The sequence below is a fragment of the Variovorax boronicumulans genome, assembly GCF_019352895.1.
Classification (GTDB): Bacteria; Pseudomonadota; Gammaproteobacteria; order Burkholderiales; family Burkholderiaceae_C; genus Variovorax; species Variovorax boronicumulans_A.
Genome location: NZ_JAAAFX010000007.1, coordinates 36,261 through 91,344, shown reverse-complemented (window position 1 = coordinate 91,344; position 55,084 = coordinate 36,261). Strand labels below are relative to the sequence as shown.

Annotated in this window: 57 protein-coding genes (1 of these 57 running past the window's edge); 26 read left to right on the top strand and 31 right to left on the bottom strand. The window is 61.9% G+C overall.

From position 1 onward, the window contains the following. The 3 genes from K0H49_RS15405 to K0H49_RS15395 all read right to left on the bottom strand — a co-directional run. Nucleotides 1-703 carry the 5' portion of a ParB/RepB/Spo0J family partition protein gene (locus K0H49_RS15405; protein WP_219214139.1) on the bottom strand. It extends 554 nt beyond the left edge of the window, so 703 of the gene's 1,257 nt are visible here — the first part of the coding sequence; its start codon is at nt 701-703; the stop codon falls past the left edge of the window. Nucleotides 704-793: 90 nt separating this feature from the next. Beyond that, nucleotides 794-1,132 (bottom strand): helix-turn-helix transcriptional regulator, encoded by a 339-nt coding sequence (locus K0H49_RS15400; protein ID WP_219214135.1) that lies wholly within the window; start codon nt 1,130-1,132, stop codon nt 794-796. A 649-nt stretch (nt 1,133-1,781) separates the two neighbouring features. Continuing rightward, nucleotides 1,782-2,132 (bottom strand): H-NS histone family protein, encoded by a 351-nt coding sequence (locus tag K0H49_RS15395; RefSeq protein ID WP_219214132.1) that lies wholly within the window; start codon nt 2,130-2,132, stop codon nt 1,782-1,784. A gap of 376 nt (nt 2,133-2,508) precedes the next feature. On the opposite strand from K0H49_RS15395, the gene K0H49_RS15390 reads away from it, so the two are divergent. After that, nucleotides 2,509-3,060: a hypothetical protein gene (locus K0H49_RS15390; protein ID WP_219214129.1), complete on the top strand. Its 552-nt coding sequence runs from the start codon at nt 2,509-2,511 to the stop codon at nt 3,058-3,060. A 98-nt stretch (nt 3,061-3,158) separates the two neighbouring features. Here the strand turns inward: K0H49_RS15390 and K0H49_RS15385 are convergent, their stop codons facing one another. After that, entirely contained in the window at nt 3,159-3,569 is a 411-nt protein-coding gene (locus K0H49_RS15385; RefSeq protein WP_219214128.1) for a helix-turn-helix domain-containing protein, read from the bottom strand. 98 nt (nt 3,570-3,667) lie between these two features. On the opposite strand from K0H49_RS15385, the gene K0H49_RS15380 reads away from it, so the two are divergent. The 4 genes from K0H49_RS15380 (at nt 3,668) to K0H49_RS15365 (ending at nt 5,828) form a co-directional block, all read left to right on the top strand. Next, entirely contained in the window at nt 3,668-3,913 is a 246-nt protein-coding gene (locus K0H49_RS15380; protein ID WP_219215453.1) for a helix-turn-helix domain-containing protein, read from the top strand. 353 nt (nt 3,914-4,266) lie between these two features. After that, entirely contained in the window at nt 4,267-5,007 is a 741-nt protein-coding gene (locus K0H49_RS15375) for a hypothetical protein (RefSeq protein WP_219214125.1), read from the top strand. Between the two features lie 14 nt (nt 5,008-5,021). Then, on the top strand, nt 5,022-5,375 hold the full coding sequence (locus K0H49_RS15370; protein ID WP_219214122.1) for a hypothetical protein: 354 nt from the start codon (nt 5,022-5,024) through the stop codon (nt 5,373-5,375). Nucleotides 5,376-5,447: 72 nt separating this feature from the next. Continuing rightward, nucleotides 5,448-5,828, top strand: coding sequence for a hypothetical protein (locus K0H49_RS15365; RefSeq protein WP_219214119.1), 381 nt, complete (start codon nt 5,448-5,450; stop codon nt 5,826-5,828). A 35-nt stretch (nt 5,829-5,863) separates the two neighbouring features. Here K0H49_RS15365 and K0H49_RS15360 read toward each other — a convergent pair whose 3' ends face one another. The 3 genes from K0H49_RS15360 to K0H49_RS15350 all read right to left on the bottom strand — a co-directional run bounded on the left by K0H49_RS15360 (nt 5,864) and on the right by K0H49_RS15350 (nt 8,205). Further along, nucleotides 5,864-6,589 carry a hypothetical protein gene (locus K0H49_RS15360; RefSeq protein ID WP_219214117.1) on the bottom strand — a complete coding sequence of 242 codons (726 nt, stop codon included), beginning with the start codon at nt 6,587-6,589 and terminating at the stop codon, nt 5,864-5,866. 15 nt (nt 6,590-6,604) lie between these two features. Beyond that, nucleotides 6,605-7,597 carry an AAA family ATPase gene (locus K0H49_RS15355; RefSeq protein WP_219214115.1) on the bottom strand — a complete coding sequence of 331 codons (993 nt, stop codon included), beginning with the start codon at nt 7,595-7,597 and terminating at the stop codon, nt 6,605-6,607. A gap of 125 nt (nt 7,598-7,722) precedes the next feature. Next, complete coding sequence (locus K0H49_RS15350) at nt 7,723-8,205, bottom strand: LAGLIDADG family homing endonuclease (protein ID WP_219214113.1); 483 nt, start codon at nt 8,203-8,205, stop codon at nt 7,723-7,725. 136 nt (nt 8,206-8,341) lie between these two features. Here K0H49_RS15350 and K0H49_RS30975 point away from each other — a divergent pair, with 136 nt between their 5' ends. Continuing rightward, on the top strand, nt 8,342-8,584 hold the full coding sequence (locus K0H49_RS30975; protein ID WP_219214111.1) for a helix-turn-helix domain-containing protein: 243 nt from the start codon (nt 8,342-8,344) through the stop codon (nt 8,582-8,584). Nucleotides 8,585-9,503: 919 nt separating this feature from the next. Here the strand turns inward: K0H49_RS30975 and K0H49_RS15340 are convergent. Then, entirely contained in the window at nt 9,504-9,722 is a 219-nt protein-coding gene (locus K0H49_RS15340; protein ID WP_219214109.1) for a hypothetical protein, read from the bottom strand. Nucleotides 9,723-9,766: 44 nt separating this feature from the next. Then, on the bottom strand, nt 9,767-9,997 hold the full coding sequence (locus K0H49_RS15335) for a hypothetical protein (RefSeq protein WP_219214107.1): 231 nt from the start codon (nt 9,995-9,997) through the stop codon (nt 9,767-9,769). Nucleotides 9,998-10,125: 128 nt separating this feature from the next. On the opposite strand from K0H49_RS15335, the gene K0H49_RS15330 reads away from it, so the two are divergent. Then, the gene (locus K0H49_RS15330; protein ID WP_219214104.1) at nt 10,126-10,335 is read left to right on the top strand and encodes a hypothetical protein; all 210 of its coding nucleotides are present in this window, start codon (nt 10,126-10,128) and stop codon (nt 10,333-10,335) included. A 596-nt stretch (nt 10,336-10,931) separates the two neighbouring features. Here K0H49_RS15330 and K0H49_RS15325 read toward each other — a convergent pair. The 4 genes from K0H49_RS15325 to K0H49_RS15310 all read right to left on the bottom strand — a co-directional run bounded on the left by K0H49_RS15325 (nt 10,932) and on the right by K0H49_RS15310 (nt 12,717). Further along, nucleotides 10,932-11,273, bottom strand: coding sequence for a hypothetical protein (locus tag K0H49_RS15325; RefSeq protein ID WP_219214101.1), 342 nt, complete (start codon nt 11,271-11,273; stop codon nt 10,932-10,934). 269 nt (nt 11,274-11,542) lie between these two features. Beyond that, a complete protein-coding gene (locus K0H49_RS15320) occupies nt 11,543-11,728 on the bottom strand; it encodes a DUF3606 domain-containing protein (RefSeq protein ID WP_219214098.1) in 186 nt (61 codons plus the stop codon). A gap of 76 nt (nt 11,729-11,804) precedes the next feature. Then, a complete protein-coding gene (locus K0H49_RS15315; RefSeq protein ID WP_219214095.1) occupies nt 11,805-12,533 on the bottom strand; it encodes an SOS response-associated peptidase in 729 nt (242 codons plus the stop codon). Further along, a complete protein-coding gene (locus K0H49_RS15310; protein WP_219214091.1) occupies nt 12,508-12,717 on the bottom strand; it encodes a hypothetical protein in 210 nt (69 codons plus the stop codon). Before K0H49_RS15310 ends, K0H49_RS15315 begins: the two co-directional genes overlap by 26 nt. Before the next feature lie 35 nt (nt 12,718-12,752). Here K0H49_RS15310 and K0H49_RS15305 point away from each other — a divergent pair, with 35 nt between their 5' ends. The 6 genes from K0H49_RS15305 to K0H49_RS15280 all read left to right on the top strand — a co-directional run bounded on the left by K0H49_RS15305 (nt 12,753) and on the right by K0H49_RS15280 (nt 14,567). Further along, a complete protein-coding gene (locus K0H49_RS15305) occupies nt 12,753-13,127 on the top strand; it encodes a hypothetical protein (protein ID WP_219214089.1) in 375 nt (124 codons plus the stop codon). Then, nucleotides 13,124-13,330, top strand: a complete 207-nt coding sequence (locus tag K0H49_RS15300; protein WP_219214087.1) for a hypothetical protein — start codon at nt 13,124-13,126, stop codon at nt 13,328-13,330. Before K0H49_RS15305 ends, K0H49_RS15300 begins: the two co-directional genes overlap by 4 nt. A 20-nt stretch (nt 13,331-13,350) precedes the next feature. Beyond that, nucleotides 13,351-13,635 carry a hypothetical protein gene (locus tag K0H49_RS15295; RefSeq protein ID WP_219214084.1) on the top strand — a complete coding sequence of 95 codons (285 nt, stop codon included), beginning with the start codon at nt 13,351-13,353 and terminating at the stop codon, nt 13,633-13,635. 9 nt (nt 13,636-13,644) lie between these two features. Further along, complete coding sequence (locus tag K0H49_RS15290) at nt 13,645-14,049, top strand: hypothetical protein (protein ID WP_219214081.1); 405 nt, start codon at nt 13,645-13,647, stop codon at nt 14,047-14,049. Between the two features lie 63 nt (nt 14,050-14,112). Continuing rightward, nucleotides 14,113-14,352: a hypothetical protein gene (locus tag K0H49_RS15285; RefSeq protein WP_219214079.1), complete on the top strand. Its 240-nt coding sequence runs from the start codon at nt 14,113-14,115 to the stop codon at nt 14,350-14,352. Further along, on the top strand, nt 14,349-14,567 hold the full coding sequence (locus K0H49_RS15280; RefSeq protein WP_219214076.1) for a hypothetical protein: 219 nt from the start codon (nt 14,349-14,351) through the stop codon (nt 14,565-14,567). The genes K0H49_RS15285 and K0H49_RS15280 overlap by 4 nt, the downstream gene beginning before the upstream one ends. A 501-nt stretch (nt 14,568-15,068) precedes the next feature. On the opposite strand, the gene K0H49_RS15275 is transcribed toward K0H49_RS15280, so the two are convergent. From K0H49_RS15275 to K0H49_RS15245, 7 genes are all read right to left on the bottom strand, one after another. Further along, nucleotides 15,069-15,413, bottom strand: a complete 345-nt coding sequence (locus K0H49_RS15275) for an Hsp20/alpha crystallin family protein (RefSeq protein WP_257624946.1) — start codon at nt 15,411-15,413, stop codon at nt 15,069-15,071. Between the two features lie 124 nt (nt 15,414-15,537). Further along, the gene (locus K0H49_RS15270) at nt 15,538-15,981 is read right to left on the bottom strand and encodes an Hsp20/alpha crystallin family protein (RefSeq protein WP_219215451.1); all 444 of its coding nucleotides are present in this window, start codon (nt 15,979-15,981) and stop codon (nt 15,538-15,540) included. 954 nt (nt 15,982-16,935) lie between these two features. Next, complete coding sequence (locus K0H49_RS15265) at nt 16,936-19,068, bottom strand: putative bifunctional diguanylate cyclase/phosphodiesterase (protein WP_219214070.1); 2,133 nt, start codon at nt 19,066-19,068, stop codon at nt 16,936-16,938. Between the two features lie 264 nt (nt 19,069-19,332). Further along, nucleotides 19,333-19,554 (bottom strand): hypothetical protein, encoded by a 222-nt coding sequence (locus K0H49_RS15260; protein ID WP_219214067.1) that lies wholly within the window; start codon nt 19,552-19,554, stop codon nt 19,333-19,335. Between the two features lie 593 nt (nt 19,555-20,147). Next, nucleotides 20,148-20,801, bottom strand: coding sequence for a cysteine hydrolase family protein (locus K0H49_RS15255; protein ID WP_219214064.1), 654 nt, complete (start codon nt 20,799-20,801; stop codon nt 20,148-20,150). Nucleotides 20,802-20,961: 160 nt separating this feature from the next. Next, nucleotides 20,962-21,216: a hypothetical protein gene (locus tag K0H49_RS15250; protein ID WP_219214061.1), complete on the bottom strand. Its 255-nt coding sequence runs from the start codon at nt 21,214-21,216 to the stop codon at nt 20,962-20,964. Between the two features lie 31 nt (nt 21,217-21,247). Beyond that, complete coding sequence (locus K0H49_RS15245; protein ID WP_219214058.1) at nt 21,248-22,459, bottom strand: zinc-dependent alcohol dehydrogenase; 1,212 nt, start codon at nt 22,457-22,459, stop codon at nt 21,248-21,250. A gap of 244 nt (nt 22,460-22,703) precedes the next feature. On the opposite strand from K0H49_RS15245, the gene K0H49_RS15240 reads away from it, so the two are divergent. Both K0H49_RS15240 and K0H49_RS15235 read left to right on the top strand, forming a co-directional pair. Beyond that, nucleotides 22,704-24,011, top strand: coding sequence for an NRAMP family divalent metal transporter (locus K0H49_RS15240; RefSeq protein WP_219214055.1), 1,308 nt, complete (start codon nt 22,704-22,706; stop codon nt 24,009-24,011). A gap of 141 nt (nt 24,012-24,152) precedes the next feature. Then, nucleotides 24,153-24,950: an SDR family NAD(P)-dependent oxidoreductase gene (locus K0H49_RS15235; RefSeq protein WP_219214053.1), complete on the top strand. Its 798-nt coding sequence runs from the start codon at nt 24,153-24,155 to the stop codon at nt 24,948-24,950. A gap of 586 nt (nt 24,951-25,536) precedes the next feature. Here the strand turns inward: K0H49_RS15235 and K0H49_RS15230 are convergent. Further along, nucleotides 25,537-26,070, bottom strand: coding sequence for a DUF421 domain-containing protein (locus tag K0H49_RS15230; RefSeq protein WP_374122364.1), 534 nt, complete (start codon nt 26,068-26,070; stop codon nt 25,537-25,539). 300 nt (nt 26,071-26,370) lie between these two features. Between K0H49_RS15230 and K0H49_RS15225 the strand changes: the two genes are divergently transcribed. The 3 genes from K0H49_RS15225 (at nt 26,371) to K0H49_RS15215 (ending at nt 28,515) form a co-directional block, all read left to right on the top strand. Beyond that, entirely contained in the window at nt 26,371-27,138 is a 768-nt protein-coding gene (locus tag K0H49_RS15225) for a histidine phosphatase family protein (RefSeq protein ID WP_219214051.1), read from the top strand. A 1-nt stretch (nt 27,139) separates the two neighbouring features. Beyond that, on the top strand, nt 27,140-28,042 hold the full coding sequence (locus K0H49_RS15220) for an NAD(P)H-hydrate dehydratase (protein ID WP_219214048.1): 903 nt from the start codon (nt 27,140-27,142) through the stop codon (nt 28,040-28,042). A 77-nt stretch (nt 28,043-28,119) separates the two neighbouring features. Further along, nucleotides 28,120-28,515 carry a VOC family protein gene (locus tag K0H49_RS15215; RefSeq protein ID WP_219214046.1) on the top strand — a complete coding sequence of 132 codons (396 nt, stop codon included), beginning with the start codon at nt 28,120-28,122 and terminating at the stop codon, nt 28,513-28,515. 403 nt (nt 28,516-28,918) lie between these two features. Here K0H49_RS15215 and K0H49_RS15210 read toward each other — a convergent pair whose 3' ends face one another. The 7 genes from K0H49_RS15210 to K0H49_RS15180 all read right to left on the bottom strand — a co-directional run bounded on the left by K0H49_RS15210 (nt 28,919) and on the right by K0H49_RS15180 (nt 37,109). Beyond that, nucleotides 28,919-29,125, bottom strand: a complete 207-nt coding sequence (locus K0H49_RS15210) for a hypothetical protein (RefSeq protein WP_219214044.1) — start codon at nt 29,123-29,125, stop codon at nt 28,919-28,921. A 43-nt stretch (nt 29,126-29,168) separates the two neighbouring features. Then, complete coding sequence (locus K0H49_RS15205; protein WP_219214042.1) at nt 29,169-29,387, bottom strand: hypothetical protein; 219 nt, start codon at nt 29,385-29,387, stop codon at nt 29,169-29,171. An 817-nt stretch (nt 29,388-30,204) separates the two neighbouring features. Further along, nucleotides 30,205-31,707 carry a superoxide dismutase family protein gene (locus K0H49_RS15200; protein ID WP_219214040.1) on the bottom strand — a complete coding sequence of 501 codons (1,503 nt, stop codon included), beginning with the start codon at nt 31,705-31,707 and terminating at the stop codon, nt 30,205-30,207. 70 nt (nt 31,708-31,777) lie between these two features. After that, nucleotides 31,778-33,049 carry a PQQ-dependent sugar dehydrogenase gene (locus K0H49_RS15195; protein ID WP_219214038.1) on the bottom strand — a complete coding sequence of 424 codons (1,272 nt, stop codon included), beginning with the start codon at nt 33,047-33,049 and terminating at the stop codon, nt 31,778-31,780. Nucleotides 33,050-33,334: 285 nt separating this feature from the next. Then, nucleotides 33,335-35,854, bottom strand: a complete 2,520-nt coding sequence (locus K0H49_RS15190) for a cbb3-type cytochrome c oxidase subunit I (protein WP_219214036.1) — start codon at nt 35,852-35,854, stop codon at nt 33,335-33,337. Continuing rightward, nucleotides 35,851-36,789 (bottom strand): cytochrome c oxidase subunit II, encoded by a 939-nt coding sequence (gene coxB, locus K0H49_RS15185; RefSeq protein ID WP_219214034.1) that lies wholly within the window; start codon nt 36,787-36,789, stop codon nt 35,851-35,853. The genes K0H49_RS15190 and coxB overlap by 4 nt, the downstream gene beginning before the upstream one ends. Next, nucleotides 36,786-37,109, bottom strand: a complete 324-nt coding sequence (locus K0H49_RS15180) for a c-type cytochrome (protein ID WP_257624897.1) — start codon at nt 37,107-37,109, stop codon at nt 36,786-36,788. Before K0H49_RS15180 ends, coxB begins: the two co-directional genes overlap by 4 nt. 172 nt (nt 37,110-37,281) lie before the next feature. Here K0H49_RS15180 and K0H49_RS15175 point away from each other — a divergent pair, with 172 nt between their 5' ends. From K0H49_RS15175 to K0H49_RS15140, 8 genes are all read left to right on the top strand, one after another. Continuing rightward, complete coding sequence (locus tag K0H49_RS15175; RefSeq protein WP_219214033.1) at nt 37,282-38,148, top strand: c-type cytochrome; 867 nt, start codon at nt 37,282-37,284, stop codon at nt 38,146-38,148. A 423-nt stretch (nt 38,149-38,571) separates the two neighbouring features. Continuing rightward, nucleotides 38,572-39,492: a non-homologous end joining protein Ku gene (gene ku, locus K0H49_RS15170; RefSeq protein WP_219214032.1), complete on the top strand. Its 921-nt coding sequence runs from the start codon at nt 38,572-38,574 to the stop codon at nt 39,490-39,492. Between the two features lie 12 nt (nt 39,493-39,504). After that, nucleotides 39,505-40,278 carry an exodeoxyribonuclease III gene (locus K0H49_RS15165; RefSeq protein WP_219214030.1) on the top strand — a complete coding sequence of 258 codons (774 nt, stop codon included), beginning with the start codon at nt 39,505-39,507 and terminating at the stop codon, nt 40,276-40,278. Between the two features lie 20 nt (nt 40,279-40,298). Beyond that, nucleotides 40,299-42,848 (top strand): DNA ligase D, encoded by a 2,550-nt coding sequence (ligD, locus tag K0H49_RS15160; RefSeq protein ID WP_219214028.1) that lies wholly within the window; start codon nt 40,299-40,301, stop codon nt 42,846-42,848. A 652-nt stretch (nt 42,849-43,500) separates the two neighbouring features. Then, nucleotides 43,501-44,400: a HamA C-terminal domain-containing protein gene (locus K0H49_RS15155; protein WP_219214026.1), complete on the top strand. Its 900-nt coding sequence runs from the start codon at nt 43,501-43,503 to the stop codon at nt 44,398-44,400. After that, nucleotides 44,397-46,961: a DEAD/DEAH box helicase gene (locus K0H49_RS15150; RefSeq protein WP_219214025.1), complete on the top strand. Its 2,565-nt coding sequence runs from the start codon at nt 44,397-44,399 to the stop codon at nt 46,959-46,961. The genes K0H49_RS15155 and K0H49_RS15150 overlap by 4 nt, the downstream gene beginning before the upstream one ends. After that, nucleotides 46,954-47,253: a DCL family protein gene (locus K0H49_RS15145; protein ID WP_219214024.1), complete on the top strand. Its 300-nt coding sequence runs from the start codon at nt 46,954-46,956 to the stop codon at nt 47,251-47,253. Before K0H49_RS15150 ends, K0H49_RS15145 begins: the two co-directional genes overlap by 8 nt. 415 nt (nt 47,254-47,668) lie before the next feature. After that, nucleotides 47,669-49,888 carry a hypothetical protein gene (locus tag K0H49_RS15140; protein ID WP_219214022.1) on the top strand — a complete coding sequence of 740 codons (2,220 nt, stop codon included), beginning with the start codon at nt 47,669-47,671 and terminating at the stop codon, nt 49,886-49,888. A gap of 16 nt (nt 49,889-49,904) precedes the next feature. Here K0H49_RS15140 and K0H49_RS15135 read toward each other — a convergent pair whose 3' ends face one another. The 3 genes from K0H49_RS15135 to K0H49_RS15125 form a co-directional block, all read right to left on the bottom strand. Further along, nucleotides 49,905-50,111, bottom strand: coding sequence for a hypothetical protein (locus tag K0H49_RS15135; protein ID WP_219214019.1), 207 nt, complete (start codon nt 50,109-50,111; stop codon nt 49,905-49,907). Nucleotides 50,112-50,329: 218 nt separating this feature from the next. Continuing rightward, on the bottom strand, nt 50,330-53,029 hold the full coding sequence (locus tag K0H49_RS15130) for a hypothetical protein (RefSeq protein WP_219214016.1): 2,700 nt from the start codon (nt 53,027-53,029) through the stop codon (nt 50,330-50,332). Between the two features lie 250 nt (nt 53,030-53,279). Continuing rightward, on the bottom strand, nt 53,280-54,758 hold the full coding sequence (locus K0H49_RS15125; protein WP_219214014.1) for a tyrosine-type recombinase/integrase: 1,479 nt from the start codon (nt 54,756-54,758) through the stop codon (nt 53,280-53,282). Between the last annotated feature and the right edge of the window lie 326 nt (nt 54,759-55,084).

Here is a 55,084-nt window from a genome sequence, read left to right as displayed (position 1 = left end):
AGACTTCCAAGGCACTCATTTTTTTGACGAGCGTTGCTTGTCGCTTGGCCAGTCGTCTCGCACAGGCCAGCACCTTCTTCTCGTCGGCCTTCAGCGCATCGGTCAGTTCCTTGGCAAACCGATGCTGAAGATCATCGGGCGACGCAAATGCCGCGATGACGATGTCTGGCAGCCTGGCGAGCTTGATCGCGTTGCTCACATCGGAGGGAGCGACACCGAGTTCACGCGCCAGTTCGGCCTGGTTGATGAAGAGCTTGGCCTCAAGGTACTTCACAAAACTGCGACCGGCCTCAAGGGCCGACAGCGATTTCCGGCCGGAGTTCGACATCGACATGTGCCGCGTCACCTCCAAGGCGGAGAGTCCCTTCACAAGAACCACATTCAGCTTGAGGTTCAACTCCTTGCACACCTCCCAGACTCGGTGCCCGCTGATCAGGACATAAATGTCTCGAGTCGGCTCCTGGGGATCGGGCTCCACTGACACGACGGCCGGCGTGACGTTGCCGCCAGTCAATGCAACGAGGCTTCGGAGTTCCAGATAGAAACGGTCGCTCGGGTCGCTGGGCATGCGGTTCGAGTAAGGGGACAGGACGACGGCATCAGCATCAAGCTGCGTGAACGTGCCGGCGATGGAGCCCAGAGGAGAGACATCTGAAGGCACGGCGAGCGAGATGGATTTATCTTTTTTCATGATTTCTTTCAAGAATCTGTGCGTTGATCTTTATTTCGAGAATGCAGCGGCTTCTCCCGATGTTTCGGGAGATATAAAAACGGGGAATTCCGCTGGTTTGGGCTAGCGGCCGGCGACTAGGCTGGCAATGAGCAGGCGAATTTCTTCTCTGTTCATCCCACGTGACCAAGCAAGCTGCACAGCAAGCACCTCAGACTCGATGAAGCAGGAGCAACGCCCGACCTTGATGTGGGGAGGAAAGGTCTTCTCGCGAATGCTGTCGTACAGGAAGGTCTTCTTGAAACCTGTCCGAACGATTACCTCGGACATTCGGAGGTATTTCATGGGAGCCTTTTCGCTCCCTCCCTCGAGCGGCGGCTTGGGAAAGGTGATCGAGATCCCTGCTGACCTTGGCGGGGTGTCGGCCTGGGTGCTAATGTTCGCAGTCACGCGAACTTTCATGGGTGGACCGTTGTGCGGACCGTGGGTTTGATGTACCGTTGGCATAGCCAAACTCCTCTTCAGGTTTCTTGGTTGCCTTGGAAGACCAGAGTGAGCTGTTCATGTGTTCAACAGGAGGTCAGCGGTTCCAGTCATCCAAAGCGCGATTTGCTTCGCCGAAAGGCCTTTCTTTGAAGTTGCAGCTTCTTGGGAAGGTCTTTTTGTTTCTGCACATTCAATGTACAGCCCATTTCGGGCGCAAATCGTCAAAAAGCCGAGCGCAATCCGTTTTTAAAACGCGATTTTTCGCCCCTTTGCCAGAACACTCATTTTTCTGGCGCTGACAGGAGCGAAGTCAGACGCACAAGCATTTAGTTTGTGCTAAAGCAAAAGCTTATGAATGCTGCGCTTCGTTCAGCGCATGCTGAAGGTCAGCTTCATGGCGACCGCAGCGCCGAACAGTCCCAAGATGGGGTGCCGGAAGACAGCATCGAGGAGCAGCAATCCCCTAAGGGCGGGGACAACGTCGAAGCCGCAGAAAGCACAGCTGCTTCAAGTTCTTAGCTTGAAAAATTCCGGACGTCCGAGCCAGCGTCCGGTCTGGTGCAGTTCTTGTGGAACCCTGTTGGCCACGTGATCGGCGACCAATTGATTACAAGAGACGGGCAGGCTACTTGATTTCGAACTGAGTCAGTTCTTTTCCAGCGGCCAACGCTTCTGTTACCCAGCGCGGCTTGCGACCACGACCGCCAGACCATTCTTCACCGTTCGAACTGCGATACCTTGGCGCTGCTTTCGTTGCACTTCTTGAACCAGATACCTTTTTTGCGGACTTGGTCGATGCGTTCAGCCTCAGGTCGCCCGCGGTCAAGCAGTACTCGGCAATCTTCGCCCTCAGCTCCTCGATAACACCGGCGCGTTCAAGGTTGCGCAGTTCATCCGCCTGCTTTTTAAGCGCATCGGCTTGCTGCTGAAGCTCTTGGATATGCGCGTTGAGGCTCGACAGAGATTTCGTTGCCATTGGTGGTTCCTTTGGAATGCAAAACGAAACCATAACCGAAACGGTAAAGAAATCAACCATTCAGTAGGATCGATGTTGTGGGCCTACTGAAAACAGATCCGGGTGCCACCGGCGGGCTGCAATACGAGAACGCCTACTACTCCATCAAGACAAAACTATGATGATGGACGCTCGGGCATAAGACCATGTCAACCAGACGCTCGATGTCTGCGTTGTCGAGTAGCGCGCATCCGTGCGTCGATTTTTCAATGTGCCTGATCCTGTTCAGGTGCTCTTTTCAAGTCAGGCCATCCGCCGTTCAACGGGTGTTTCGCGAGTTTCAAAGTTTCGGCGCCCTGCTGAAGCTGGCTCGTGTCTGGCTGGAAAAGGAAGCACCATGAAAATCAGTTCGCATCGAATCCAGCGGCTTTCGAGCCGCATCACCCTCACCTATCTTGGATGGCTCAGCGATGCCTCGGGATGGACTCTTGCCGAAGTCGCAACCACGGCATGCTTTGGCGTGAGTTTGCAGTGGGACACCATGATCGATGCCTATGGCGTCGTCGGCGATGTCGACGTGGAGATCATCGAGACCTCAGGCACCCGCGCGAAGCCCGCCAGCAACGACCGAGCCTTGGGCATCACGGGCTATCTGCCGGACATTTCACTTGCAAGCACAACCAGTCCGGCTGCGAAGCTGGACGAACTCCTGGAGCGCTGGGGCGTTGCCTTGCCCGTTGAGCAACCGGGTCTGGACGACGACGACGACCCATGGGGTCGTATCGAACGCTTCAAAATCCTCATTGTGAGCTCACCGACTCTGTGGCCAACAGTGCGGGACTCGCTCTTCGAGCGCATCGACGATGGCTTCAGCGCCGCGCTCGATGACATGGCGGAAGGCTGGCTTCAGGAGGTCCACGCCAAAATGATTGCTGACTTGTTCGACTGAGAAAGGCCGGGAGGTGTTTGGTCTCAGCCCTGGGCCAAGCACCTCGGAATGCCTCTCGAAGACCACCGAAGTCAATCAAGGGCACGCGGCGCGCTACCTCACCCCTGCTTCTTCGCGTCCTCTTTCCCGCGGCGCGGCGGAGCGGCCTTTTTCTTGGCGGCAGGCGGGCGACGCGCCTCCTTCGGCATCGAGGCAGGAGCGGCCGACAGCAGCGCCCCCATTGCGGCCCTGCGCACGGCGCTGGGCGCCTTCCGAAAGTGCTCAAACAGGTCTCGCTCCTCGGCGGTGAATTGGATCGGCTCAGCCCCCTCCTCGCTCCCAGTGAGGATGAAGAGGACGTTCAAGCCCACCGCCGCGATGGCGGCGAGGTAGTCGGCATCAGGCCGACGCGCATCTGTCTCGTAGTTGAACTGGCTCTTGCGGGTACTGCCACCGAGCTCGGCCAAGTCCGACTGGTTGTAGCCCAGCCGTTCGCGCTCGTCGCGCAACCTGGAACCGATTGAACTCATAAATATTCCTTGCAAATGGGTTCGTTCGTACCCACAATCCGACTCAGCGCAGCGACTTTCTGCTGCGACCTCAACAAGTTGAGTTGGAGCGTACCACCATGCACCCAGAGCAGATCAAGGCGGCCATCCGCATGGCAGGTACCACGCCCGCAGCTGTCGCGGACGAGTTGCTGGTCTCCAGATCCATGGTCTCCCACGTGATCAGCGGCGCCGCCAAATCGGCTCGCATCGCAGCGCGCATCGCCGAGATCACCGGCTTGACCATCTCCACACTCTGGCCTCCTAAGCCAGCCAAACCGACGCTTCGCCGGCCCAACGCGTCAAGCACAAGGCGAGCGTCATGAGCAAGCCCATCCTGCGTCGACGCTTCGGCACATCGGTGCATGGCTGGCGCGTCTCAAAGGCCACCAGACGGCCGAACTGCCGAATGCGGAAGGGGTTCGCTTGACGGGCCCTTGATGCGAGGGACGCCGACGACGGGCTGTTGATTCAGCGAGTTCGGCCAATCTCTCCCAGTTTCTTGAATTTTGTCGCAAAGGACAGCAGTGGCGCCAGCCATGGCTGGGGGAGAAGTGCACCCACGTCGGCCAGGCGCGGAAGGCATTACCTCTCTCCACCTTCGCGAATGCGTGGAAGCCGTCAGCGGAAATGGTTCCGTTGCCGGCCAGGTTCGTTCATGACTTTCGATTGGAAATCTATGGCTTCGATTCTTGGTTTTTCTTGGGGTAATCGGCGTGCTCACGTCGCTGTAGCTGCAGCGCTGCTGTGCTGCGCTGCCTGGTCGCTGCCGGCCGCAGCGCAGTTGGGTGCCGACGATGTGGCCGGGATTCGACTGGGCGCCTCGCCCGCCGAAATCGAGGCGGCGCTCAAGACCATCGACCCGCGCTTCAAGTTCTTGACGGTCTACTACGCTGACGAGAGCGGCAAGGCCAGTGCCTCGGTGGCGGCCATCAAGGCGGCCGTGCAGGCCGGGCCAGACCTGAAGGGGATCGACTGGAAGCGCAATGGCTTCGCCGTGTACTTCGGTCCGCAGGGCAAGGCCTACGCCATCTATCGGCAAGTCTTCAACGCGGGCGGCATTTCGATCCCGCAGACGCTGGCGGACCTGACGAAGAAATACGGCCCCAGCACGGGCTACTACCCCGAGATCTATGTGCGCAACACCGATGCCGCCGGCAAAGCCACAGTCAGCTGCAGCGGCTCGGGCTTCGGCTGGCAAGGAGGGCCTGGCGGCTTCGACGTGAAATGCGGCCAGGCGCTGAAAGTGCAGTTCGATCTCAAAGGCCCGGGGGTCGCGGCGAGCTTCCAAACGTGGATCTTCGATCACCGTCTTGCGCAAGAGGCGATCCAGGCTCAACAGGCAAAGCAGCAGGCCGCCGCACAGGAAACCACGCGCAGGCAGCAAGACGCGGTCCGCGGCAACCGCCCGGCAATCTGAGTGGGACGAACGCCATGAAAACCACGCACACGCTTTCGCCCCGCCTCGCAGTCACCGCCCTTGTTTTCTCGAGCGCGGCCTTGCTCGGAGGTTGCAGCGGCGAACCTTCTGCCGGTGATCTCGAGAAGGCCGTGGCTGCCAACGCATCCCAAGGCGCCGAACAGATGGAGCGGCTCTCGCGGGGATCGTCCAAAAGCTTCATGCCCCAGGTCCACAGCGTCAAGAAGTTGGGCTGCCGCCAGGACACGGGAGCGGCGTGGCTGTGCGACATCGAGCTCGACATGACGCCACCGCAGGGCGTGCGCGGGAAGGTCCCGACCGCCATGCGCTTCATCAAGGGATCCGAAGGCTGGACCGCCTCGCGCTGAACTTCCGACACCACTCGTTGCTCGTCGCGCTACGGCGCGACGCACACGTCATTCAACAAGGACATACAGACCATGAACGCAACGTTCTCCGGAGTAGTGCTCGCCCTGCTCACTTTCCTGGCCACGACGGCCACCACCGCGGCTCTTGCGCAGTCGACGCCCCTGACTTATGCCCAGGTGGTCACCGAGGCGCGGCGGATCGAAGGTCTCGAGGGCAGCGAGTACTTCATCTCGAAAGACCTACTGTTCAAGCATGTGCGTTTAGAGCTGAGCTCCTACGGCCCGGGCACCGACGCCATGTACGTCAGCAAGCGCGACGAGATCAGCTTCGTGTGCTCGCCTGTCCTTCCCAAATTCGTTGGCGGGTGGGTCGAGGCTCAAATTGACAAACATGCGCCGGGCGCGGAAGGTAGCCACTTCTTCACGCTGTCGGATTGCCAGCCTGTGGAGTAGCCGAGCCGAACGCACAGGCCGGAGATCGTTCCTGATCAATGGCGAACTTTCAGCCCTTCGCCGATCAGCCGCCAGCCCTCGGCCCAACGCACAAACTGCGCAGGCAACATCTGGGTGTTGCCCTCTGCATTCGCATCAAGGCTTGCCACCGCCGTGTTGATGAAGCTGGCGCGCAGCAGCGGCGGGATCTGGCTCTTGACGATGGGCCGTCCCACTGCCTTCAGGAACCTCACGGACTGGCACAGTTCCCAGATTTCGTGCTGCAGCAGTGCGGGAGCCACGCATTTCGTGCATTGCGTGACGCTTTCGTCCTCACCGATCAACCGCACCCGCGCCAACCTCCCGCAGTCCTTGCAGATAGTGCGTGCCGTTCCCCGTGCCTTGCGCCAGATACCGGAAAGGACATTGTCGGCATGGCAGCCATCCCCGGCCGAGAAGCACAACTCCGTGCTTGTGCTGCACACGCGCATCGTGGCGATGCAACGTCGCCGTTCAGGGCTCCCAGCCGCAACGGCAAGCATCTTGACGATCGATCGCGCAGCGACCTTGCGCCAGCCCGGCGAAACGCTGTCCAGGTGCATCACGATGAAGGTACCGGCAGGGTGGACAACATCCATCCAGGCGGGGTCGACGTTTCGGTCATCGGCGCCCTCCTCGTCCGCGAAACTTTCGGCGCTGCGATGTTCCGAATCGGGTTCAAAGAGCGATGCTGAAGCCTCGGTCCAACTTGTCGAAGCCCAGGGGTGAAGTGAAGCGTGCATGGAAATCCTCGAGGGTTAGAAAAAACCAGGGCCACGCCGGGGCGGTTCAGCTGGCGTGAAATCGGTGACGCGCAATGTCGGACGTCGATCGATCGCAGCCAGGCCGAGGGCGTTCTGCAGCACACGTGTCAGCTCCCTGGGCGTGTTGCTCGCCAGCAGGTCGGCGACGTCGTCGGGCAGCTCGGCCACGAAATGTCGACCCCAGGCTTGCTCTCGGACCATGCTGGCGTAGACCTTGCGCGCGATCGCGCGCCCCTCGTTGAAGGTAGGCGCTGCGATGCTGAAGATCTGGCATCGGCTGGCGATCGCCGCAGGCAGCCGCCGCACGTCGTTCGTGGTGCAGATCCAGCGCACGTAGCTCAAGTTCAGCGGCAACTTGATGCCGTCGTCGATGAAGCGCTTCGCGGTCGACGGCTCCAGCAGCGAATACAAAGGGCCGATCGGATCATGGTTTCGGTCGCTGGGGACCTTGTCGATTTCGTCGAGGAGCACGAGCGGATCCACCGCACGGCCGAGGGCCACGGTCCGGACTAGGAGTCCAGGTCCGCCGCTCTGGAACTTGGGGTCCATTCCACCGAGATCGAAGGGACCAGTGGCATGCCCCAGCTGAAGCGTGAGCAACGGCACGTCGAGGGCGTGCGCCAATGCCGTGGCAAAAGCAGTCTTACCTACCCCAGGGGGCCCATCAAGGATCAGCGGCGGCAACAACAGAGGGCTGCATGGCTCCAACAACGCCAATGCAGTGCGCGCCACGATGAACATGACCACCTCCCGGAAATTTGGGAACCCGTCAGCCAAGTGCGCCAACGCTTCGAGGAGAGGTGGCTGCGAAAGGGCCCGCTCCACGGGTACCTCTTGCAGGTCTGAAAGGAACGACTCTACCGCTGGGTTGTCGCTTCCCTTGCCTCTTGCCTGCGCAAGCGCGCGCTCAAGCTCTCGGCCATCGCAAATGCGCATGCTGAAATGGTCGGCCCATGGCAGGTCGAGTTGCGCACGACGCGGCTGCATCACAGCGGAGGGTGAGGTATTCGCCACACGCTCATGCTCCTTTGAAGCCTCGCACGCCAGTGCCAGCACGCACGCCGCGAGATCTCGCTGGTCCGGGCTCGCCCGGCCAAGTTTGCGTCCCGCACTCACAGGACCACCGCCGCGGGTCCACGCGGCTTGAGCGCGCGCAGCTTCAGGTAGTAGCCTTCCCGGAGTTCGATCTCTGCATCAGAGTGACGACGTCGACCTTGACGAGCAAAGCTGGCGCGATTCGCGAACTCGATGCCCACCGCGGCTTCCAGGCGCTTGCGAACCAGGTATGGGTGAAGTGCTTCCAGCAGTTCTCTGGCTCGCGTGCAACGGTACGTGAGTCCGAAGACGGTGCTTCGCACCGCGCCTGTGCCGCCGAACACATAGATGCTGCTTTTTATTCCGAGTACGTTCTGGAAATGCTCCAGCGTGCCCAAGCAGTTCTGGGTAATCGTTACCTCCAGGGAGTAAACGGGGTTGGCATTCCCACCTGGATCACGCTTGGCGATCCGAATGCAACCCTCGCCATCGACAAAGCCCCCCGCCCACGCAAAACTGAGATCTGCCTGCCTTTGGCTGGAAAAAATGATTGCATTCATCAAACACTCCTTTATGCGCTTTTGCGCGACATATGGAGATTACAGGCGACAAAAGACGATGTAAAGCGTTTTCTCGACCAATGTCGCTCAAACTCTACAATGGTGGCCCGAACCAGCCTTGCCATAGTGGAGTGTCGTGATCAGATTTCGCCTAAAAGAGCGCATCGCAGACCTGTCTTTCAGGACTGGGCGACGCGTTACGCTTGATGAAGTGGCGGCCGGCACGGGCATTCATCGAGCCACGTTGTCGAAGCTGGGAAGCAAACATGGATACAACTCCAGCACAGACGTGCTGGATAAACTCTGCGAGTTCTTCGGTTGCAGGCTTGAGGAAATTGCGGAGCACGTGCCTGAAAGCCCGTCTGCATTGCCCGAGTGATCGTCCACAAAGGTGGAGCGTTCGCTACAACCTTTGGCAAAATTGATTGCGATCGTGTCCGCTCAGTGTCCAGCATCAATAAAGCTTTCAGAACTCCTTCTACCCAACGAACGCGTCCGAAACATTAGGCGGCTTGTTCGCCCCTGCGACCTGTCCAGCTCCTCCCGATACAGCGCCCGTCCGATACCTCCCAGAACTGCTAGGTCGTGCTTGGTGAGCCGATGAGCAGCCGCCCCCATCCAGGCGGTCCAGTCGGAGATGGAGATGGCCTTGTCCGGACTCCGTCAGCTCCAGCAAGAGCGCGCGCCAATTAATTCATCACCACATCCAGTGAGGCCTTAAGGCGGTGAGAACGCCGAGCCACGCTCTAGCGGCGGCCAAAACTACCAAGTCTCGGTCGAACGACCCCGCCACTGCGCTGAACCGTGCGTAGAACCCGAAGCATGCTGCGGAAAAAGCAGCGCCCAAAGCTGCCCACATCAGGGGTACCCAATCCATCGTCGACCGGCTACCAGAACCGCCACCACGGCTTCTGAGCGACCTTTGTAGCCTCCAAAGGCGCATGGCTGGACGGGGTCGGACCGATTCGTGACTTCAGGATGGGTTCAAGTCTCTCCGCCTCTCGCAAGGCTTCTCGATCGCCGTTGGCCGCGCGGATCCGCAGAACGAACGCCGCAGAGGCCAGTTCTTCATCGTTAAGGGCTTCCATGTAGGCATTTTGTTTTCAGTCAAAAGGAAAGCGCTGTAGGCCACGGTCACATGACAGGCCCCTGCCCGAACCGACACGACCGAGCCGAACGCGTCGCCACCGCGGATCGAACACCACCTCGCTGACCTGGAAGCGCTCGCCCCTGAGCGCAAACTCCTGCACGCCCCCGCGCGGGCTTTTTGTGCTTGCGCCAAACTTGGCAGCCCCGGTTCAGTCGCCCGCTTTGTGGGAGCTTTTCCATGCCTGCGAATGACTCAGCTGCAGGATGCACACGCCTGCGGAGAGCAGCCCCTCGTAGTTCGATTGGTCCAACGTGAGCCTCATTCGATCCAGGTATGAGGAAAGGAACTCCAGGGCGCCGTCAGGGGGCAGCACGGCCTCATTGGAGGCCAGGTCCTTCATCACGCTCAGCAGTTGAAACTGGTTCATTTCGATGACTGTCCTCTGGTCCGAGCCGGGAGGCAATACCGATGTCACCCCTGGGGATCGGACTTCACATCGCCGGCTTTCACCGGTGCCTGGCTCATCTGCCAGACGGCCGCGCCCACGCTCAGCAGCGCAACTCGGTCCGCCTCGTAGGTGTCGCTGTACATGTCGAGGTGGTCGATGACCGCAGCCAAGGCCACTACAGCCTCATCCAGCGGCATGGCGCCGCCAGCCTCAGCCCATTCGGCGATCCGAGGAATCGTTTGTGTCTGCTTCATGGCTGGAAGCGTAGCCATTCGCACGTGCTGGAGGAAGCAGAACCGGGTTAGCAGAGCACCACAGTAGGGAGATAGGCTTTTTATCCATTGACACCTAGACTATCTCTTGAGACTTCAGGAGCTCAGGCATGCTCTCCATCGGGCAAAAGGAATCGATCCTTCGCAGAGAAGGTACTGTCGTTCCACAGTTCCCGATACGGCCGATCGCGAATCGACCCAGCAAGCTTGGCGATGCTGGTGGCCGCGGACACGAGGTCGATGCCGCATACGAGCAGGCCGTTCGGGAATGGCGGGCAAATGTCGAAGCGCTCTACGCCTCCTGGCTGGCCTCGCAGTGATAGCCCGCCACATGACTCGAGAAGCGCGGAAGGGGCAACCGAGTTCTGCCGTCTTTCCCTTACAGGGTCGAATGGGCTGCGACCGCACATTCGTGCATGCAGCATCACTTACATGCCATTGCGCTCATCCAAGCGTTGTCCGCTGCTGAGGGCTTGCGGCAGCCGTCTGCTGCGGACTGGTTAGAGGAGCAAGATAGCAAAGGCCGCGTGCTGACTCGTCCCGCCCGTGAAGGCACGATGCGCCTCCCAGTGCTGCTCAAACGTTTCCCCATGGCAGGATTTTGATCCCGCGGCCGCCGCCCGTTGGCTGCCACCCACGAAAGGAGAATTCGAATGAAGGTTCCAATCGAAGGTCTCAACTCGGCATCGCACGTTGGCACATTGCTTCCGATGCGTATGCTGCTCAGCTCACGGCGCTGGAGCGTGGAACGCCCGGGGCACTTGTCAAACTAATCCTGCTGCAAAAACTGCTCGACGAGTGCCGGAGAACTGTCGATGCGCTGACGGTTGTGTAGGTATGTGTGCAGCTGCCGAGCGAACAAGGCCGAACGGTGCATGCTGGCAACGGCTTCTGCCAGATGCATAGCGGAGTGGGCTTAGCGCGCAGCGATGCGCCGGAGGGCGCTCAGAATCTCTTTCAGAGACTCTGGGGTCATCGATTCGGCTGTCTCGAGTAGCTCCCCCGGTTGACGTTGCGATGCAGGCGTAAGAACCAGCCGCAGATCTTGCGCAGCGAGAGAGTATTGGGCACGAAGAATTGCAGCCATTGACCGCAGCATCATGTTCGATTCCCACACATCCGCGTTGCGATTCTCTGCAGCCAATGCTCTGATGACGGCGTCGATTGCATCAAGCACAGCCTTCTTCTTGCCCGCCACATCAAGGGCTTCAAGTGTGGCTTCATCCGGGATCGCGGCAAGCAGATCATTGACGTTCATGGGCGGCTCGGAAACCTGGCGGTGAATGCCGAGTGTATGCCTCAGTCAACTATATTTTCGTTGCGACCATGACAGCGTCGCGGCCCATCGCAGGCTTAGGCTGCCGCCATGAGCCTCATCAGTTCGCGTAGAAGGCGCGAAACTCGTCCCCGGTATACCTCTACAGGTCGCCTGGAGCCGGGTCGGGGCCCTGTTCCTGGGCACATACAGCCTCGCTGCAGATTGCCAATGAGCATGGAACCGGGTGATTCGACGCGCGGAGATTCCTCCTATCGCTCAGGTAGGCCAAGGTAGGCGCGGACGTCCCTTGCCATAACGCCGGCAGATGCCACCGCCGCGCGCAGTTTTTGCTCCGTTACTCCAAGTGCCTTGGTCCAGTAGCGCAGTTCGTGCTCTTCGTTGACGTTGATACGCGCAGCGTCAGCCGGGCCTCGCAAGCTCTTGTCGTCTGCCATGGTGTTCTCCAGTGAAAAAACCGCAGGATGCAACGACCAAGGCCCACTGAGTGCCAGTGAAACGGCGAACGCGCCGTCAGAGGAGTTCCGGCGCCGGGGGCTGCGTTGGCTCAACCGCTGCGGCATCGAACACGTCGACCTGCACTAAACGCATCAGCGCCTTCACCTGTTGGACAGTCCCTTCCAACCACTGATCGAAGTCGGCCGCCTCAAGTGGGATCACGCTGCGCTTGTCCTGCTTGTCGAGCGGCAGCGGCACTTTGGTGACAGGGTCGACCACTGGCCGGTGCATGCGGCTCATCAACGGGTGGGCATTGGCATTGAGCGTGAGCATCGTGTAGCTCTCATGCAGTTCGCCCGTTTCGGGATCGGGCCAGAGATTCCACAAGCCCGCCAAGCCCCACGGCGCGCCGTCAGCGCGACGGAAGCGCCACCACACGTTCTTCCCCGTCTCCCAATTCGGCTCATCAAAGGTAGCCGCGGGGATGATGCAGCGCTGGCCCAGGGCCCATGGGCCCTTGTAGCTGTCTTTCCAGTGGACCTCCTCCCCGCGCGCATTCTCCGTGTTCAAGAGCTTGCCGTCCTTTTTACGCGGTGTCGAAGTTTCCGAGCGCTCAGGGATCAGGCCCCACCGCCCGACGACCAGCTCGCGCTCGTATCCGGTGGCGTCCCGTCGGCGGCGGATGAAAGGGCCCGGCGCCCGTGGAAACATCTCACGCGGCCACAGGTCCGGCTGATACCCCCGAGGCAGGCCCCAGAAGCGTTCGATCTCAGCGACCTCAGGAGGGATGTAGCGCGTGCACATGGCCGGACTCTACCGGCTTCAGCCACTCGGTGGCAGCCTCGGTGGGGAGCATCGTGCGCAGGCGCCGGTCGTGCGAAATCTCGGTAGCCACAGCCTCCAGCTCGAGCGGGTCAACGGTGTGCCAATGGCGGTGCAGTCGGTGAGCGCAGGCGGCGATCCATTCAGTTTCGGGTATCTGGTCCATTGCGCCAGTCTACCGAAACACTGTATATTCATCCAGTGCTTTTTGATGTCCAGCTTCTTCGCAAACAAGGCCTCCGGCTGCCTCGCAGCCAGTGGGACCTGCCCCTGCGCGGCACCTTTCGGATCACCGAGATGGACCGCGACAACAACAACTTCAAGCGGAACCTCGTGAAGATCGACCTCTGGGCTGCTTACGGCGAAACGCGCATGCGCGGCCTGGCGACGCTGGCAGATCCAGTTCTGCTGCCCTACGAGGGCGAGGGTCTGCTGATCGCAGGCACTGAGCTTCAGTGCACGGACGGCGGGCGAAAAGTCTGGGAGCACCGCCAAGTGTGGCTGTGCCAGCCCGCGGCGGGCACCGAGGCCGAATGGACACGAGCCCTGTACCAACGCACCCATCCAGAAACATGACCGAACCACGCCACCCCACCCTACTGCGCACGCCCTCGTGGATTCCGGGCCTCGACAGCGAGATCCCCCTGGTGCTGCCAGCCGAGGAATACGAGATCGTCAGGAAGGGTGATCGCGTGCAGGTCGTCGAGCGCACCACTGGGAAGGTGGTCTATGACGGCATCGGGCCGGTTGACGTGTCGACGTCGCCGGCGCCATTCTGATTTTTTGAAGGAGCCCCATCATGGCCTACACCGCCAAGCTGAGAGAGTTTCCAGGCCTTCCGGCCGATCTGATCGCTGCCGCCGAGAAGCGGTTTCGCGCGACGCTGGAAAAGGAACTGCGCGACAGCCTCGAGCAGGTGCTCAAGGCCTACAGCACGGCGGCCGAGTCTGGCGCCAATGAGCTGTCGGCCGAAGAGCATGCCCTGGCCAGCACCTGGCCCAAGGCCTACGAGAAGGCGAAGATGGCTGGCTTCCGTGACCTGGGCGGCTCGGATGAGGCCTACTTCGAAGTGCGGCTGGGATGAGGTGGCACCATGTTCATCGCCTACCTCGAAACCGCCGCCGGCCAGCTAACGATCGGCTTGGTCGACATCTCGAAGGAAGAGCTGGAAGGTCCGCTGCAACCGCTTGATGCACTCGTCAACGCGCTGGCCATCGTCCGCGGCCCTCTCCTGCTCACCAGCACGCACACGATGCTGGGTGAGGCACCACTGGGCACGCCGGCGAACCTGACATTCAAGTACCTCGGCACCCGCTCAGTCGAATTCCCGAGCGACACCACCTTCTACGAGTCCGCGAATGCGTACCTGGCACGCGGGATCTACGAGTGCCCCGACACCTTCACCCCCGCCGATGACGGGAAATTCAGGGCCCAGTGCGAGTATTTCCAGCTGATCGGCGAAGAGCAACCGGATGTCGTGGCGCCCACTTTGCATTGAGCAAAGCGCCATCCGAGTTGGGGGATTTGTAGCTGTGTGCAGTGCGCGCGCTACGATGTTCAGATGCCACAGAACAACCCTCGCCTCACGTCCGAACAGAAGAGCGCCGCCCTTGCTTGGTGTGCTGCTTGCGAGAAGCTTGACCACTTTCTTAGGTCAACTCCGGGCTATCCCTACCTGAGTCCAGAAGAAGTGACACAGATGATGGACACGACTGAAATCGCTTTGTTTGAACTGCGACGCACGTTCGAAGAGCGAGGCAATCAGGACGAACTGAACACGCAGGCCCGATTTTCAGATTGAGCAACATCTACGACGCGATCACCAAGGCCCTGTCTGCGCACTGGAAAGAGCACGACAACAAGCACCCCCAGAAGCTCGTCGTGTCGACCGCACAGCACGGCGATCTGATGCGCCGGCGCAGGATGACCAAAACCGAGAAGGAGGCCGCCCAGGTCGACGCTGCGGTTCACGGGGGGTGGCGATCGAGATCGACGATGCAGCGCCCGGCGCGCTGATCTCTGTCGACGGCACGCCGGCGGGGATCGACGCGTAGTGCTGCGCTCCCCCTCAGCTCGACGGGGCGTTCCCGGGCGACCGCTACGTTAAGAGGAAGGAAGCGAACTCCGCGACCTCGTTGGCGCAGACGAGGCCTACCTGGAGATGCGGCTCGCATGATGCGACAGCGCTGTTCGCTTGAGACGTCGAAGCGTGTCACGCGTGATCAGGTATGCCTCGATCTGTTTATCACTCATCACAGCCTGGCGTGAGGCGCTTGTTGACCTACTGGACTTCACGCTGGGAAGTTTTGAAACATCGAATCCAAATCGCGAAGACATGACAGCCACCTTTCTCTACGGATCGCGAATGAGCTACAGCGCCGAAGGTTGGCGCAGTGCTTAACCAGTGAGTCAAACTCATCGTCATTACGTGCAGACAGGCAGCGGCGAGCGATTCCGACGAAGCACGAAATAGGCAAATGCCCACACGGCTGCGGAACGGCCACCGCTGCGCGCCGCCTAGTTGACTTTTACCTCGATGCGGCGAGGCTGCGCGTGCTGGGCTTTTGGGATGCGCAGGCGCAGCACACCCTGCGCAAATTCGGCGGATACCTGCTCGGTGTCCAGTTCCTTGCTGAGGGTGAACAGCCGGCGGAAGCGCGCGAGCCCGACCTCGGTGTGGCTGGACTGCAAGCCTTCCGGCACAGGCAGTGCCGATTCGGCTTCGATGGTGAGGGTGTCGGCTTCGACGTTGAGCGTGAGTTTGTCGCGCGCCACGCCTGGCAGGTCGGCGTACAGCGTGATGCCGCCATCGTCCTCGACCACGTCGACGGGCGGTGTGAGTGTGGATTCGCTGTAGCGCATGCTCCGCGCGGACGGTGACTGGGTCGTCGCAAGCGCGTCGGCGTTCTTGGCCGTGGCGGTCGGGAAGGTCGTCATGATGGGCTCCTTTCTTTTCGGGTTCGACGAGTAAAAAGACATGGGGCGTTCAGTGGATCGCGATGCGCCGCGGCTGGGAAGCGGCACGGCGCTGGATGCTGATCTGCAGCACCCCGTCGCGGTATCGCGCCTCGACCGCATCCGGGTCGGCATCCTCGGGCAGTGTCAGCACGCGGCGGAAACTGCCTTCGAAGCGCTCGTTGATGTGCACCGTCGACCGGCCGCCACTGTCGCCCTCTGGCAGCGGGCTCTTGCGTTCGCCGGCCAGCGTCAGCAGGCCGCGATCGAGTTGGACCTCGATCTTGTCGGGATCGATGCCAGGCGCGAACGCGTAGATCTCGATGGCGGTGGGCGTTGTCCCCACGTTGAGGGCCGGGAAGCCATTGCGGCCGAAGCCACGGATGGTGGGCGACAGATCGAAGGTCTGTTGCATCTCCCGCTGAATGCGGTCCAGTTCGGCGAACACGTCGCGCGGAAAAAGCGATCGGTACATGGCGATTTCCTCCATTCGATGGGTTGAACAGAAGGAAGGGCCGGAGGCGTCTCCAGCGCTTCCGGACGACTATCTAAGGGAGACGCTCGAGAGTTCAAGTCCCCGCAGTGCGTGTGTTGTTTGAGCCTTAGCGCACAACGCAGCGATGCGCTCGCAGCATTGCGGTTCCTACCCTGTTCGAACGTCAAGGTACCAGATCCTGCGCGATGCCAACGACCCGAGACCAGCCGCTTGCAGCACTGCGTCTGCCCCTACGATGCGGCGATCTTTGCCGATACCTGCGTCGAGGGGACCGACTTGAAATCTCGCTCGGGAGGGGCTATCTTTGCTGCCGTCGAAGACTGGTCAATCAACAAGGAGGTAGTGAAATGACCATGAACTTGCTGAGGCAAATCGCGGGATCCCGACTGCCCGTATCGTTCCACCGTCGCGAGGAAATTGACAGTGTCAGGGTGCTTCGAGCCGCCGGTCTTGTGATTGCCCTCGTTCCCGCTCCCTCTGACCCTCTCGCCCTCTCGGGATCCCGCCCTGCTGCCCAGGTACTGGCGATCACTCAGAAGGGGCGCGACGAGCTCTCGAAGTTTGGATACCCGAATCTGCATCCGTCGCGCTGGCGACTCCGCATGCCGAAGATCAAGGCGGCGCCTTCCGGATGGCGACTTCGTCCGTCCTCAGCGCCTGCAAGAGCAGCAGCAGCAGAGAACGCGTCAAGGGGCCACTCGGCAGACGATTGACGCCGTTCGCGCTCGAGGACCGCAGGCCTGAGCAGACGCACGGGGTCTTGAAGGTGCAGACCTCCCGCCGCGGTTCGGTGGCCGGACGCCGATTCCCGTTGCCGCCTGAACGGCTTGCGGGCCCGTGATCGACGAGCGCGGTGAGCGCGCTGTGCCCTTCGAGCGCGCAGGCTCTGTTCGGCTGGCTGGTTCGCAGCAGCGGCAGCAGGATGGGCTACCGCTAACGCTGGTGGAAGAGCGCGGGATCGATCCGCCGGCTTTCGCGCAGCATCGTTTCGATCGCTGCCGCAGGCAATGCCGCGCTAAACCAGTAGCCCTGCATCTGATCGCACTGGTTGGCCGCCAGTAGGGCCGCCTGGCCTTCACTTTCGACACCTTCGGCGAGCACCTTCATCTTCAACTGGTGCACCATCGTGATGATGGCGCGGGTGATTGATACATCCTCCGCCGGCGCGGTGACGTCGGGCACCAGCGAACGGTCGATCTTGACGACGTCCACCGGCAGCCGGCGCAGGTAGCTCAGGCTCGAGTAGCCCGTGCCGAAGTCGTCGAGCGAGACTTCGACGCCCAGCGCGCGCAGCGCTTGCAGGTGCTGCACCGCTTGGTCGAAGTTGCCGATCATCTTGCTCTCGGTAACCTCGACGCCGAACAGCCGCGGGTCAAGGCCCGCTGAGACGAGCAGGCCTTCGATGCGCTGTGCCAGGTCCGGCTGCAACAACTGACGCGCCGAGAGGTTCACTGCCATGCGCACCGGTGGCACCCCGGCTCCTTGCCAAGCGGCGGCCTGCTCGATGGCGCGGTGCAGCACCCAATCGCCGATGGCGACGATCAAGCCGGTCTCTTCAGCGATGGGGATGAATCGGTCCGGCGCGATGCGGCCCATCGTCGGGTGCTCCCAGCGCAGCAATGCCTCGACCCCAACGATACGGCCATGCGCAAGATCAACTTGCGGCTGGTAGTGCAAATAGAGCTGCTCGTCGCGCAACGCTTTGCGCAGCGCTGTCTCCAATGCCAGCCGTTCGGGGTCGTCGTCGTGTGGCGCACCGGCGTAGACACTGGCTTGGTTGCGGCCCAGGAGCTTGGCCTGGTGCAGCGCGGCGTTGGCACGGCGCAGCAGAATGTCCGTTTGGTCGCCGTCGGCGGGCGCCGTGGCGATGCCGATGCTGCAGGTGACAAAGACCTCGTGCCCCTCGATCCACATCGGTCGGGCGATACCGTCGAGCAGCGCTTGCGCCGTGTGCACCGCCGATACCGGCGGCGTCGGCATCGCGATCACGAACTCGTCCTCGCTGCGGCGCCCTACCAGATCGATACTGCGCACGGTGGCGACGATCCGCTGAGCCACTTCCCGCAGCACCCCGTCGCCGATGTGTGGGCCGAGGCCGTCGTTGATACGCTTGAAACGATCGAGTACCAGGACCAGCACCACAGTCTGCGTGCTGCTCTGCAAGGTCGCGCTCAAGCGCTCCAGGAGCAACTGGCGGTTCGGCAGCCCGGTCAGTTCGTCGAACTGCAGCAATTGCTGGATGCGGCGCTCGGCGGCGCGGCGTTCGCGCAGGTCGGTGATGCAGACATGGGCGAAGGACACCTCGTCGCTGGTCACCAGGCTCACGGAGACGCTCACCGGAATCTCGTGACCCTCCAGGTGGCGGACGTTGGTCTCGAAACGCAGCGAACCTCGGTCGCACAATTCGCGCCAGTGCCGCGGCCACTGCGCCGCATCAACCTGCGTGTCGATGTCGGGAACACGCAATCGCAGCAATTGCTTGCGGTCCAAGCCCAGCAGGCGGCAGGCCGCCGCATTGGCATCGCGATAGGCACCGTCGGGCCCGACCTGCAACAGCGCGTCGTGGGCTTGTTCGACGGCGCGTCGCGTCAGCTGCAGCTGGTGCTGCGCCTGCTCGCGTTCGCTCACGTCACGCGCAGACGGGATCAACCAGGCCACCCTACCGTCCAGATCGTAGAGCGGCAGCAGCGAGAAATCCATCGACAAAGTTGCGCCGCTGCTCGTGGCCACTCGCACGTCGAAGCGCGAGACCTCGCCGCGCAATGCCCCTGCCAGCGCCTGCTGGAGCCCCCGCCGCGAGGTCTCGCAGGCTTGCCACCAGGGGGTGGTGTCGAAACGTTGGCCAAGCACCTCTTCCGGCGCGCTGCCGATAGCTTGCAATGCCGCTTGGTTGGCATAGCGCAGCACGCCGTCGGTGTCGAGCAGCCCCGCAAAGATGGACGGGCCAAGCCGGTCCAGCACCTCGTGCAGGGTCGTCTGAGGGCCCGTTGGCGCAGGGCCGCCTGTCACTAGCGTGAGCCCGGCATCGCGGTGCGAGGCACCTTCAAGGGCTTGTTCTTCAAGCATTTCGACAGTTTGCCCTGCAGCCCGCGCCGGCGACATGCGCAGTTGCGGCCTGAAAGACCGGATCAGTTCGATAGTGGCGAAGCGGCGGCGTCGACCGGTGCGTCGTCGACACTAGCCTTTCGGGACCGCCTCCCCCGGCCCGAGGCCGCCAATCACCAGCGGTTGTAGCACGGGAGCGCGGATCTCTGTCGACGGCACGCCGGGGCAGATCAACGCGTTGCGTTGCACTCATTCTCAGTGCCGGGGCCGGCTGGCTTTCCGGCCCTACCGAGGGCCCGCCCCGGCCTGTTCATCGCCCGGCCCGCTCAGCGCCCACACCGCCGAGCCTACGCCTATCAGCTCTACGACATCAGCCTCATAGGTGTCGCTGTTCATGTCGAGATGGTCGATCACTGCGGCAAGACTAACCATTGCCTCATCGGCAGAAGGACCGCCGCCCGCCTGCGCCAACTCAACCATCCTTCGAATGATCATCGCTTGGTTCATCGGCGACACTGTGCGCGCACGCAAGAGCATCCGCAAGAGGTCTACCGATGCCGCTCCACGACCGAAACGACAGGGACTGATGGAGGGTGGCTCGCACCCGCCCCGCAGATCACCTGGTCTACAGGAAGTCCCTGCTCGAAACCTTCAGGCCTTCCAGTAGGTCAGTGTGATCTCGCAGCTTCAGCGCGACCAATGAGTGCACGCCCTTCTCCGACTGCCAGGTGCCTTGAACGGTGAGCAGCTTCGAACCATGGAGCGCGGCCCGTTGCTCCACGGCCACACTGGGCCACGTGGTCGAGTTCCGCAGCTTGCCTACCTGGGATTATGGGTAATGCCCCAAAAGAACCTAAAACTGTCGCTCGCCCAACGCGTCGCCGCCCTCGGATGGGTAGCGGCGTGCGAAAAGCTAAACCATTTCCTCCGTGCGACGCCGGGATACCCTGACTTGAGCCCACAAGAAGTGACCCTCATGCTCGACCAGACAGAGAGCGCGCTGCTTGATCTACGGGACGCGCTCGAGGACCGCACGCAATCGACGAGCTCAACGTAAAGAGCCCACGCACAGCGCCATGGACACAGCAGTTGGGTAATGCTCAATCTCGGCGTTCGTTGCCGCTTGAGTCCGGCAAGCGAATGCGCGAACCTGGCGTCGTGGCGACTCCGAAAACGACCTCGCACTGCTCCAAGAGCATGGCGTGGCGGCGCTCAGTTTGCGTACCGGTACAGTCGCGCGGCAACACGACCTCCAGCCCGCGCATAAGTGCGTCGGTGGCCGTACTCAATACGCACTGATCACTGGCTACGCCGGTCACCAAAAGGCGCCGAACGCCCAGGACCGCTAAAAGCTGCTCGAGCGGCGTGGCGACAAACGAAGACTGCTGAGGTTTGAGAACGAAGTAGTCGTCATGGTCAGGCATCAGTTCCGACGTGATCGCCGCGCCTGCACCGCCGCAGGCCACGGAAAGCTCAATCAATGCACCAAAGTCGGAACGCCAGCGGCCTCGGTTGTCGTTCGCATAGATCACCGGAACTCCTGCACGGCGGCAGCGGCGCTTCAATGCCGAGATGCGCTTTGACAATGCGGTAGCGACAGGCAGCAGTTTGTCGGCATCGGGAAAGTCCCAGCAACTGATCATGTCGACTATGAGCAACCCTGTGGCACCATTCGCAGCCTCGGTGGCTAAACCACGCCCGTCCTGCTTGCCGCTGCTTGCTTTCGGAGGTGTGCGGCGCTTTTTGACAGCCATGGCTCAAGGCCCCAAAGAAGACGGGAGCAACGCAAATAAACTCGCCTGCGCTTCCCCGATAAAGCGGCTTGCGAAAAATGGATATTCCATCACGCAAATAGCCCGGGGCAACCGTGGTCCTGCATCGTCAGGTTGCTCCATGCGCAGCCCAGCGGAGGACTCAGTCCTCAGACGGTTCGCGGTTGGGTACGGGGGTCAGATCTTCGTTCAGCCCCAGCGGCGCGGAGTCGTCCTGCTTGGTGGCATGGGCATCTTTTTTCCGGTCCTGCATCCTCTCTTGCGGTGCAGGGCCGGCGATGTCCTCGCCGGACTTGTTCTTGTGTCCGGTGAAGCTCTCGCCGCCGCCGATGTTGTCCGCGCCGCCGTCCGTGGTCGGCCGCGTGCCATCTCCGGTGCTCAGGGGCCTGCTGTTCATGATCGTCTCCTTGGTGGTGAAGGCTGCGGACTCACAGCGGAAAGGCCGAACCGGCCACCGGCGCGGGGGTGCGCGGCCCCGAAGGCGTCAGCACGACCTTGCGGCAATCTTCCTCGGCCTTCTCAAAGATGTCGTAGCCGCGCGCCGCATCTTCCAGCGCCATGTGGTGCGTGATGATCACCTCAGGCTTAAGGTCTCCCGCCTGGATGTGCTCCAGCAACTTGGGCATGTGCTGTTGAGCATGCGTCTGGCCCATCTTGAAGGTCAGGCCCTTCTCGAAAGCATCACCGAACAGGAAGCCGTGGATGAAGCCCGCATACACGCCGGGCACACTCACCACGCCACCGCGCCGCGTGGCGGCAATGGCCTGTCGCAGCGCCTTTCCGCTGGAGCCTTCGAGCTTCAAGTCGGTCAAGACCGTCTCCAGCGTGCTGCCCTTGGCCTCGAAGCCGACCGCGTCGATGGCGGCATCGACGCCCCGGAAATCAGTGCGCTCGATGATGGCGGCAGCCGGGTCGTCGATGTCCTTGAAGTTTATCGGCTCGACGCCGTACGTGGCCCGTGCGAACTCGAGACGGTAGGCATGTTCGTCGACCATGAAGATCCGCTCGGCACCCAGCAGCCGTGCAGAGGCGGCTGCCATCAGGCCCACCGGGCCGGCACCGAAGATGGCCACGGTGGACCCCGGCCCCACCTCGCCATTCAGGGCGGCCTGGTAGCCCGTGGGGAGGATGTCCGACAGAAAGAGCACCTGCTCATCCGCCAGCCCGGGGGGAATCACCAGCGGGCCCACGTTCGCCTTGGGCACGCGCACGAACTCCGCCTGGCCGCCGGGGTAGCCGCCGTAGAGGTGCGAATAGCCAAAGAGACCTGCACCGGAGCGCACGTTCTTCTTGTTAAGGATGGCGCCGCGCCCCGGGTTGGTCGTCTCGCAGGCAGCGAACAGGGTCCTGTTGCAGAAGAAGCACTGACCGCAGGCGATGGTGAAGGGGACGACCACGCGGTCGCCTTTCTTCAGGCGGGTCACGCCCTTCCCAGTTTCCTCCACGATGCCCATGAACTCGTGGCCCAGGATGTCGCCGGACTCCATGTCCGGAATCTTGCCGCGGAAGATGTGCAGGTCGGAGCCGCAGATGGCTGTGGCGGTCACTCGGAGCAGCACATCGTCTTCCTGTTCCAGCACCGGATCGGGCACCGTTTCGACGCTGACATTCCGGGAGGACCGGTAGGTAAGGGCTTTCATGGTGCAACGTTCCTTTGACGGTTGTTGGGATGGGATGCGGAAACTGCGCGCAGGGCGATGAGCGATGCAGATGCGAAAACTAGGCCGCGCGATGCACCCGCGTTGTAGGAACGCAGGCCCTCGCTATGCGCGCCCGGGCCGTCGGCCTACTTTCACCCGAGGCGTTGACGGATGAGTGCTTCGACGGCCTGCGAGAGAGTGAACACCGATTCCAGAGACCCAAGATCGACAACCGGAGCAACTCATGGCAGATGCCTTCGATTCCGCAGCACAGCGCACGCCTCCCGGAGCGGAACCTGCACGGAAGCGTTGGTACACGAAGCTCGGCCCGGGCCTGATCACGGGCGCCGCCGACGATGACCCGAGCGGCATTGCCACCTATTCGCAGGCGGGTGCGCAATTCGGCTACAGCGTGGGCTGGACACTGCTGTTGACCTATCCACTGATGGTCGGCATCCAGCTCGCCAGCGCGCGCATCGGCCGGGTGAGCGGACGGGGCCTCACCGAAGCGTTTGCGCGGCTGTGGCCGACGCCAGTCGTGTGGTTGATGCTCACCTCGCTTGTGATTGCAAATGTCATCAATCTGGGAGCTGATCTGAACGCGATGGGCGACGTGGCGGCGCTGGTGATCGGCGGCCCGAAAGTCGCCTATGCAGTCTTCTTCGGGCTGCTCTCGCTCGGGCTCCAGATCTGGTTGCCCTATGACCGCTACGTGCGGGTGCTCAAGTGGCTCACCCTGTCTCTCCTGGCCTATGTTGCCGTCGCGTTCGCCGCACATGTCGACTGGCTCGAGGCCCTCAAAGGCGCGCTGTGGCCGCGATTCCAGTGGAACAAGGAATTCGTGACAACTGTGGTTGCCATCCTGGGCACCACGATCAGCCCTTACCTGTTCTTCTGGCAGGCCTCCCAGGAAGTCGAAGAGATCAAGCGCGTCCCTGACGACCATCCGCTCAAGCGGGCGCCGCATCAGGCCCCTGATCACTTGGACCGCCTGAAGATGGACACGTGGATCGGGATGGGCTTCTCCAATGCCGTGGCGTTTTTCATGATCCTGGCCACGGCAGCGACGCTGCATGCCGCGGGGCAGACGCAGATCGAAACGACGTCGCAAGCAGCTCAGGCGCTGAAACCGATCGCGGGCGATGCCGCATTCGTGCTATTCGGCCTGGGCATCGTGGGCACCGGGCTGCTTGCCCTGCCGGTCCTGGCCGGCTCGGCCGCCTATGCACTGGCCAGCATGCTCGGCGTGCGCAAGGGGCTGGACCGCCCCGCTGCCGGCGCACCGGCGTTCTACGGAATCCTCGCCGCGGCCATGCTGCTGGGGCTGACGATCGGGGCTTCGGGCATCAATCCGATGAAGGCGCTTGTGTACGCCGCCGTGATCAATGCTGTCAGCTCAGTGCCGATCATGGCAGGCGTCATGCTCGCGGGATCGAACTCGAAAGTCATGGGGGAATTTGTCCTTCCCCTCAAGTGGAAGATCGTCGGATGGGCAGCTACTGCCGTGATGGGCGCAGCCACGCTCGCGATGATCGGCACGCATTGGATGTGAGACGTCTCACGTATCCACGGGGGAAAAGCGGCGCCCGCCTACATGCGGTTTCTCGCAAGAAGCGATCTTCTGTCGCATGGCTTGGACTGCCGAAGATACTGCGGCAATGTTCATTCCCCGCTCGACAACAAGGAGCTTCAGATGACATCCCGCGAGACGAGCCCAGGTTCATTTGCCATCGTCACTGGCGCTTCTTCGGGCATCGGCCTCGAACTGGCGCGATGCTGCGCCGCGTCAGGCTTTGATCTTCTTATTGCGGCAGACGAGCCGCAGATCGAAGCGGCCGCCGAAGATCTCCGGCGCACGGGTGTTCAGGTCACCGCGCTCGAGGTCGATCTGTCAACCATGGAAGGGGTTGATCGCCTGTATGCCGCCGCAAGGGGACGACCGGTCGACGCGCTGCTGGCGAATGCAGGGCGCGGCCTGGGCCACGCTTTTCTCGACGAAGACTTCCTGCAGGCCAAGCGTGTGCTCGACACCAATGTGACGGGAACCCTTTATCTGCTGCACAAGGTTGCGGGTGAGATGCGAGCCCGCAACCGGGGGCGCATCCTCATCACCGGTTCGATTGCGGGGTTCATGCCGGGCTCGTTCCAGGCGGTCTACAACGGCACGAAAGCGTTCATCGATTCCTTCTCTTTCGCGCTGCGCAACGAACTGAAAGAATCCGCGGTCACGATAACCTGCCTCATGCCAGGCCCCACCGATACCGAGTTCTTTGAGCGTGCAGACATGCTCGACACCAAGGTGGGGCAAGGCAAGAAGGCGGACCCGGCCAAGGTCGCCAAGGTCGGGTTCGACGCCATGCTCGACGGTAATGGCGACGTGGTCGCGGGCTGGAAAAACAAAGTGCAGGCCGCCTTGGCCAACATCACGCCTTCCGCCGTCTTGGCAGAGCAGCATCGAAAGATGGCTGAGCCGGGCTCGGCAAATTCGTAGGGGGGGCTTGGGGTCGCTACCGCTCTTGGCTCGCTTCGTCGAGAGCGAGGCTCTCCCAGTTTCCTACGAAGTCCGGTCAAACTTATCAAACGTGGTGTCAGCCGCCCATGGCGTCGATTCTCAGGACATCAACCAAGGAGTGCGAGGGCGGGGAAACCTAGGCGCCCGCAGGAAAGCGAGTGGAGCCCCGATCCAAGGAGAAGAACATGACAAAGCACACTGGGAATGACAGGGACGCGAAGCGCGTCGGCGTTTGGCTCAGCCTCGTTATAGGGCTTCTGCTCGTGGGTGTGGTGATCTTCAATGTTTTGTGGGCCCAGAAGCCGGCTGCCAACACCCGGGATCAGCCAGCCGCCACCCCGTCTGCTCCGGCTGCGGAGAAACCGCCCAGCTCCCAATGAAAGGCAACGAACGGTGCGCGTCAAGGAATCATCGTGCTGGTGTGAGTCCGCGCTCTGGAGCTTGTTCGGCGATGGCTCTGTCACGGAATCGGCCCCCTCGCATCCCGTAACCCAACGCGCTTCGCTTCTGATAGGGATCAAGATTTTGATTCCGCCGTCTGACGAACTCGCCTTGGAATTTCAGCTCAGTCGCCGGGCGGGCCGGCGCTTTTCTGTGAAGATGCCTTGCGACGCTTCGCATCGCTGCCGCCATAGGAAAAGACGCTCAGGTGCCCGTCGCCCTCCATGCGCGCCACCCGCACTTGCCGGATGTCTTCCACACCCTGCTCCCTTAGCTGCGCCTCGAGTTCGTCACGGGTGATCATTTCGCGCTTCATTGCGCGCCGCATGAGCTTGCCATGCTTAATGAGCACTTCAGGCGGTGGCTCGAGAAAGCGCGCCATGGCGGGCGATCGGTAGCTCAGCCAATCGAGCGCGAAGTTCCAGGCGACCAGCGTGGACACCAGCACCAACCCATCGCTCACGGTTCGGTACTCACCCTGCATCGCATTGCTCGAGGCGTCGGCCACGAGCACAACGAACAGCAGGTCGGCCACACCCATCGAGCCGATGTCACGGCGCAGCACGAAGCGGAACACCAGCAGCAGAAACCAGTACAACGCCGTGCCCCGCAGCATCATCTGCCACACCGGAATTTCAAAGGAGAAGAGTTCGTCCACAGTGGCCCTTGCCTTTCGGAAGCGCCATAGCTTGCAACGGGAGAGCCGCAGCGTCGCGTCGGAGGCACGCTCGCCGTTCCGCCGGAAAACGTCCGCTACGACGAAACGAGAGACCCGGATCCAGCCTGACGGCGTGCTCACCCCGCTTAAGCGCCAAACCCTCCCCGCGTCGAGTACGTCCACCACTGAGGGCCGCGGAAGAATGGATGGCCGTGCGTTGCCGCATTGCTCACTGTCGAGTCGGCTCTCCTGGGATGTCCGCCTACGAAGCGGACCCGCGCGAGTTCTTAGGATGGATTCATGACTACCTTATGGCCTCGTTCCCTCTGGCTTCTCCGGCATGGTCAAAGCGCCGGCAACGTTGCGCGTGATGCCGCCGAGTCGGGTGGCTTGGCGGTGATCGATTTGTCTTGGCGAGACATCGACGTGCCGCTTTCGGATCTGGGCGCGGCCCAATCTACCGCCGTCGGAGACTGGTTCGCGCAGCTTCCCGAGGCCGAACGACCTGAGGTCGTCCTCTGTTCGCCCTATCTGCGCGCCAAGGAGACGGCACGGCTGATCGTCGAAGGCGGGCGCTTCAACCTGCCAGACACGAAGTTGCGTCTTGACGAGCGCCTGCGCGAGAAGGAGTTCGGCATTCTTGACCGACTGACTAAGGTTGGGATCCAGCAGAAGCACCCCGAACTCAACGAGCAGCGAGCGCACGTCGGCAAGTTCTATTTCCGCCCGCCCGGCGGCGAAAGCTGGTGCGACGTGATTCTCCGGCTTCGCAGTCTGCTCGAGATGGTGACACGCGAGTACGCGGATCGGCGCGTGCTCGTTGTAGCCCACCAGGTGATCGTCAACTGCATGCGTTACCTGCTCGAGCAGATGGATGAACAGCAGATCCTCGAGATCGATCGCCAAGGAGACGTCCCGAACTGCGCGATAACGTCGTACCGTGCGCAGCGTCGCCATGAGGAAGACGATGCGCTGCAGCTGGATCTTGTGAACTTCGTCGCGCCTTTGCGTGAGGCCGCCACTCCGGTGACGACGGCTCCCGATTTACCAGTCGCCCCGAAGCCCTGACATGGCTGCCGCTGCTGCCAAGGCCCGCGCGCTGACCCCTGCAGTGCTCGCGCGCTGGCCCCTCCCGGACGCTGGCGAAACAGCCGACAAGGAATCGCGTGGCCATGTGCTGGTGGTGGCGGGAAGCCACGAGATGCCCGGTGCGGCCCTCCTGGCCGCCGTGGCGGCGCTGCGCAGCGGTGCAGGCAAGCTCACCATTGCCGCCCCTGGCCGTGTGGCCGAGGGGCTTGCCTTGGCAATCCCGGAGGCACGCGTGCTGGGGCTCGCCGAGTCGCGTGCCGGCGGTTTCCTTCAGGCCGGCTGCAAAGTGCTGCGACCGGTTGCACCGTCCATTGCTGCCCTTGTGCTCGGCCCGGGGATGCTGGACGAGAAGCGCAGCGCAGCTTTCGTTCGCGCCCTGCTGCCATGTTTTCGCGACAGCGTCACAGTGCTCGATGCGCTCGCCATGTCCGCAGTGCACCGCGGGCCTTTCGATCAGCCCGTGGTCATCACGCCCCACGCCGGAGAGATGGCTCACCTCAGCGGCCTGTCCAAGGAGATCATCAGCGCCGATCCCCTGCGCGTTGCACGGGAGGCGGCCGCCCGATGGAACGCCTGCGTCGTGCTCAAGGGGCCGACGACCTATCTGGCCTTGCCGGACGGCACGGCCTGGCGCTTCGACGGTGGAACCGCAGGCCTTGCCACCTCCGGTTCCGGCGACACGCTGGCCGGACTGATCGGAGGACTGGCGGCGCGCGGTGCCACACTGCTGCAGGCAGCCGCTTGGGGCGTGATGCTGCATGCGCGTGCGGGGCACGCGCTGCGCAAGCGTCAAGGCCCGCTCGGCTATCTCGCCCGGGAGCTTTCAGGCGAGGTGCCCGCCTTGATGGCTCAGTTGGCCCGGCGGCAACGATCTCCAGCTTGAGCGCGGATGAAGCAACCAACACTGGGTTGGCAACGAAATGACGGGTCGGCGTCGCGAGCTTTGTTTAGACTCGGCGCATGTACGCGCACATACAACTCGGCGTGCAGGATCTAGGCGCGATGACAGCGTTTTATGACGTGGTCTTGTCGAGTCTGGGGTGGGTTCGCGTCTCGTTCTCGACGCACCCCTCTCCTGCCGGGGTGATCTGGAGGGTGCCCGGCAGTCGATGGCCGCAATTCGTTCTCAACAAACCGGTCAACGGTCAGCCTGCAACTGCGGCAAATGGCTCACAGGTCAGCTTTTTTTGCATGTCGAGGGCAATGGTCGACAAGGCGTGGATCGCGGCTGTCTCAGCCGGAGCGACAGACGAAGGAACGCCGGGAATACGCTATGTGTACGCGCCGGATTTCTATGCGGCCTACTGCCGCGATCCCGAAGGTCACAAGCTCTGCTTCGTTCACACGGATGGTTGAACGCTCCAATTGTCAACGATGGGTCGACGCCGCGACACGTACGAGCGGTCAACAGCTCCAACTCCCGGGTGGTCAGCGATCGATCGCCGTCCACGCCTGGAAGACAACCGCACGAGAAACAGGAACCTCGGACGGGCGCTCCCAGATGCCGGTTCGGGCCGCTTGTTCGAAAACTCAAGGCCCTGCGGCACGCAGTGATCGCGTGCCTCCGACACGCTACCTCGGCGCGTTATGCATTGGCGGCTTCGAACTTGATGGCGGATCCCCAAAGCGCTCGGGCTGTAGATGAAACACGGTGAGCGCAACCACGATCGTCAGAGCAAGAACGACCAAAAAAATCAGCATCCACCGAAATGGCCGACCACCGACGCGACGATTCTTTTCTTGCGTCATACGTCGACGGTCACTTAGGCGCTTGGTTGCCCACCGGCTCGGGACTGGTACGCTGAATCACCGTGTCGGCAATGGCAGCTGTCGGATCGGAGCGCCAGAAGAATGCATTGATGACCACGGCCGCTACCACCAAAAAAATGATGACCGCGATGCCCCAGGCGAAGATTCGATTGTTGTCCTTCCGGTCCCCCACCTGCTGCCGTATGCCTTTACCCATCTTGATCCCCCTTCAGGTGGCGAGAGGTGCAATGAATACCTTTCTACTGGCCGGCGTCGTTCTGGCGGTGGTCGGGTGGGACCAATCGAACGTTCTCGGCAGCATCTCTTTCGGCCTTATGAAGCTTGATGTCCGAACCGTCCTCCGCCTTGCGCATGTCCTCCTTGAGGGCTTGCTCATCTTTTTCGGGGCGGACAGGCGAGTCGCCGGTTACAGCGGCAGGGTTATCGACTCTCTGCCCTTGATCGGTGGTTTTGCTCATGGTTTTTCCTGGCTGCGATAAGCACTTGTGAGACCAAGCTCGCAGGTCGTGTGTAGGAGAGCCTCTCGCCTTTGTGCACGCACGATGGCTTAGGCGCCAGGAGAGCACAGAATAGAAACATGGCTCAATCGATTCTCGCGAAGTGCCCATTCTGCGGAGCAGACGGAATGCCGCAGCTTATGGAAGACCCAGCACCGACGCCTCGATGGGCACACGCCTTTGTTCAATGTGTTCGATGCGAGGCGCGGGGGCCGATTTTCCGCGCCCAGGACCATCCTCACACGAGCTTGGTCGAGTTGGCCGAGCGACGATGGAACTACAGACCGGTGCTTGCAAATTCCTGAATCCGCTCTAGCCGGCGAGCATTGCCAGCGTACGACAAGTTCTTCGAGCATCATCGGGCCCAAACGACCGGCACGGAGGCCTCGCAGCTGGTCATCCCCGTGGTTCCATTTCGGTTCATGCTCGAGCGGATGCGGGCCTCGTCCAAGGGCTGAATCGTGCGTCCGAAGCTTTCAGCGTAGTCGCGCGCGGTAGCCATGAGGCTCTTTTTGCACGCAGATTTAACGGCCTCACCGTCATCGACGAGCGAAAGGCGTGAGTACGTTGAAGAAATCATGAACCCACCTGGCTGATTCTCGACCTTGTAAGTTGCATCGCGATCGCCCTGGAGTCCTCTGCCCCCAGAGAAGGAGGTGCATCCGAGGTTCAGCCCGACCAGTATTGCGCTCACTGCGACATACCTCGACTTCATTCTGTCAGTTCCATGGTGTACCCACTCTACGACTTTCAACGCGTCCAAAGAACGCGCACTGGCTCACTGCCCCGGCAGGCGAACAGTCACGATGTCGAAGGGCAGCAGCGGCGGCGGGCTCTTCTGCTTGTCGAGTTGCGCATTGACCACCATCAGGCCGTCGGCGGTCACGGCGGCAGTAGTGGGATAGCGTAGGCGGCTATCGGTGTGCCGCTGCACCATCTGGGCACGGCCCCAACCGGCGGCGAGCTTTAGGTGGACGATCTCGCCCTCAACATTGCGCATGACCAGCAGGTCGCTGGCCCCGCTCAGCACCAGGCCATCGCCGTTCTTCAAGGGTCCGCCGTCGACGCCCACCTCGGCTACAGCCTTGGTCTGGGTGTCGATGCGCCACAGCTGGCCGGTAGACAGCTGGACCGACAGCAGCCAGCGACCGTCGGGCGATGCAACCAGGCCATTCAAGTTGACCTCGTTAGGGACGTAGCGCACCGGTGTCGAAGACAGATCGAGCCACGGCTCCATCACCAACGTGCCGCCCGAAGGCACGTTGCGGATCCGGTAGATCACCGGGCGGAACGAATCGGTGGCGTAGACGGCACCGTCACGGCTGACGACCAGGTCGTTCACGAAGGTCTGCGGGCCCTTGGGCAGCTCGATGGCGGTCAGGGTGGTTGCGGTCGCGAGGTCGACGATGGCGATGGTGCCATTGGGCCCGCCGGCAATCCAGAGGCGCCCGCGATCATCGACCTTCATGCCGAAGGCGCCCATACGCCCGGGCGAGCCTCCGGCCTGAAAAAGCTCCGCCTTGGTCGCGCCGCGCGCGATACGGAACAGGTCGCCGTTGGTGGTGGAGCCCACATAGGCCGTGCCGGTGCGAGGATCGACCGCAATGCCTTCCGGGAAGACCTGGGCACCTTCGATCGTCGCGCGGCCCTGCACGATGCCGCCCTGGCCGGGCTCGATCAGGCCGCAAAGGATGCGGGCACCCGAATTGCCGGCGGGATCGCTCTGGTAATCGTCGGGGTCGGCATGAACAACGACGGTGCGCCCCATGGCGGACATCGGCCCGGGCGACAGCGTGAGGTTGGGATTCAGGAAGCGGACTGTACCGCGGCCATCCGCCGTCACCTGCAGCGCCGGCAACTCGCCTGCGTGCGCCGCGCCGGCCGGCTGGCCTGGTTGCCCATGGTTGTGCGAGGCGCCCGGGTCGAAATGGCCGCCCGCTGCGCCGAAATCGACGATGCTGCCCGTGGCCGCATCGGGCCCTGGCGCACAGGCGCCGTTGGCATGCACATGCAGCCCGTGCGCGCCGGGGCTGAGGCCTTGCACCGTGACCTGGACGTCGACGCCGCCGGCCACCGGCGTCAGCACGGCCTGGCCCGCGGGCTGACCGCCTGGCGTGAGCAGCCGCGCGATCCCGGCGGGCCCCGTGGGCGCGAGCGCACCCATTGGGCCCGTGGTGGCAGGCGGCACCGTCTCGGCGCGGTTCGCGCAGGCGGCCATCGTGGAGGCGACCGCAAGAGCCATCGCGCACCGCAGAGGCGCGCTGGAGAGAAGAGAGGACATGGCGGACTTCCGTTGTGCAGGGGATGCGGGCTTGGACATGGAACGGCGCGGCGAAGGGCGGGAGCGCCGCTCAGCGGGCGCTGCCATGGCTGATGCGGTAGATCACACCGTTCTGGTCTTCGGCCACCAGAAGCGCGCCGTCATTGGCGACCGCCACGCCCGCGAGGCGGCCGAACTGCGCCGGCCGGCGCGCCTTCTGCTGTTCGGCCGGTGTGCCGGCGCCGGGCTGCTGCAGGTTAGCGGGCGGCACATCCATGAGCCAGCCCGTGGCGAAGTCTTCGATGCTCTGGGGCTTTCCAGCCGCATCGAATCGGACACGCACCACCTTGTAGCCGCTGGGCTGTCCACGGTTCCACGAGCCGCGCATCGCGACGAAGGCGCTGCCTCGGTAGTCGGCCGGGAACTGGGCGCCCATGTAGAACGCCAGGCCGATCGGTGCGGCGTGCGCTGTGTAGGTTAGGGCCGGCGCTTCGGTCGTCGGGCAGAAGTCCGATTTCGTTGTGTTCTCGGGATCGTTCTGCTGCTTCATGTCTACCTGGCGATCACCCCAGCAGAACGGCCATCCATAGTGCTTGTTGGGCAGGATCGCGTTGAGTTCTTCGGGCGGCGTGTCGTCGCCACGGTCGTCCGAGCCGTGATCGAAACCATAGAGCTGACCACCCACCGGGTTGAATGCGAAGCCGAGCGTGTTGCGCAGGCCGCGGGCATACACGCTGCGGGCCGAACCATCGGGTTGCATGCGCAGGACGGTCGCAGCCTCGAGGTTCGTCTCCACACAGTTGTTGCACTGCGAACCTACGGTCACGTACAGCATGCCGTCGGGCCCGAAGGCCAGGGTTCGGTAGGGATGCTGCGAACCGTCGGGCAGGTCGTCGACGATGACCTTGGGCGCCGACAGTATGCCGTCAGACAGGACGTCCGCGACCAGCACCTTTTTGTCGCTCGCCATGTAGAGCTTGCCGTCACGCAGGGCAAGGCCGTGCACGTTCTTGATGTTCTGCGCTACCACCTTCTGCGTGTCCATCATGCCGTCGCGATTGGCGTCGCGCAGCAGCAGCACGTCACCCTGCTTGGGGCGGCTTACGTACAGGTCGCCGTTTGGAGTGGGTTGAATCCACCGCACATGCTGCATGTTCCTGGCAAAAACGTTGACGCTGAAGCCCGCCGGCACCCGCAGCCGCTGAAGCATGCTGTCTTCGAACTTGACGGGCGTGGGCTCGAGATTGGTGGTTGTCACCACGTTCGGACCGTCTCCAGGAGGGAGCTGAGCGCTGGCCGCACCGGCAATGGCCAGCGTCATCGGAAGGGCCCAGGCGAGGAAAGATCGGGAGACGGTCATCATGATCCTTGTGAGTCAGGTGCGGCTGCCATTCCAACGGAGATCCGCTCCTGTCGCGTGGCTGAGGAAGCAACGCTCAAGTAGGACGACGACGCATCCGAATGGGAAAGGCCTCTGTCCCGCAAATCCGCGCGTTAGCGCCGAGGCGCGAGCGCGGTCGTCACCTCACTCGCCCCAGTGTCTGCCACAGGGCCTACGCGCCGGGAGGCGTCGACGGACCGGCAAGGAAACACTGGCCCGGCGCCAGCTCTGCGGACGTATCGGACAGCGATCTCGACGCCTTCATCCCTAGAAAAATGCGGTCAGCCTGATCGCCGCCGCTCCCAGCAGCGCCTGCAACGTTGCCGTGTGCCAGAGCAGCGCGGTGTTGTCGAGCGTGGCGCGCGCGCCGGGCTGCAGGTGGGCGCTGTGGGTGCGGGCCAACAGGAAGCACCCCATCAGCACCAGCACCGCCAGGTGGAAGCCCTGGTACCCGAGCAGCATCGCGACCGTCGCGCTCCAGGCATTGCGCGTCGGCGCCAGGCCCGCAACGGCGTGGGCATGGAAGTCGAGCGCGAAACCCGCCGCCGAACACAGCAGCGCGGCCAGCACCAGCGCGCGCACCCAACGGCGCTCGCGCCCGCCGGCCTCGCGCAAGGCCCGCACCGCGCCGGTCAGGCACAACGAGCCGAGCAACCACAGCGCCGGCCCGACGAGCCCCTGCGCGGGCGGCGGCAGCGCGGAGCCGACGGGAGGGCACACGTCGCCGGCCATCGCCACATGCACGTGCGCGTAGACGAAGCAGGCGAACACGGTCATGTCGACCGTGGCCAGCACCAGCGTGCCCCACCAGGAGTGGGAACACGGACCACGCGCACCGAGCGGCAACCGCACACCGTCCGCGACCTCGGCCGTGGCGATCGGCGGCGGCCGGTCGGTGCCCCAGAGCCAGTGGATGACCGCGGCGATCGCGCCGATCCCGCAGGCGAAAGCCAACGCCACCTGGCCGGCCGTGAGCAGCAGGAAGAAGCCCGCGGTGCCGGCGGCCGCCACCAGCGGGCTCCAGCCGTCGCCCGGCAGCACCAGCACATGGCGCGGCGTGGCATCGACCGGGCTGGTGACCAGCGTCTCGCGCCCGCCGGTCACGGTGCCCGGCAGCCAGTGGCGGCCGGCCTCGACCGACGCGGGCAGGCCGGGGTCGGCCCACAGCGGCTCGCGCGATGCCACCTGGGGAATGCTGCGCACACCGTAGTCGCGCGGCGGCAGCCATTCGAGCGTGCCCGCGTTCCAGGGGTTGTCATGGTCCTGTTCGGGCTTGCGCATTATGCGCGCCATGTCGACCAGGAACAGCAGCACGCCCAGCGCGAAGGCGAAGGCGCCCACGGTCGAGAGCATGTTGAGCGCACCCCAGCCCATGTGCTCGGCATAGGTGTAGACGCGGCGCGGCATGCCCAGCAGGCCGGTCAGGTGCATCGGGAAGAAGGCCACGTTGAAGCCCACGAACATCAGGCCGAAGCACCAGCGGCCCCAGCGCTCCGACAGCGTGTGGCCGCGGTACACCGGCGCCCAGTGGTAGAGCGTGGCGAACAGCGGGAACACCATGCCGCCGATCAGGACGTAGTGCAGGTGGGCAACGATAAAGTAGGTGTCGTGCGCCTGCCAGTCGAAGGGCAGCACCGCGACCATCACGCCGGTCAGGCCGCCGAGCACGAAGATGAAATGGAACCCCAGCAGGAACAGCGTCGGCGTGTTGAAGCGCACCGTGCCGCGCCACAGCGTGGCGATCCAGGCGAAGACCTGCATCCCGCTCGGGATCGCGACCGCAAAGCTAGCGGCCGACACCACCAGCATAGAGGTGTTGCCCAGCCCGGCCGCGAACATGTGGTGCAGCCAGAGCGCGAAGCTCACCACGCCGACCCCGATCAGCGCATAGACCACCGCGCGGTGGCCGACCAGCGGAGTGCCGGTCTGCGCCGCGACCATCATCGAGACCATGCCGGCCGCGGGCAGGAAGATGATGTAGACCTCGGGGTGGCCGAAGAACCAGAACAGGTGCTGCCACAGCAGCGCGTCGCCGCCGCGCGCCGCGATGAAGAAGGGCCAGTCGAAGGCGCGCTCCAGTTCGAGCAGCGTGGTCGCCGCGATCACCGCGGGAAAGGCGAACACGATCATCACAGCGGTCACCAGCATGGCCCAGGCGAAGATCGGCATGCGCATCAGCGTCATGCCCGGCGCCCGGGTGAACAGGATGCCAATGATGAGTTCGATCGCGCCGGCAATGGCCGAGATCTCGATGAAGCCGATGCCCAGTAGCCACCAGTCGGCACCGGTGCCGGGCGAATACTCCTTGCTGGTCAGCGGCGGGTACATGAACCACCCGCCATCGGGCGAGACGCCGAAGAACAGCGTGCAGAAAAAGGCCAGCCCGCCGAGCGCGTAGGCCCAGAAGGCATAGGCCGACAGGCGCGGGAACGGCAGGTCGCGCGCACCCAGCATGCCGGGCAGCAGGTACACGGCCACGGCCTCGACGATCGGCACCGCGAACAGGAACATCATCACCGTGCCGTGCATGGTGAAGAGTTGGTTGTAGGTCGATGCATCGACCAGCGTGTTGCCCGGCACCGCGAGCTGCGTGCGCATCACCAGCGCGAGGATGCCCGCCAGCACGAAGAACAGCATCGCCGTCGCGATGTAGTACACGCCGATGTGGGTGTTGTTGACGGCCGCGAGCCGCCGCCATCCGGTGGGCGAGCGCCAGGCCCGCTCGAGCGCTTCGCGTTCGCCTGCGGGACGCGGCAGGCGCGAGGGATGGCTGCGCGGTGTGCTCATTTCAGGTGGCTCAGCCAGAGCGCGATGGCACGCATTCTCTCGTCGTCGACGCGTCCTGCGCCTGAGGGCATTCGTGCGCCGGGCTTGATCTGCTGCACGTGCGCGATCCAGTTGATCATCGTGGCGGGCTCATTGGGCATTTCGGCGGCGCCGAGCTGGAGCCGGCTGCCCACATGCGTGAGGTCGGGGCCGAGCCGGCTCTCGGCCGTGACGCCGCGCACCGTGTGGCAGGCGCCGCAGCGCTGTGCGAGGAAGGCCTGGCGGCCCCGGACCAGCGCGGGCGTGTCGGCCGGCGCCGCGTCCTGCACCTGCGCGTGCAGCCAGAGTTCGAAGTCCGCGGGTGCCATCGCCACCACCTGCAGCGCCATGCGCGCATGCTGCGCGCCGCAGTACTCGGCGCATTGGCCGCGGTAGATGCCGGGCCGGTCGGCTTGCACCAGCAGGTGCTGCACGCGGCCGGGCAGCATGCCCATCTTGCCGCCGAGCGCGGGCACCCAGAAGCTGTGGATCACGTCGGCGCTGGTCAGCCCCAGGTACACCGGCCGCCCCACCGGGATGCGGATCTCGTTGGCTGTCGCGATCTCCCGGCCCGACGCCGGATCGCGGTAGCGCAGCGACCACCACCACATGTGGCCTGTCACGCCGACGATCAGCGCATCGGACGGCGGAACCACGCGCCACGGCGGCGCGTGCCGCACGCTGTAGAAGAACAGCGCCACCAGCACCGCCAGCGGGAACACGAATCCCCCGCCGATCACCCACAGCCACGTGTTCACTGCGGCGCCCTCGCGGCGCCGCACGGCCAGCCACAGCAGGCCCATCACGCCGAGGAAGATCAGCGTGGCGCCGACCGTGATCACCAGCGTGACGTCGAGAATCGAGGCGGCCAACGGGCCGGCCGGGTGCAAGGCGGACTGCTGCGGCGGCGCGTTCACTTCAGCGCCAGCAGGTAGGCCGCGATGTCGCGCGCGTCGGCCGGCGAAACGCCCATCGAGGGCATCGTCGTGTCGGGCACCAGCGCCGCAGGCGCCTCGATCCAGCGCGCGAGTGCTTCGGGTCCGTTGGGCACATGGCCCGCGATGTAACTGCGGCGGCCGAAGCCGTCAAGCGGCGGACCGACGCGGCCCCGCGCGATTGCCGCGCCGGGCACCGCATGGCAGCTGCCGCACTGGTACTGCGCCAGCAGTTGCTGGCCGCGCGCGATCTGCGCGGGCGCGGCACGGTCGTGTGGCAGTGGCAGATCGCCGATGTGCATGCCGCAACCGCTTAGCGCGCCGCAGGTCGCACCGATCACGCAGGTGCGACACATGCGCACCAGGGCGGGGCAAAGGAGTCCGGGGCCGGTCTGCATGCGCACGATTCTGTGGCCGAGAACGCGCTGCGCGCCGACACGGGTGCGCCGGCGTGCGTCGGACAATGCCGCGACCATGAGCATGCGTGCCACGATCCTCCTGACGCTAGCCGGCGCCGGCCTGCTGGCCGCCGCGGCCGCGCTGGCCTTCGTCTACGGCGGTCTCTACGACGTGTCGGCGGCCCGCCAGCACACGCAGCCCGTGTACTCGCTGCTCGAGACGGCCATGCGCCAGTCGGTACGCCTACGCGCCCGCGACGTGCACGCGCCGGCGCTCGACGCGCCCGCACTCGTGGACCGCGGTGCAGGCTGCTTCAGGGACAAGTGCGTGCAGTGCCATGGCGCACCGGGCGTGGCGCAAAGCGAGATCGGCAAGAGCATGCAGCCGCTGGTGGACGCGCGCCAGCGTTGGCTGCCGCGCGAGCTGTACTGGGTGACGCGCCAAGGCATCAAGATGAGCGGCATGCCGGCCTGGGAATTCCGGCTGGCGGATGCAGACCTGTGGGCCCTGGTCGCGTTCATGAACAGGCTGCCCGAGTTGAGCCCGCAGGATTTCGCGGCCATGACACAGCCGGAGGTTCAAGCTAAGGCGTGGGCCGCGGCGGGTGCTTCGCGTTCCGGCGCCACCGCCTGCGGTGCGGCCGAGCCTGCTGTGCCGCGCGCCGGCGACGTCGAACGCGGCAAACAGGCGCTCTACCAGTACGCCTGCAATGCCTGCCACACCATCCCAGGCGTGACCGGCTCCTCCCCCGCTGTCGGGCCGCCGCTCGCGGGCCTGGCGCAGCGGCGCACCCTCGCCGGCAAGCTGGCCAACACGCCTGAGAACATGGTGCGTTGGCTTCGCCATACGCGCGAGGTCGACCCGCTGACGGCTATGCCCGAGATGGGGCTGACCGACCAGGACGCCACAGACATCGCGGCTTACTTGGCGACGCTCGACTGAAATCGTTCCAAGAGAGGAGCGCGCCCATTCCCACAGCGATCCGCGGAAGGCTTTGCAGACCTGGTGTCCTGTGCAGTGTTTTGCTCATAGCTTTACCTGGTCGAGCAGCCGTTGTGAGCCCGATCAGGCAATCGCGTGTTGTAGAGCCTCTCAGCTTTTTTCCGGATTCCTAGGCCTCGGCGTTCGGGGCAGCATGTTCGCACCACGTCGCGCACCTTGCGTGCGGGGCAGTTCCACAGGACTTCGTGTCGCAAATTCCCGCGAGCTGATGCGCCACTGTCTGTCAACGCATCTACCAACGCGCAGCCACGCTCGTCCCCCACACAGGAGGCGCCATGCGACGTATTACCCCCTCTAGCTTTTCCGCACGCTCGCCAGCTGTGCCACGTGCCGATCAACGCACAACCTCCCAAGGGCGCACCAATGGCCACCGCTAGCCGAACCCTCTGGAAGGGCGCCATCACCTTTGGCCTCGTCCACATCCCCGTAGGCCTGCACACGGCCAGCACCGAGCAGGGCATCGACTTCGACTGGCTCGACAAGCGCACCATGGACCCGGTGGGCTACAAGCGGGTCAACAAAAAGACGGGCAAAGAGATCGACAAGGAGAACATCGTCAAGGGGTTCGAGTACGAGGACGGTCACTACGTGATCATCTCGCCCGAAGAGATCGAGACCGCATTCCCACGGACCACGCAGACCATCGAGATCCAGATGTTCGTCGACGCGTCCGAGATCCCTTTTCTGTACCTGGAGCGCCCCTACTACGTCGCACCGATCAACAAAGGGCACAAGGTCTACGCGTTGCTGCGCGACACGCTGGTCAAGACGGGCAAGGTCGGCGTGGCCAAGGTGGTGATCGCGACGAAGCAGCACCTGGCTGCCCTGGTGCCGTCAGGCCCGGTGCTGGTGTTGAACTTGATGCGCTGGGGGGACGAGGTCAAGGCCCTGGAAGGCCTGGATCTTCCGGCCGCAGGCGCCAAGGCGCCGAAGATCGCCCCGGCAGAGATGAAGATGGCCACACAACTGGTCGAAGAAATGAGCGGCAAATGGAAGCCTGAGGACTTCAAGGACGAGTTCAAGCATGCGGTGATGAAGCTGGTCGACAAGAAGGTGAAGGCTGGCAAGACAGAGACCGTCATCCAGCCCGAGGAAGAGGCACCCAGCCAAGGAGCGGAGGTGATCGACCTGACGGAGTTGCTGGCGCGAAGCCTCAAGGGGGGCGCCAAGAAGGTTTCGGGCAGCAGTGCAGCTGCGGGGAAGCCTGCAGCAAAGAAGGCCTCGGCGAAGACCAAGGCGCCTGCCAAGAAGACCGCTGCCCCGAAGGAACGCAAGGCAGCCTGATTCGCCGCTGCAATGCGCATCGCCACCTTCAACGTGAACAACGTCGTCAGCAGGCTGCCGCAGCTGCTTGCCTGGCTCGACGTCACGCGCCCGGATGTCGTGTGCCTGCAGGAGCTGAAGGCGACCGACGCGACGTTCCCGCGCGCGGAGCTGCTCGCCTCGGGCTACGCATCGCTCGTGCATGGGCAGAAGACCTGGAACGGTGTTGCCATCTTGGCGCGCGGCACCGAGCCGCTGGAGATCCGGCGGGGGCTGCCCGGTGATGCGGCGGACAAGCAGGCGCGCTACTTGGAAGCAGCCGTGGGCGGCATCGTGATCGGCTGCCTCTACCTTCCCAACGGCAATCCACAACCCGGCCCAAAGTTCGACTACAAGTTGGCCTGGTTCGCGCGCCTTCACCGCCACGCGGCATCCCTAATGAAGACGGGTCATCCTGTCGTGCTCGCAGGCGACTACAACGTGGTCCCGACGGACGAGGACATCTATTCGACGGCATCGTGGAAGGACAACGCGCTCCTCCACCCCCTCGCACGGGCCGCGTACCGCAAGCTGCTCAAGCAGGGCTGGAGCGACGTGATTCGCGAACTGCACCCGAAGCAGGTGCCGTACACCTTCTGGAGTTATCTGCGCAACCGCTGGGCGCGCGACGCAGGCATGCGTATCGACCACCTCCTCGTGAGCTCGTCCGTGCGCCCGCGTGTGATCGCCGCGGGCGTCGACAAGGCCGTGCGCGGCATGGAAGGCTCGAGCGACCATGCGCCGGCATGGGTCGAACTCGCCGATTGAAGATCCCTCACGAGGCGCTCATGGCAACCACCGACAAGCTCACCCACTACAAGGCCAAGCGCAATTTCTCCATCACCTCAGAACCGGCGGAGGGAGGTACAGAGAGCCCGGAAGCGCTGCAGTTCGTAATACAGAAGCACTGGGCGAGCCGGCTGCACTATGACTTCCGCATCGAACTCGATGGTGTGATGAAGAGCTGGGCGGTGCCCAAGGGCCCCAGCTACGACCCGCACGACAAGCGCATGGCCGTGCACGTCGAAGACCACCCGATCTCGTACAACAGCTTCGAAGGTGAGATCCCCGCCAAGCAGTACGGCGCCGGCAAGGTCATCATCTGGGACAAAGGGGTCTGGGTGCCCATCGGTGATCCGCACAAGGGCTACGAGGATGGAAACCTCAAATTTGAGCTGCATGGGCACAAGATGCACGGCAAGTGGGCGCTGATCCGCATTCGCAGCCGAGACGGCAAGCAGAACACCTGGTTGCTGATCAAGGAGCACGATGCCTTCGAGCGGCCGGCAGCCGAGTTCAGCGTCGTCGATGAGTTCTCGGACAGCGTTGCGCAGCTCGCGATGCCGGCTGGGCCCACTGCGCTGGCAACGCTGCCCCGGGAGGAACAGGCGCGCGCAGTCCGTGCGAAGCGAACCAAAGTCGGCAAGGCCACCCCTTCCGATCTTCCCGCTGCTGCCGTCAAGGCCTCGCGTCCCGAGAAGCTCGCTCCTTTGCTCGCGACGCTTGCCGACGGGCCGCCCCCTCGCCCAGACGAATGGATCTACGAGATCAAGTTCGACGGCTATCGGATCTTGACGCGTGTCGAGGGTGGACGTGCGCGTTTGATCACTCGCAACGGTCACGACTGGACCGACCGCATGCCGCACCTGGCCAAGGCGATCGAGCGGATGAAGTTCAAGCCGGGCTGGCTCGACGGCGAGATCGTCGTGCTGAACGAGCGTGGAACGACAGATTTCCAGGCGCTGCAGAACGCCTTCGACAGTGCCCGCACGCAGGACATCGTGTACTTCCTGTTTGACATCCCGTTCTACGCCGGCCATGACCTGACCGCGGTCCCGCTCATCGAGCGCCGAGCCCTGCTGCAGTCCTTGCTTGCTGAAGCGCAACCGCCGCTGCGCTTCAGCGAGACCTTCGAGGCACCACCGCGCGACATCGTGGCCTCGGCCTGCAAGATCGGCTTGGAAGGCATCATCGCCAAGCGCAAGGACAGCAGCTATGTATTCCGCCGGTCGGGGGATTGGCTCAAACTCAAGTGCAGCCACCGGCAGGAGTTCGTCATCTGCGGCTACACCGATCCAAAGGGCTCGAGGGTGGGCATCGGCGCCCTCGTACTCGGTGTTCACGACGACCAGGGGAAACTGATCTACGCCGGCAACGTGGGCACGGGTTTCAACGACCGGTCGCTGGCTGCGCTACTCGAGAAGCTCGAGCCCCTTGGCACCGACAAGCGGCCCTTCGCACAGCGCATCGAAAAGGAGCGCCAGACCCACTGGGTAAAGCCTCAGCTCCTCGCTGAGGTCACCTTTGCGGAGTGGACCAGTTCTGGAAGCATCCGACACGCGGTGTTCCACGCGTTGCGCAGTGACAAGCCTGCGAAGGCCATCGTGCGCGAGAAGCCTGTGCATCCGACAGGGGCGGACCTCGAGCAGGCAACAACGCACACGCTTCCGGCCAAGCTGAAGGTATCCAACCCCGAGCGGGTGATCGATCCGTCCACCGGCGTGACGAAGGTGGAAGTGGTCCGCTTCTACGGCCTGGTGGCGCCGTTGATGATGGAGCACCTCAAGGCACGCCCCGTGGCGCTTGTACGCGCACCCGAAGGCATCGGCGGCGAGCTCTTCTTCCAGAAGCACCTGGACAAGGGAAAGATGGAAGGCATCCGTCAACTCGACCCAGCGCTTTATGCCGGTCATCCCCAGATGATCGAGGTGGCCACCGCTGAAGGATTGCTTTCGGCCGCGCAGATGAATGTGATCGAGTTCCACACCTGGAACGCGCTCAAGACGCTCATCGGCAAGCCTGACCGCATGACGTTCGATCTGGACCCTGGGGACGGAGTGGCCTGGCCGGCGATCCAACAGGCCGCCGAACTCATAAGGGTGTTTCTCGAACAGCTGGGTCTGGTCTCATTTTGCAAGACCAGCGGCGGCAAGGGCCTGCACGTGGTGGTGCCGCTGAAGCGCCAGCACGGGTGGGACTCGGTCAAGGATTTCTCGCAGGCAATCGTGCAGCACATGGCTCGCACGCTGCCCCAGTTGTTCGTCGCTAAGAGCGGTCCGCGCAATCGTGTCGGCAAGATCTTCATCGACTATTTACGCAACGGATTCGGAGCAACGACAGCGTGTGCTTGGTCGGTGCGCGCGCGCGCAGGCCTGGGAGTGTCGGTGCCGATCGGCTGGGATGAACTCTCGAAGATCGGTGGCGGCGCCCACTGGACGCTGCAGAACATTCATACGCGTCTGGACAGAGGCAATGGGCCATGGGAGAACTACGCCCAGGCGGCTCAAGGTTTGGCAAGGGCGATGAAATTGCTGGAATTCAAGCCCAATGCAGTCTGAGAGACCTAGGAATGGCTCACATCGACCGCATTGCAATTGAACCCACGTGCAGGCGGTCCGATGACAGGAGTCGGCCAGAAGGCGGACGTTGAGCGCGTCGGGCCCAACGTCAGCTTCAGACTGATCTCAGTCATTCGCGACGCTTTGCGGAACGTCAGCTTGAGCGCTTAAAGCAGACGTTCCGCGGCGCAGATGTGCAAGGTGCGCGAGGCCGAAATGCCGATTCGCTGGCGATTGTCATCCGTGGATGCACAACCGATCGAAGGTGAAGTTGCGTTCCAATAATGGTGTCGCTTTTAAAGGCTGTTGTGGATTCAGGAGCCGTCTAAGTGGCCGCAAAAGCGGCGCTGTCTTCCTCCCAGACTTGGCGAATGCGGCAGCGGCCAAGCGTTTGCAGTAGCTGTGTGAACGTATCGTTTCCACCTGCCGCAAGTTGCCGGCGCTACGCGCCTTCACCCTCGCACAACTGGCCTGCAGCGTCTAAGAAGCTCGGCGGTGATGCACTGCACCCCAGGCCTCGCATTTGCGTGATCCGTCCGAACTTGTCAGGGTTCTCCCGTGATTTCGCGACGGCTCCACCGTCTCTGATTGCGTAACATCTGCTAACGTTGGACCTGCCCAAGCACCTCGCACCTCAGTGAACTTACGGGGAATGATTTTGATAACTGAAGCGCAAATTGATAGCCTCCTTGCATCAACAGACAGCCTTCTGCAGAACGTTTTTACGTTCGACTGTGCCGGACACACGATGCCGGGAAGCAGTCATCGTGGCGCCGCGGTAGCGCACCAAGACACGCTAGAGCGTCGAAGTGATTTCCTGCGCGAGCTTAGAAACACCATGAGCTCATGGGTGTACTCAAAGGAAAAATATAAGAGTTTGCTCGACGCAGAACTCATAGAGCGGGGCAAAGACCTCCAGAACGCGGTCTCACATATTCAAGCCTTGGTCGCAGACAAGTTTCGCAAGGGCCATCCGCAGGGTCAATTCGGCGAGTTGCTTCTTTTCAATTTGCTGCAGCACTTTTTTAAGGCCGCACCGATTCTGCGGAAAATGTCGATAACCACCAATCCTGCGATCGAGCGCCATGGCTCCGACGCGATCCACTATCGACCGATTGGAGGAAAAAACGTAATCTTTATCGGTGAATCCAAGACCTACGCAAGTAAATATCGATTTAAAGCGGCTCTTGATGATGCCGTTAGTAGTATTTTGACGAGCTTTGCCAACTTCAGTGTTGAGTTAGGCCGGTTTGTCTATGAAGATTTCATAGAAGACAGCTTGCGCGATGTGTCGGCAAAAATTAAAAGAAACACGCTTCCGAACGTAGTGTACGAGTTAGTGTGTGTAATAAGTTACCAAGAAAACGAAAACAAAAAATCGGGCCAGACTCAAGCAGAAATCGAACAAACAATCGAGAAGGCAATCAATGGGAATCTTTCTAAATATCAGAACGACTATGGAAATGTAGATCAAGGCGCCTTAAGCAAGATTCATTTTGTTATATTTCCTTTTTGGGAACTTGATGCCCTACTCGATGGGTTTGACCAATGATTAAGGACGAAGCTCGCATCAGAAGCGCGGCAGAGGCCATTCTCAGCATTGAACATCAAATGTTCGCTGCAAATCTTGGACTTTACGAGCACAGTGGGGAGTTGCTAGACAATCAACCGCTCGTAACCGAGTTGATTTATTCAGTTGACGAACTATCTTGGTCCGCGGACGAAGAGGACCGCAGACTGGCGCTGCAGTTGATTGCACTCACCTGGCAGTATTCGGCGTCTTCATTACGCAACCAAATCCGTGAGTTTTTCATACTTTGTCTCTCTCGATTGGGCGTCGCTCCTTCCACGCGGATGATCGATCCAGCAATGAGTGAAACCGGAAAATATAGCAGCGTTGGCAGTTTTAGAACCAAGCTAGCAACGGTAGCGATGCAGTTGCATTCGCAAGTTTTAATCGGCGAAATTCGATATCAACTTACAGAATTTCAAAGGCGCGCATTTAAAGCCTGTGCGGACAACGCATTTATAGGCGTCTCCGCCCCGACCTCAGCCGGAAAATCGTTCGCCATATACTTAACGATTATTGATGCTGCACTAGGCTCGGATAAGGTTTGCGTTTACATTGTGCCTACGATAAGTCTGGTGAATCAAGTAAGCGAAGATTTAAAGGAGCGATTTGACGCGCATAACTTGTCGGACTGGGTAGTCTCAAACAGCTTCGAGAAAGATAAGATTCGTACTGTCTTTGTACTGACGCAGGAACGGGCGATTCTTGCGATTGACCACGGGCTTTCCGAGCAGCCTCTGGGCCTTCTCGTTATAGATGAAGCCCAGAATCTTGAGCGCGTAAGTTGGGATGACGAAACAAGATCCAAGATTTTGTTTGATTTCCTGCATGACATTCGACAGATGCGCTTCGCTGAAAAGATCATACTTAGCGGTCCTCGGCTTGAAAACATTGGGCTCGTAGGAGCCAAAATTTTCGGTTCTTCTTTTACTGAAGAGCAGGCACAAGAGTCACCAGTAGCATCATTCACCTACGGACTTGAAGTACGTGGCAGTGATTTTTTCTTCAACCAATTCGAAAACTCGTTGGGAAAAACAATGAGTCTCAAGGTCGATAATACTGATGCCGCTAAAAGTTTACTGTCAAGCACATACAGTGATGACTATTACCAAGCGCTCATCGGATTGATTGATGCGCTCGGAGATGGCGCAAAAAATCTGGTTTTTTCACCAACTGCCGATCAGGCGCGCAAAATTGCATCGCGCCTGACAGGATTTCGAACGCGACCGCCGAATGAAAATCATTTGTCTGAGCTTTCGAATTATCTTTCAGAATCTGTGCATCCCCGCCATCGCCTCGTGGAACTTGTGCAGCGTGGCGTGGCGTTTCACACTGGCTCGCTTCCCCCGCACGCTCGCCTTGCCATTGAGCAAGCCTTTGCGGCAGGCTTATTGAAGGATGTCGCATGCACGACCACGCTGATGCAGGGCGTTAATTTGCCGGCACAAAATGTTTTTATTCGAAATCCTAATTTGTATGTACGGAAAAAATCGGGAAGTCAGAATGCAGAATTGACGGAATACGAATTTGGAAATTTAAGGGGGAGAGCTGGAAGGCTTTTGCGTGACTTTGTCGGCCGCACTGTTGTGCTGGACCAAGCATCCTTTAAACAGGATGATCCACAAAAAGAACTATTCGGCGACACCTATAAATCGCTCAATCTTACCTATTCCGAGATTCTGGGGCGAAATCGTGATGAAATATTTGCAGAATTAGAGAGGCCGGGAAGCGCGTCTTCAACTGGTGCAAAGTTCATAGCAACTTACGTGCGACAACAACTGCTTAGAGATGGCGCTGACGCACCAGCACGAATGTCAAACGTTGGTATAGAAATACCAACAACGACTTTGGGCTTGGTAGCGCGCGCCTTGGACGGCCTCTCGATTCGCCGCGAGGTTATTATTGAGAATCGGTACTGGGATCCTTTCGACCTGCAGAGGCTTTCCGACGCGATCGCATCAGAAAACGGCGAATCTTTGCCGACCACCGCTTGGGAAGCAAGAGCTCCCGCGCTAAGCAGGCTAATAAGTTTAGTGGCAATTACGCTGCCTAACTATTTTGAACGATTTTTGGGTTCAAGGCCAACTGATCGTTATCTTGCGGCTTTGTCGCTGAGCGGAATTAGCTGGGCGCAAGAGAAGCCACTTAAAAGCATTCTGGAAGATCGAAAATTCAAGGACGACGAGGACTACGAAAAAAATATCGATGAGCAAATTGATCTCATCTATCGCAAGGTAGTTTACGGGTTGCCTGCGCTGCTCAAACCTGTCGCAGCCATTCAAGGCAAGGGAGCAGCGTTTCTGGCGTCCTTGGAGTCAGGAGCATACCATCCAGTCACTTATTACTTAATGTCTCTTGGTCTATATCGCGAGACAGCAGTTTTCCTAAAACGCAGGAACTTTGGCCAGATAAAGCACGATGATCCAAATCTTGAAGCGTTGGTTGATGCACGAGTGCCCGAAGCGATGAAAGGCTTGGACATGTGGACTCTGCGTCAGGTACAAGCAACACTCAGTAGAAAATTAAGAGGACGAAATGGGTAAAGCAAAGCCGGTTACTTTGGGTTCGACCACGTTTCAATCAGAAGCCTCAGCGCGAACGTTTTTTCAGAAAATGTTGCGAAGTTATACGCCTGGTGAGCGTGTCAGGGATGAAGATGCTGCGTTGCTTGAACATTTGCTCATGCGTCACCCGGAAGCGCATGGGAAAATTGGCGAAGGCATTGATCATTTTGAAGTCATGAGCCATACATTTAATTCGCAGTGTTTCGCTGTCCATAGGACTGACGGAAGCTATGAAGATTTTTCTTACAAATGGTGCGTTACCGAAGGCTAGGCCGTGAACATGTCGCACTGGTAGCGCGGCAGGGCGGTTGTAATGAACAGAGAGCGACGGATTGCAGTCATCAGGAGTCATCGAGGCGAACGGCCGAAAACGCTGCGAAGCGGACATCCGAAGACGGCTATCGACTGACGGCTTCGGGCCCGTTGCGGTCAGTCGCCCCCTCCTGCTGACCAACCCGGAAGCGGACAGTGGAATTGGATGTTACAGAGGAGGCTTTCATTGCTTGGGGCGCCTTCTCCCGATCAAGCCGTCCGTGACGGTCACAGAATCTTCGGACTGGCTCGGCTCCCCGCGGCGGCCGTAGGCAGCGCCCGCGGGGCGGTCAGTGCCGATAGGGGATTCGGCACCCGCATGTGTCCGCTGCCACGTTGCAGAATCGCATAGAAAGACTCATATGGAAGGAAGCATGCGAACGAATTCCCCCCTTGGAGCAATAGTCGGATTGGCAGCGCATATCCGCGGTAAGCCTGACTGGGCCGGAATTCTTCGTGCACGACGCGAAGCGGGGATGCTGGCTACTGTCGCCGGTCGAGATCTGCGGCCTGCTTTCGATGCAGTGTGGGCAGATCTGCGCCGAGGCAGAACTGCCGATGCTCTGGCGATATCCCGAGCCGCGGCCTTCCTCGATCCGGCCCTGTTCATCAGGGAGGCAAGGCGCCACGGCATCTTTCGCAGCTCCAAGGTGGCATTCCACAGTGAGCCCGTCGAGCACATCGTCAAGACGCTCTTAGAGGACGGCCCCGTGCTCAATTGGGCCAGCGACGACGCCTTGTATCTGCAATCGGTGCGGAATCTCCTGAGTCTTGCACCCTGTGCTCGCGCCACAAGACAGGCCGTCATCGCCGAGCTCACCAAGCGGCGCCCGGTCGTCGTCAAGAGTTGCATTGTCTGCGTAGACCGGGCGTTTCGACCGTCGATCGACCACCTTCCCAGCGAAGAAGAGCAGCTTGCAGAGGCCACCGGCCAGCGCGACTACTTCCATAGGGAGCAAAAAGCAGCCGGCTTCTCCACCATCGTTACGTTGATGCAAGAGGTCGTGGGCTGGCCCAAGACGGCAACCGTACTCATCGATGAGGAAGGGATCCGCGACGGAACATTCGAGCACCTGCTCATGGAGGCGGCTCGGCTCGGAGAGTTCATGGAGGCCGAAGTCCAACTCGACGCCTACCCCTACCGGGCGGATCTCGTCGGCGGCCAAGGCAAGACGGTGATCATTTCCGCGATGGATGCTCGCCTCGAGCAAGCGATCCAACTGGGATACGTGCACGCCAACATGCAGTCGCAGCTTGCCCATCGGTACGACGATGCAGAGGTCTTGCGGGTCGCATCGCTTCGCGACGCAGCGCTCGAGTTGCACCGCGTCGGCGGCCACTACCTTGTCGAGAGGCGGGAAGCACCTCAGGATCGCTACGTCATGAACATGCCCTTGGCGCCCCAGATCGTGCGCCTGTTGACGGACAACCGTGCTTTCAGGGAAGAGGCGCTCTACCTGCACCGCGTGGGACGCGAAGCCTTCGCATGGGATTCGTACGTCGGCGACATGCCGCTGCTGCCAGGCATGACGGTGATGGACATGGTCAAGGTGCAGCGGTTCTTCACTTTCACCGCAACGGTGTTCTTCCAGGCGCTCGATCAGCCCGCCTTTGGTGGGGATCGGGACAAACTCGACATGCGTTCGCGCATTCCGGTCTTCCGCGACGACGTCCTCCTGGATCGGTTGAGCACAGTGTTTGGCGAACAGATTGCCAAGCGCGCGCTAGAAATGCTCAGCTTCGATCCAAAGAAGGGCGGCCACTGCGACATCCAGTACACGCCGCTCCTGCACGTCGACGGCCACTACATGCTCCCGATGAGTGTGCTCGTCTCATCGGACCTCATCCGAAACACGCTCTATCACCACTCCGCAAGGCTGCTGCCCGCCGATGGCCACGATCCCATGGTTCGCGGATTGCGTGAAGCCCTCGAAACCTGCGGCTTCCTTGCAGCCGAGGGCATCAAAGGGAAGTTCAACGGGAAAGCGATCGAGATCGACCTTCTCGCATACGCCCAGGGGCACCTCTTCATCATGGAGGGCAAGAACGCATTCCACCCATGCAGCGTCCAAGAAATGCGCACGAGTTTTGATCACATCAAGAAGGCCGGCCGTCAGCTCACGCGTGCGGCCGAATGGCTTGCCGCGCGCGAGGTCCAGACGCGAGTCTTCGGATCACTTGGCTGGAAAGTGCCGCCGGCGACCGACATCAGGACTTGCGTCGTGACGGCCAACCGCATCTTCAGCGGTTACGCGATTGAGGGACACCCCGTGCGCCAGGCCCACGAAGTGCTCAACGTCGTGACCAGAGGCATCGTGACTTTTAACAACGGGGAGCGATACCGGTTTTGGCGAGGCGAGTCCTTCAGTGTGGTCGACCTGCTCGACTACCTGGAAGGCAATACGCTCGTTCGCGACAGCTTTGAGGCAATGAACGAGTCCACGGTGCGCATGTCGCTCAGGGGCGGCGGCCAGCTGATGTTCAGAACCTTTGGGGTTGATTTCGAAGGGCTACGGCAACGGATGCAAGAGCGATACACGCGTCTTCACGATGCAGCACACGAAGCCGTCCTGCCCGATGCAGTTCTTCCGTGACGGCGCCACTATCAACTCAGCTTCCTGCATTGACAGGCTTCACGCTAGGCGTTTCGGTCCCGCCCTTGTCGGCGTGCTGCGCAACGATCGCCTCGTGAAGCGCGGCGGAGCTACAGATGTTCTGAGCGATCAACTGGGCTGGTCGGTGCTGGTCGAAGAGTATCCTGTCCCTGAAGCCACCGCCAAGAAACATGGACTTGCCGCTTCCCTCGTTGGTCTTCACTAGCAAGCCTCTGAGTGTGAAGTCCCCCATTGGGTGCGAAGGGGCGGGCGTCAATTTGCGGCTTTGTTTCCTTCAATCGTTCCATCCGATTCCCCCCTTGTGTGCCCTGGGGATCTGATCATAGAAGGGCGTACTTCGCTTGTCTTAGAGCCCTCAGTTGCCGACCTATCAATGCCCTGTGCCTTGCCACCGAGCACGTCTGACCTCTCACGCAGTCCCTAGCTGTCGTCCTCCGCCTGACGAGTTTCGAGCCATGCTACGAGATCCTTGCGTAGCGCGTTCGCTCTCTGTGATGGTGGTTCCGTGCCTTTCAAGCGGCCCATGAAGTCAGCAGCGGCCGAAGTGAAACCCAAGAGCGGCAGGGCGACGCCATTTATCCAGAGCCATCGCAGTCCGAGCCAGAACTGGAGCTCGTACATGCCGAGCGTGGTGGCGTTCACGGGCGCGCGGCTGTCGTACACCTCACGGATCGAAAGCCCCACCGGCCAAGTCCAGTTGAGGTCCGGCAGACCGGTTTTCCACAGTGCGGAGGCTCCACCGAGAAGGCAGATGAAACGTGCGATTGCAGGGACATTGCCGGCTTCGGATCGGGCCATCTCGCCGACGATGCGGGCTTCGATCGCGGGCAATCGGAGGAGTGGTCGGACGTCGTCCGAAAGGTGATTGGCGAACGACATTAGGGCGCCACATAGCTGGCCGAGACTAGTGCCCACGTAAGCCTTCGACAACCAACCGGAGGATGCCAGTCGATTGAAAAATGCGCGAAGGTCCGCCTCGTCGACATGTGCGTGACGCACGATGTTCGAGATGTCACCGAGATCCGCGCCACGAGGGCTCGGTTCGTCGAAGCGCAGCACGAACTCGCGGGATGGCGCAGCGGCCAGCTGCGACTGTCCAATCTTCTCGAGGTGGCGCACTAGTTGCGATGTCTGTGACGCCCGGTCGAGGGCGACCGCCTGCCGTGATTGGCTCCAGCGGCGCAGGTCTATCGCGGCACAGGCGACGCCCGGATTGGCCAAGTTCTTGAGGAAGGCCAGTGCTTGGCCGTCCGTCGCTTGCATCAGGTTGTTGTCCAGCGCCTTGCGAATGGCTTGGTCCGTGAAGTCCAACAGCCGGTTGGCTGAGAGCGGCAGGTCGCGAGCTCGCAGCGTGCCTGCAACGCTGGTGAACGTCTCGAGATTGCGTGCTCGTTGTACGAGGCGGATCAGGCGCGGGTCGTTGGCGGTGACACGATCGATTTGCGCGGCTTCCACGAGTTCGAGCCGCACGGCGACCGATAGCACCGACGCGACGTCGGACAGCCGTCTGCAGGAGACTAGCCAATTGCCGTCGGCCAAGGAGAGCCGCAACTGTTGCAGCAGCGCGTCGTGCTCGTTCGGGTACACCCCGCGCGCCAGCATTCGTGCCGTCAGAACGGCGGACCCCGCAACCGCAGCGAGGCGCTCCGCCGAGACATCCGTGTCCGCCGCCACGCAAAGCAACCGGCCCAGCGCCGCGTGCGGCAATGAGAAGGCGTCCCCCTTGGTCACCACTAGGCCACGGTCGATGCAGTCCTGACTGAACCCAGCTTCGGGAAACGGCAGCACGCGTGCTGGAATTGGGAACTCGAGGTCAGAAAGCACCGCGAGGCGCAAAAGGTTTCGACGCACCTCGATCTCCCTGATTGGGCGCAGGTACTGGCTTTGCACGGCGGCTATAGCGTCACCCTCTTCAAGTTGCCACTGGCCTTTCGCCAGGGAGGCGGCGCGCGTCTTCGCCGCGGCGGAGAACGCGATGAGGTCGACGCCTCGCGCACCCTTACCGATGCGGCCGTCAAAGGTGTGCGCCCATTGCTTGAGCGCATCCTGGGGAACGGCCGCGACGGGGTGGCCAATTTTTGCCGTAACGTATCTGACAATCCCCGCCATTTCAGCGGTGCCGGCGCGTATCTGCAGTGCCGGTGGCAGGCCAGGGAGGTCCCCGTTAGCGCCGGCCGATCGGCCAAGCATTAGGAGGCGCGCGTCGGACGGTTTGCAGTAGTGGCGCCAGTGGTCCGCGAGCACACGTGCCGCGCCTTCATCGAGGTGAATATTGTCGATGATGAACAAGACGTCGGTGCCGGCCAGCACAGTCATCTCGTTGCAGACGCTGCCCAAAGACCCGTCGTCTCCCCATGTCGCAACGTCGAACTTGTAGACGGGCGACATCGTGAAGGCCGGCGCCAAGCCTAACCAGTGAGCGAGAGTTGTTTTTCCGCTGGCGCGGCTACCCCGGACGATGCAAGCCCCACGTGTGACGAGGGTGGTCGCCACCGCGTCTGCGACGCCGGGCTTGAACGCCAAGCCGCGGATAAGGTCGTCTTCGCCCGGTGACCCCAAGCCATCCGACGACCTGCGCAGGACGCTTTGGCGAATTTCCTCAAAATGTATGGACGCAGAGGGCAACCCTAGATGCAGCTGCAGAATCCGTGCGTACTTTGGATCGACAAGTTCCAGCGCCAGGTGCTTGCCGACCAGCAGGTGGACGTTCCTGGCATCGATGCCGAGCGCGATGAACTTGTCTGTCCAGTCCTGGATGTCTTTTTCGGGCGGATCGTGCTCCGGGGAACCCGCGACGAAAAAATAGCCGGACAGTCCGAAGTTCTTGGTGTCCAGGGCCTTCTTTAAGTCATCTGCCAGATGGCCAGTCCAGGTTTGCTGGTTGCGCGTCGCCTCGATGCCATGCACGGTCCGGCTGGAAGTGACCACGTATGCGTCTGGCCAACCCTTGTTGGTCTGCCCGGTGGCGCCGCGGCCTTGGCGCTGAAGCGGAAGGCCCTTGAACATATGCGGACAGGCGATGGCGGCCATGTCTTCCGCCATGACTTGAAGGTCATTGGCCGAGATGACGCGTAGCTTGGTAGAAATTTGCGTCGCTAGTACGTCATTGGCAGTGCTCATGTCTGGAGATCGGTGGGCGGTGGGCGGTGGGCGGTGGGCGGTGGGCGGTGGGCGGTGGGCGGTGGGCGGTGGGCGAGAGATTACCTGCTTGCGCTCGCCCTGGGCCTTTGCAGCATCGGCGCTGCGGGGGGTCTCGCTTCATTGCTCGATTGTGTCGCCCGAAAGCTGCCGCTCGCGACGTGCGGCTCTTGGCCGAACTCTGCCACATGATCGCGATGCCATCCTAGCAATCCAGAGCACGGCTGCGCTATCAATACAAGGCTTTGGTCCTTCGCTTTTCGTGGGCGACTTCGGTCACCTGCGAAGTTCGGCGCGGGAGGGGGCTAGCGATGCAAAGGTCTGAAAGGTAGTCATTCCAAGTGCGCAGTGCATCCGTCTTCGCGGCCAAGTACTTCCCCTGATCGTAGTGTGTGTCCTGAACGCCCGTCAGCCCATGGCTCAACAACTGAGCGCGGTCATCCTTGCTGATCCTCAGCGTCTCTCCCAGTATGGTCTCGACGGTTCGCCGCAGGTCTCCCGCACGGAACCTCGACTTTGCTTCGCCGGCCGAGACCATGACCTTGCTGATCTCGCGCACCACCTCGGAGAGCGTCTCCGACGCCATCGGCCTGCCGTCGCGCGTGAAGAGAAGCGAATCTTGATCGATGGGCCGTCCTTGATAGATGGAACGAGCGGCGTCTGCGATCTCAACCAACTCTGGAACCATCGGCAGCATGTGATCTCTCGCCTTCTTGCGCCGTCCTTTTCGGTCCTGCATGGCGCACAGCACATCGTCGACGTTGGCCACCGTCATCCGCAGCAACTGCGCGAAGCGTTGACCGCCAGACGCGACTTGAAACTGAAGCGTGAGACGAGGAAGGTCCTGCGGCCAGCAAGACAGGTGAAGCAAGAACGACCGAAGCTCCTCCGGAGATAGCGCCCGCTTTCCTGCTATGTTGAAAGCAGCCGCCATCCTCGTCGCAGGCACCGCTGCCACAGGGTTTGTGGTCAGGCCAAAGTCTGAGGCGTCGTGTGGGGACATCGGGTCGACGCTGGCACCCAGCGCAAGCGTGAAAGCGGCGCTCATGTACGAACGAAGTTTTACTGCAGTGCGGCCCTTTACTCTGCCCTCTGCCGGCGCGACCAGCCGTCTCAAGACTCGAGAGATGTGTTCAGGCTGGATGGCCGCCGCCGGAAGCCCGGCAAGATCGGGGAAAGCCTTCAACACATGGTTGCCGAACATGTTCTCCGCGTCATTAGCGCTATCGGTTTTCCCCTGTGCCCTGAGCGATTGGATGTAGGCTGCCAACACCGAGGCGAGGGTCTTGCCCTTGGCATCCTGCAATGTGGTGATCGCCACGGCCTCGGCCACGCGCTTCGTCTCGCGTTGGATCTCACGCTGCACCATCGGATCCTGCCCCGCGTTGATCAACGCCTGCAGCTGCGCAGCGTGGCTTCTGGCCTGGGAGAGCGTGAAGCAGTTCTCAGTTTCTGTCAGGCTGTAGCGCCCGATGGTGAGACGAGAACTCTTGCGGCCGCGCGTCCAGTTGAAGATCCATTCGGTGACCGAGCCGTGTGCCAGCTTGCGCTTGCGAATCTTCAAGCTACCGCTGCTTGGACGCACGGCGCCGTCGGCCAAGGTCTCACCGGGCTTCAAGCTGGAGATCCTGACGGTGGTCAGCGGCTTCGGGGCGGTTCGCCTGAAACCAGCATCCGCAACCTCCTCCGTCGAAACCTTGTCACGATTCATGTCACGATCCATTCATGGCTGTCCATGAACCAGATCGTACGTGGGCGGACGAAGATCACCTACAAGTTGTTGTCGCTAAACGGTTTTTTCCTCTTCCACGGAAACCAGCGGAGGCCGGCGGAAGTGGTGTTTATCTGACTGTTAATCCGTAGGTCCCTGGTTCGAGCCCAGGTCGAGGAGCCATGAAAAAGCCGCAAGGCCACTGGATGCCCCGCTACTCACAAGGTAGCGGGGCATTTTCATTGGTGCCGAGGCACTCGGTGATGCGCGACGATGAAAATCGAACGCCCGCAGCGAAAATCGGCGAATCCATTGCATATAATTTG

Coding starts and splice junctions, on each gene's coding strand:
- K0H49_RS15140 (WP_219214022.1), top strand. CDS start 47,669: ATGCGAACGAATTCCCCCCTTGGAGCAATAGTCGGATTGGCAGCGCAT.
- K0H49_RS15215 (WP_219214046.1), top strand. CDS start 28,120: ATGTACGCGCACATACAACTCGGCGTGCAGGATCTAGGCGCGATGACA.
- K0H49_RS15385 (WP_219214128.1), bottom strand. CDS start 3,569: ATGAGTTCAATCGGTTCCAGGTTGCGCGACGAGCGCGAACGGCTGGGC.
- K0H49_RS15310 (WP_219214091.1), bottom strand. CDS start 12,717: ATGGACCAGATACCCGAAACTGAATGGATCGCCGCCTGCGCTCACCGA.
- K0H49_RS15395 (WP_219214132.1), bottom strand. CDS start 2,132: ATGGCAACGAAATCTCTGTCGAGCCTCAACGCGCATATCCAAGAGCTT.
- K0H49_RS15390 (WP_219214129.1), top strand. CDS start 2,509: ATGAAAATCAGTTCGCATCGAATCCAGCGGCTTTCGAGCCGCATCACC.
- ligD (WP_219214028.1), top strand. CDS start 40,299: ATGGCAACCACCGACAAGCTCACCCACTACAAGGCCAAGCGCAATTTC.
- K0H49_RS15295 (WP_219214084.1), top strand. CDS start 13,351: ATGGCCTACACCGCCAAGCTGAGAGAGTTTCCAGGCCTTCCGGCCGAT.
- K0H49_RS15400 (WP_219214135.1), bottom strand. CDS start 1,132: ATGAAAGTTCGCGTGACTGCGAACATTAGCACCCAGGCCGACACCCCG.
- K0H49_RS15220 (WP_219214048.1), top strand. CDS start 27,140: ATGGCTGCCGCTGCTGCCAAGGCCCGCGCGCTGACCCCTGCAGTGCTC.
- K0H49_RS15180 (WP_257624897.1), bottom strand. CDS start 37,109: ATGCACATCGGCGATCTGCCACTGCCACACGACCGTGCCGCGCCCGCG.
- K0H49_RS15275 (WP_257624946.1), bottom strand. CDS start 15,413: ATGCGCTACAGCGAATCCACACTCACACCGCCCGTCGACGTGGTCGAG.
- K0H49_RS15380 (WP_219215453.1), top strand. CDS start 3,668: ATGCACCCAGAGCAGATCAAGGCGGCCATCCGCATGGCAGGTACCACG.
- K0H49_RS15300 (WP_219214087.1), top strand. CDS start 13,124: ATGACCGAACCACGCCACCCCACCCTACTGCGCACGCCCTCGTGGATT.
- K0H49_RS15355 (WP_219214115.1), bottom strand. CDS start 7,597: ATGCAGCCGCGTCGTGCGCAACTCGACCTGCCATGGGCCGACCATTTC.
- K0H49_RS15235 (WP_219214053.1), top strand. CDS start 24,153: ATGACATCCCGCGAGACGAGCCCAGGTTCATTTGCCATCGTCACTGGC.
- K0H49_RS15315 (WP_219214095.1), bottom strand. CDS start 12,533: ATGTGCACGCGCTACATCCCTCCTGAGGTCGCTGAGATCGAACGCTTC.
- K0H49_RS15270 (WP_219215451.1), bottom strand. CDS start 15,981: ATGTACCGATCGCTTTTTCCGCGCGACGTGTTCGCCGAACTGGACCGC.
- K0H49_RS15350 (WP_219214113.1), bottom strand. CDS start 8,205: ATGAATGCAATCATTTTTTCCAGCCAAAGGCAGGCAGATCTCAGTTTT.
- K0H49_RS15290 (WP_219214081.1), top strand. CDS start 13,645: ATGTTCATCGCCTACCTCGAAACCGCCGCCGGCCAGCTAACGATCGGC.
- K0H49_RS15255 (WP_219214064.1), bottom strand. CDS start 20,801: ATGGCTGTCAAAAAGCGCCGCACACCTCCGAAAGCAAGCAGCGGCAAG.
- K0H49_RS15375 (WP_219214125.1), top strand. CDS start 4,267: ATGGCTTCGATTCTTGGTTTTTCTTGGGGTAATCGGCGTGCTCACGTC.
- K0H49_RS15210 (WP_219214044.1), bottom strand. CDS start 29,125: ATGGGTAAAGGCATACGGCAGCAGGTGGGGGACCGGAAGGACAACAAT.
- K0H49_RS15325 (WP_219214101.1), bottom strand. CDS start 11,273: ATGAACGTCAATGATCTGCTTGCCGCGATCCCGGATGAAGCCACACTT.
- K0H49_RS15245 (WP_219214058.1), bottom strand. CDS start 22,459: ATGAAAGCCCTTACCTACCGGTCCTCCCGGAATGTCAGCGTCGAAACG.
- K0H49_RS15320 (WP_219214098.1), bottom strand. CDS start 11,728: ATGGCAGACGACAAGAGCTTGCGAGGCCCGGCTGACGCTGCGCGTATC.
- K0H49_RS15285 (WP_219214079.1), top strand. CDS start 14,113: ATGCCACAGAACAACCCTCGCCTCACGTCCGAACAGAAGAGCGCCGCC.
- K0H49_RS15145 (WP_219214024.1), top strand. CDS start 46,954: ATGGGTAAAGCAAAGCCGGTTACTTTGGGTTCGACCACGTTTCAATCA.
- K0H49_RS15125 (WP_219214014.1), bottom strand. CDS start 54,758: ATGAATCGTGACAAGGTTTCGACGGAGGAGGTTGCGGATGCTGGTTTC.
- K0H49_RS15260 (WP_219214067.1), bottom strand. CDS start 19,554: ATGAACCAAGCGATGATCATTCGAAGGATGGTTGAGTTGGCGCAGGCG.
- K0H49_RS15190 (WP_219214036.1), bottom strand. CDS start 35,854: ATGAGCACACCGCGCAGCCATCCCTCGCGCCTGCCGCGTCCCGCAGGC.
- K0H49_RS15330 (WP_219214104.1), top strand. CDS start 10,126: ATGCTCTCCATCGGGCAAAAGGAATCGATCCTTCGCAGAGAAGGTACT.
- K0H49_RS15335 (WP_219214107.1), bottom strand. CDS start 9,997: ATGAAGCAGACACAAACGATTCCTCGGATCGCCGAATGGGCTGAGGCT.
- K0H49_RS15195 (WP_219214038.1), bottom strand. CDS start 33,049: ATGATGACCGTCTCCCGATCTTTCCTCGCCTGGGCCCTTCCGATGACG.
- K0H49_RS15200 (WP_219214040.1), bottom strand. CDS start 31,707: ATGTCCTCTCTTCTCTCCAGCGCGCCTCTGCGGTGCGCGATGGCTCTT.
- K0H49_RS15340 (WP_219214109.1), bottom strand. CDS start 9,722: ATGAACCAGTTTCAACTGCTGAGCGTGATGAAGGACCTGGCCTCCAAT.
- K0H49_RS15155 (WP_219214026.1), top strand. CDS start 43,501: ATGATTTTGATAACTGAAGCGCAAATTGATAGCCTCCTTGCATCAACA.
- K0H49_RS15205 (WP_219214042.1), bottom strand. CDS start 29,387: ATGAGCAAAACCACCGATCAAGGGCAGAGAGTCGATAACCCTGCCGCT.
- K0H49_RS15265 (WP_219214070.1), bottom strand. CDS start 19,068: ATGCTTGAAGAACAAGCCCTTGAAGGTGCCTCGCACCGCGATGCCGGG.
- K0H49_RS15130 (WP_219214016.1), bottom strand. CDS start 53,029: ATGAGCACTGCCAATGACGTACTAGCGACGCAAATTTCTACCAAGCTA.
- K0H49_RS15150 (WP_219214025.1), top strand. CDS start 44,397: ATGATTAAGGACGAAGCTCGCATCAGAAGCGCGGCAGAGGCCATTCTC.
- K0H49_RS15165 (WP_219214030.1), top strand. CDS start 39,505: ATGCGCATCGCCACCTTCAACGTGAACAACGTCGTCAGCAGGCTGCCG.
- ku (WP_219214032.1), top strand. CDS start 38,572: ATGGCCACCGCTAGCCGAACCCTCTGGAAGGGCGCCATCACCTTTGGC.
- K0H49_RS15250 (WP_219214061.1), bottom strand. CDS start 21,216: ATGAACAGCAGGCCCCTGAGCACCGGAGATGGCACGCGGCCGACCACG.
- K0H49_RS15360 (WP_219214117.1), bottom strand. CDS start 6,589: ATGCACGCTTCACTTCACCCCTGGGCTTCGACAAGTTGGACCGAGGCT.
- K0H49_RS15240 (WP_219214055.1), top strand. CDS start 22,704: ATGGCAGATGCCTTCGATTCCGCAGCACAGCGCACGCCTCCCGGAGCG.
- K0H49_RS15225 (WP_219214051.1), top strand. CDS start 26,371: ATGACTACCTTATGGCCTCGTTCCCTCTGGCTTCTCCGGCATGGTCAA.
- K0H49_RS15365 (WP_219214119.1), top strand. CDS start 5,448: ATGAACGCAACGTTCTCCGGAGTAGTGCTCGCCCTGCTCACTTTCCTG.
- K0H49_RS15370 (WP_219214122.1), top strand. CDS start 5,022: ATGAAAACCACGCACACGCTTTCGCCCCGCCTCGCAGTCACCGCCCTT.
- K0H49_RS15175 (WP_219214033.1), top strand. CDS start 37,282: ATGAGCATGCGTGCCACGATCCTCCTGACGCTAGCCGGCGCCGGCCTG.